General features: G+C 53.7%; 53 protein-coding genes and 3 pseudogenes (2 of these 56 cut by a window edge). 28 read left to right on the forward strand and 28 right to left on the reverse strand.

Translation table 11 applies throughout. The features are described 5' to 3' along the window. From AC6I8I_RS20125 to AC6I8I_RS20140, 4 genes are all read left to right on the forward strand, one after another. Positions 1–303, forward strand: partial view of a LysR family transcriptional regulator gene (locus AC6I8I_RS20125; RefSeq protein WP_312055575.1) — the final stretch only. It extends 627 nt beyond the left edge of the window; only the last 303 of its 930 coding nucleotides appear in the window; its start codon lies beyond the left edge, outside the window; the stop codon is at positions 301–303. 164 nt (positions 304–467) lie between these two features. Then, positions 468–1,637 carry an MFS transporter gene (locus AC6I8I_RS20130; protein WP_312055576.1) on the forward strand — a complete coding sequence of 390 codons (1,170 nt, stop codon included), beginning with the start codon at positions 468–470 and terminating at the stop codon, positions 1,635–1,637. 296 nt (positions 1,638–1,933) lie between these two features. Next, entirely contained in the window at positions 1,934–2,668 is a 735-nt protein-coding gene (locus AC6I8I_RS20135; protein WP_312055577.1) for a metallophosphoesterase, read from the forward strand. A gap of 285 nt (positions 2,669–2,953) precedes the next feature. Continuing rightward, positions 2,954–3,727: a nucleotidyltransferase domain-containing protein gene (locus tag AC6I8I_RS20140; RefSeq protein ID WP_497828795.1), complete on the forward strand. Its 774-nt coding sequence runs from the start codon at positions 2,954–2,956 to the stop codon at positions 3,725–3,727. 137 nt (positions 3,728–3,864) lie between these two features. Here AC6I8I_RS20140 and AC6I8I_RS20145 read toward each other — a convergent pair whose 3' ends face one another. Then, positions 3,865–4,791, reverse strand: a complete 927-nt coding sequence (locus AC6I8I_RS20145) for a LysR family transcriptional regulator (protein WP_312055579.1) — start codon at positions 4,789–4,791, stop codon at positions 3,865–3,867. A 182-nt stretch (positions 4,792–4,973) separates the two neighbouring features. Between AC6I8I_RS20145 and AC6I8I_RS20150 the strand changes: the two genes are divergently transcribed. The 3 genes from AC6I8I_RS20150 (at position 4,974) to AC6I8I_RS20160 (ending at position 8,528) form a co-directional block, all read left to right on the forward strand. After that, a complete protein-coding gene (locus AC6I8I_RS20150) occupies positions 4,974–6,137 on the forward strand; it encodes a mandelate racemase/muconate lactonizing enzyme family protein (protein ID WP_312055580.1) in 1,164 nt (387 codons plus the stop codon). A 443-nt stretch (positions 6,138–6,580) separates the two neighbouring features. Continuing rightward, positions 6,581–7,924, forward strand: a complete 1,344-nt coding sequence (locus AC6I8I_RS20155) for an MFS transporter (RefSeq protein ID WP_312055581.1) — start codon at positions 6,581–6,583, stop codon at positions 7,922–7,924. Between the two features lie 292 nt (positions 7,925–8,216). Continuing rightward, positions 8,217–8,528 carry a cupin gene (locus AC6I8I_RS20160; protein WP_312055582.1) on the forward strand — a complete coding sequence of 104 codons (312 nt, stop codon included), beginning with the start codon at positions 8,217–8,219 and terminating at the stop codon, positions 8,526–8,528. Between the two features lie 194 nt (positions 8,529–8,722). On the opposite strand, the pseudogene AC6I8I_RS20165 reads toward AC6I8I_RS20160, so the two are convergent. Beyond that, positions 8,723–9,669, reverse strand: a pseudogene (locus tag AC6I8I_RS20165) (zinc-dependent alcohol dehydrogenase family protein). Positions 9,670–9,853: 184 nt separating this feature from the next. Here AC6I8I_RS20165 and AC6I8I_RS20170 point away from each other — a divergent pair. The 3 genes from AC6I8I_RS20170 (at position 9,854) to AC6I8I_RS20180 (ending at position 11,992) form a co-directional block, all read left to right on the forward strand. Further along, positions 9,854–10,741, forward strand: a complete 888-nt coding sequence (locus tag AC6I8I_RS20170; RefSeq protein ID WP_497828912.1) for a LysR family transcriptional regulator — start codon at positions 9,854–9,856, stop codon at positions 10,739–10,741. 163 nt (positions 10,742–10,904) lie between these two features. Beyond that, entirely contained in the window at positions 10,905–11,450 is a 546-nt protein-coding gene (locus AC6I8I_RS20175) for a carbapenem self-resistance protein CarG family protein (protein WP_312055586.1), read from the forward strand. Further along, positions 11,447–11,992, forward strand: a complete 546-nt coding sequence (locus AC6I8I_RS20180; protein WP_312055587.1) for an SEN1982 family lipoprotein — start codon at positions 11,447–11,449, stop codon at positions 11,990–11,992. Before AC6I8I_RS20175 ends, AC6I8I_RS20180 begins: the two co-directional genes overlap by 4 nt. A 471-nt stretch (positions 11,993–12,463) precedes the next feature. Here AC6I8I_RS20180 and AC6I8I_RS20185 read toward each other — a convergent pair whose 3' ends face one another. Further along, complete coding sequence (locus AC6I8I_RS20185) at positions 12,464–13,006, reverse strand: hypothetical protein (protein ID WP_312055588.1); 543 nt, start codon at positions 13,004–13,006, stop codon at positions 12,464–12,466. Positions 13,007–13,262: 256 nt separating this feature from the next. On the opposite strand from AC6I8I_RS20185, the gene AC6I8I_RS20190 reads away from it, so the two are divergent. Continuing rightward, complete coding sequence (locus tag AC6I8I_RS20190) at positions 13,263–13,892, forward strand: LysE family translocator (RefSeq protein ID WP_312055608.1); 630 nt, start codon at positions 13,263–13,265, stop codon at positions 13,890–13,892. Positions 13,893–14,108: 216 nt separating this feature from the next. On the opposite strand, the gene AC6I8I_RS20195 is transcribed toward AC6I8I_RS20190, so the two are convergent. Beyond that, positions 14,109–14,885 (reverse strand): COG4705 family protein, encoded by a 777-nt coding sequence (locus tag AC6I8I_RS20195; protein ID WP_312055589.1) that lies wholly within the window; start codon positions 14,883–14,885, stop codon positions 14,109–14,111. Between the two features lie 86 nt (positions 14,886–14,971). On the opposite strand from AC6I8I_RS20195, the gene AC6I8I_RS20200 reads away from it, so the two are divergent. The 4 genes from AC6I8I_RS20200 (at position 14,972) to AC6I8I_RS20215 (ending at position 17,338) form a co-directional block, all read left to right on the forward strand. Further along, positions 14,972–15,130 (forward strand): hypothetical protein, encoded by a 159-nt coding sequence (locus tag AC6I8I_RS20200; protein ID WP_497828796.1) that lies wholly within the window; start codon positions 14,972–14,974, stop codon positions 15,128–15,130. Positions 15,131–15,193: 63 nt separating this feature from the next. Beyond that, a complete protein-coding gene (locus AC6I8I_RS20205; protein WP_312055590.1) occupies positions 15,194–15,643 on the forward strand; it encodes a GNAT family N-acetyltransferase in 450 nt (149 codons plus the stop codon). A 242-nt stretch (positions 15,644–15,885) separates the two neighbouring features. Next, complete coding sequence (locus AC6I8I_RS20210) at positions 15,886–17,004, forward strand: alkene reductase (protein ID WP_497828797.1); 1,119 nt, start codon at positions 15,886–15,888, stop codon at positions 17,002–17,004. A gap of 16 nt (positions 17,005–17,020) precedes the next feature. Beyond that, entirely contained in the window at positions 17,021–17,338 is a 318-nt protein-coding gene (locus AC6I8I_RS20215) for an ArsR/SmtB family transcription factor (protein WP_312055592.1), read from the forward strand. 268 nt (positions 17,339–17,606) lie between these two features. On the opposite strand, the gene AC6I8I_RS20220 is transcribed toward AC6I8I_RS20215, so the two are convergent. Next, entirely contained in the window at positions 17,607–18,002 is a 396-nt protein-coding gene (locus AC6I8I_RS20220) for a VOC family protein (protein WP_312055593.1), read from the reverse strand. 488 nt (positions 18,003–18,490) lie between these two features. Then, positions 18,491–18,889, reverse strand: a complete 399-nt coding sequence (locus AC6I8I_RS20225) for a winged helix-turn-helix transcriptional regulator (protein WP_312055594.1) — start codon at positions 18,887–18,889, stop codon at positions 18,491–18,493. Between the two features lie 164 nt (positions 18,890–19,053). Between AC6I8I_RS20225 and AC6I8I_RS20230 the strand changes: the two genes are divergently transcribed. Continuing rightward, complete coding sequence (locus tag AC6I8I_RS20230; RefSeq protein WP_312055595.1) at positions 19,054–19,944, forward strand: alpha/beta fold hydrolase; 891 nt, start codon at positions 19,054–19,056, stop codon at positions 19,942–19,944. A gap of 318 nt (positions 19,945–20,262) precedes the next feature. Here the strand turns inward: AC6I8I_RS20230 and yahO are convergent, their stop codons facing one another. Beyond that, entirely contained in the window at positions 20,263–20,532 is a 270-nt protein-coding gene (yahO, locus tag AC6I8I_RS20235) for a DUF1471 family periplasmic protein YahO (RefSeq protein WP_312055596.1), read from the reverse strand. A gap of 431 nt (positions 20,533–20,963) precedes the next feature. Here yahO and AC6I8I_RS20240 point away from each other — a divergent pair, with 431 nt between their 5' ends. Together AC6I8I_RS20240 and AC6I8I_RS20245 are read left to right on the forward strand one after the other, a co-directional pair. Next, positions 20,964–21,620, forward strand: coding sequence for a DUF3313 domain-containing protein (locus tag AC6I8I_RS20240; RefSeq protein ID WP_312055597.1), 657 nt, complete (start codon positions 20,964–20,966; stop codon positions 21,618–21,620). A 263-nt stretch (positions 21,621–21,883) separates the two neighbouring features. Further along, positions 21,884–22,549: a MarC family NAAT transporter gene (locus tag AC6I8I_RS20245; RefSeq protein ID WP_312055609.1), complete on the forward strand. Its 666-nt coding sequence runs from the start codon at positions 21,884–21,886 to the stop codon at positions 22,547–22,549. A gap of 126 nt (positions 22,550–22,675) precedes the next feature. On the opposite strand, the gene AC6I8I_RS20250 is transcribed toward AC6I8I_RS20245, so the two are convergent. Both AC6I8I_RS20250 and AC6I8I_RS20255 read right to left on the reverse strand, forming a co-directional pair. Then, complete coding sequence (locus AC6I8I_RS20250; protein WP_312055598.1) at positions 22,676–23,812, reverse strand: HlyD family secretion protein; 1,137 nt, start codon at positions 23,810–23,812, stop codon at positions 22,676–22,678. A gap of 22 nt (positions 23,813–23,834) precedes the next feature. Further along, entirely contained in the window at positions 23,835–24,131 is a 297-nt protein-coding gene (locus tag AC6I8I_RS20255; protein WP_312055599.1) for a DUF3302 domain-containing protein, read from the reverse strand. Between the two features lie 671 nt (positions 24,132–24,802). On the opposite strand from AC6I8I_RS20255, the gene pqiB reads away from it, so the two are divergent. Continuing rightward, positions 24,803–26,419 (forward strand): intermembrane transport protein PqiB, encoded by a 1,617-nt coding sequence (gene pqiB / locus AC6I8I_RS20260; protein WP_312055600.1) that lies wholly within the window; start codon positions 24,803–24,805, stop codon positions 26,417–26,419. A 57-nt stretch (positions 26,420–26,476) separates the two neighbouring features. Here pqiB and AC6I8I_RS20265 read toward each other — a convergent pair whose 3' ends face one another. From AC6I8I_RS20265 to AC6I8I_RS20280, 4 genes are all read right to left on the reverse strand, one after another. Continuing rightward, positions 26,477–27,580, reverse strand: a complete 1,104-nt coding sequence (locus AC6I8I_RS20265) for an alkene reductase (protein WP_312055601.1) — start codon at positions 27,578–27,580, stop codon at positions 26,477–26,479. A 53-nt stretch (positions 27,581–27,633) separates the two neighbouring features. Next, on the reverse strand, positions 27,634–28,215 hold the full coding sequence (locus AC6I8I_RS20270; RefSeq protein ID WP_312055602.1) for a TetR/AcrR family transcriptional regulator: 582 nt from the start codon (positions 28,213–28,215) through the stop codon (positions 27,634–27,636). A 35-nt stretch (positions 28,216–28,250) separates the two neighbouring features. Then, entirely contained in the window at positions 28,251–29,105 is an 855-nt protein-coding gene (locus AC6I8I_RS20275; protein WP_409455993.1) for a YobI family P-loop NTPase, read from the reverse strand. Positions 29,106–29,189: 84 nt separating this feature from the next. Next, positions 29,190–29,372, reverse strand: a complete 183-nt coding sequence (locus AC6I8I_RS20280; RefSeq protein WP_312055604.1) for a hypothetical protein — start codon at positions 29,370–29,372, stop codon at positions 29,190–29,192. A gap of 134 nt (positions 29,373–29,506) precedes the next feature. On the opposite strand from AC6I8I_RS20280, the gene AC6I8I_RS20285 reads away from it, so the two are divergent. The 4 genes and pseudogenes from AC6I8I_RS20285 to AC6I8I_RS20300 all read left to right on the forward strand — a co-directional run bounded on the left by AC6I8I_RS20285 (position 29,507) and on the right by AC6I8I_RS20300 (position 31,788). Further along, the gene (locus tag AC6I8I_RS20285) at positions 29,507–30,436 is read left to right on the forward strand and encodes an Rpn family recombination-promoting nuclease/putative transposase (protein ID WP_497828798.1); all 930 of its coding nucleotides are present in this window, start codon (positions 29,507–29,509) and stop codon (positions 30,434–30,436) included. A 106-nt stretch (positions 30,437–30,542) separates the two neighbouring features. After that, positions 30,543–30,803 (forward strand): annotated as a pseudogene (locus AC6I8I_RS20290) (Rpn/YhgA-type helix-turn-helix domain-containing protein); the annotation flags it as partial. Between the two features lie 376 nt (positions 30,804–31,179). After that, positions 31,180–31,445: pseudogene (locus tag AC6I8I_RS20295) on the forward strand (Tn3 family transposase); the annotation flags it as partial. Positions 31,446–31,545: 100 nt separating this feature from the next. After that, complete coding sequence (locus tag AC6I8I_RS20300) at positions 31,546–31,788, forward strand: nuclear transport factor 2 family protein (protein WP_312053753.1); 243 nt, start codon at positions 31,546–31,548, stop codon at positions 31,786–31,788. Positions 31,789–31,901: 113 nt separating this feature from the next. On the opposite strand, the gene AC6I8I_RS20305 is transcribed toward AC6I8I_RS20300, so the two are convergent. Further along, complete coding sequence (locus tag AC6I8I_RS20305; RefSeq protein ID WP_312053754.1) at positions 31,902–40,499, reverse strand: glycoside hydrolase family 94 protein; 8,598 nt, start codon at positions 40,497–40,499, stop codon at positions 31,902–31,904. Between the two features lie 306 nt (positions 40,500–40,805). Between AC6I8I_RS20305 and AC6I8I_RS20310 the strand changes: the two genes are divergently transcribed. Further along, positions 40,806–40,961, forward strand: a complete 156-nt coding sequence (locus AC6I8I_RS20310) for a YnfU family zinc-binding protein (RefSeq protein WP_312053755.1) — start codon at positions 40,806–40,808, stop codon at positions 40,959–40,961. A 169-nt stretch (positions 40,962–41,130) separates the two neighbouring features. Here the strand turns inward: AC6I8I_RS20310 and AC6I8I_RS20315 are convergent, their stop codons facing one another. The 9 genes from AC6I8I_RS20315 to AC6I8I_RS20355 all read right to left on the reverse strand — a co-directional run bounded on the left by AC6I8I_RS20315 (position 41,131) and on the right by AC6I8I_RS20355 (position 49,250). After that, entirely contained in the window at positions 41,131–41,403 is a 273-nt protein-coding gene (locus tag AC6I8I_RS20315) for a hypothetical protein (RefSeq protein WP_312053756.1), read from the reverse strand. A gap of 97 nt (positions 41,404–41,500) precedes the next feature. Further along, positions 41,501–41,812, reverse strand: a complete 312-nt coding sequence (locus tag AC6I8I_RS20320; protein ID WP_312053758.1) for a hypothetical protein — start codon at positions 41,810–41,812, stop codon at positions 41,501–41,503. Positions 41,813–42,985: 1,173 nt separating this feature from the next. After that, the gene (gene fucP, locus AC6I8I_RS20325) at positions 42,986–44,224 is read right to left on the reverse strand and encodes an L-fucose:H+ symporter permease (protein WP_312053759.1); all 1,239 of its coding nucleotides are present in this window, start codon (positions 44,222–44,224) and stop codon (positions 42,986–42,988) included. Between the two features lie 114 nt (positions 44,225–44,338). Next, positions 44,339–44,683 (reverse strand): L-rhamnose mutarotase, encoded by a 345-nt coding sequence (locus AC6I8I_RS20330; protein WP_312053760.1) that lies wholly within the window; start codon positions 44,681–44,683, stop codon positions 44,339–44,341. Then, complete coding sequence (locus AC6I8I_RS20335) at positions 44,680–45,456, reverse strand: L-fucose dehydrogenase (protein WP_312053761.1); 777 nt, start codon at positions 45,454–45,456, stop codon at positions 44,680–44,682. The genes AC6I8I_RS20330 and AC6I8I_RS20335 overlap by 4 nt, the downstream gene beginning before the upstream one ends. After that, entirely contained in the window at positions 45,434–46,294 is an 861-nt protein-coding gene (locus AC6I8I_RS20340; RefSeq protein WP_312053763.1) for an amidohydrolase family protein, read from the reverse strand. The genes AC6I8I_RS20335 and AC6I8I_RS20340 overlap by 23 nt, the downstream gene beginning before the upstream one ends. A gap of 19 nt (positions 46,295–46,313) precedes the next feature. Further along, complete coding sequence (locus AC6I8I_RS20345; RefSeq protein WP_312053764.1) at positions 46,314–47,591, reverse strand: L-fuconate dehydratase; 1,278 nt, start codon at positions 47,589–47,591, stop codon at positions 46,314–46,316. Between the two features lie 26 nt (positions 47,592–47,617). After that, on the reverse strand, positions 47,618–48,460 hold the full coding sequence (locus tag AC6I8I_RS20350) for a fumarylacetoacetate hydrolase family protein (RefSeq protein ID WP_312053766.1): 843 nt from the start codon (positions 48,458–48,460) through the stop codon (positions 47,618–47,620). Between the two features lie 49 nt (positions 48,461–48,509). After that, positions 48,510–49,250 (reverse strand): SDR family oxidoreductase, encoded by a 741-nt coding sequence (locus AC6I8I_RS20355; RefSeq protein WP_497828799.1) that lies wholly within the window; start codon positions 49,248–49,250, stop codon positions 48,510–48,512. Positions 49,251–49,473: 223 nt separating this feature from the next. Between AC6I8I_RS20355 and AC6I8I_RS20360 the strand changes: the two genes are divergently transcribed. The 4 genes from AC6I8I_RS20360 to AC6I8I_RS20375 all read left to right on the forward strand — a co-directional run bounded on the left by AC6I8I_RS20360 (position 49,474) and on the right by AC6I8I_RS20375 (position 53,628). After that, on the forward strand, positions 49,474–50,235 hold the full coding sequence (locus AC6I8I_RS20360; protein WP_312757829.1) for a FadR/GntR family transcriptional regulator: 762 nt from the start codon (positions 49,474–49,476) through the stop codon (positions 50,233–50,235). 298 nt (positions 50,236–50,533) lie between these two features. Beyond that, complete coding sequence (locus AC6I8I_RS20365; RefSeq protein ID WP_497828800.1) at positions 50,534–51,259, forward strand: NAD-dependent epimerase/dehydratase family protein; 726 nt, start codon at positions 50,534–50,536, stop codon at positions 51,257–51,259. Positions 51,260–51,585: 326 nt separating this feature from the next. Further along, the gene (locus tag AC6I8I_RS20370) at positions 51,586–52,569 is read left to right on the forward strand and encodes a DUF1852 domain-containing protein (protein ID WP_497828801.1); all 984 of its coding nucleotides are present in this window, start codon (positions 51,586–51,588) and stop codon (positions 52,567–52,569) included. 27 nt (positions 52,570–52,596) lie between these two features. Next, complete coding sequence (locus tag AC6I8I_RS20375; protein ID WP_497828802.1) at positions 52,597–53,628, forward strand: methionine synthase; 1,032 nt, start codon at positions 52,597–52,599, stop codon at positions 53,626–53,628. A gap of 157 nt (positions 53,629–53,785) precedes the next feature. On the opposite strand, the gene AC6I8I_RS20380 is transcribed toward AC6I8I_RS20375, so the two are convergent. The 5 genes from AC6I8I_RS20380 to AC6I8I_RS20400 all read right to left on the reverse strand — a co-directional run. Then, positions 53,786–54,913 carry a phage integrase Arm DNA-binding domain-containing protein gene (locus AC6I8I_RS20380; RefSeq protein ID WP_497828803.1) on the reverse strand — a complete coding sequence of 376 codons (1,128 nt, stop codon included), beginning with the start codon at positions 54,911–54,913 and terminating at the stop codon, positions 53,786–53,788. Then, the gene (locus AC6I8I_RS20385) at positions 54,891–55,139 is read right to left on the reverse strand and encodes an excisionase (protein ID WP_497820750.1); all 249 of its coding nucleotides are present in this window, start codon (positions 55,137–55,139) and stop codon (positions 54,891–54,893) included. The genes AC6I8I_RS20380 and AC6I8I_RS20385 overlap by 23 nt, the downstream gene beginning before the upstream one ends. 125 nt (positions 55,140–55,264) lie before the next feature. Continuing rightward, entirely contained in the window at positions 55,265–55,519 is a 255-nt protein-coding gene (locus AC6I8I_RS20390; RefSeq protein ID WP_497820751.1) for an ANR family transcriptional regulator, read from the reverse strand. 1 nt (position 55,520) lies between these two features. Continuing rightward, positions 55,521–56,594, reverse strand: coding sequence for a RecT family recombinase (locus AC6I8I_RS20395; protein WP_497828804.1), 1,074 nt, complete (start codon positions 56,592–56,594; stop codon positions 55,521–55,523). Beyond that, positions 56,591–57,281: the 3' portion of a PD-(D/E)XK nuclease-like domain-containing protein gene (locus AC6I8I_RS20400; protein ID WP_497820753.1), read on the reverse strand. Its footprint extends 128 nt past the window's final position; the window shows 691 of its 819 coding nt (coding positions 129–819); the start codon falls outside the window, past its right edge; the stop codon is at positions 56,591–56,593. Before AC6I8I_RS20400 ends, AC6I8I_RS20395 begins: the two co-directional genes overlap by 4 nt.

Consider the following 57,281-nt stretch of genomic DNA (forward strand, 5'->3'; position numbering starts at 1 on the left):
CTGCGTCCTGCTGGCGAACGGGAAATAAAATACGTATCGGGTAACGCACACCAGATCAGTGACGGCGATGCAATGCTGCTGGCCTGCCTCGGCGGCGCTGGGGTGGCGCAGTTTCCGGAAGCGATGGTGAACAGCCATATTGCGGCAGGCAGCCTGGTAGCGATTATGACCGATCATATGCCGGTTCCGGTTGAGCTGAATGTCGTATGGCCCCGCACCCGCCACCTGATACCTAAAGTCCGCATTATCGTCGATGAACTGCTCAAAAAAGCGGGCGAAGGGGTTTTCGGCGACCTGAGGTAGAAATTTTGTCGACGCTCAGGCGAATGCCGGGCTGTTTATCAACTCTGAGCACACGTCTATCCTGACCGTCCCGCTGCGCCTGCGCTATCTGACTGGCTTCCTCAACCGGAACCCGCGATACACAGGTCGGCTCAAACGTGAATTTTACTGACAGGATAGGTGTTATGCCATTTGCTCTGTGGGCGCTGGCGATCGGTGCATTCGGTATTGGTACTACTGAATTCATCATTGCTGGCCTTTTACCCGTTATTGCCACCGATTTTAACGTCACGATTCCGGTTGCCGGCTCGCTGGCGACCTCCTACGCGCTGGGTGTATTTGTCGGTGCGCCCGCGCTGATTATTTTCGGCTCAAAAGTCCCGCGTAAAGCGATGCTGGTCTTCCTGATGGGGCTGTTTGTGGCGGGCAATCTGGTGACGGCCTTTGCGCCGACGCTGGGCATGGCGATTCTGGGCAGAATTATCACCTCGATGACTCACGGTGCATTTTTTGGCATCGGTTCAATTATTGCGGCTGATAGTGTGGCTCCGTCGAAGCGCGTCAGAGCCATTGCCTTTATGTTTATGGGCTTAACCGTGGCAAACCTGATTGGTGTACCGGTCGGTACCTGGCTTGGTCAGCACCTCTCGTGGCGGGATGCTTTTATAGCGATTGCGGTGATCGGCATCATTACGGTAATCGGCATTGCCCTGCTGATCCCGCATCAGCCGCGGCCAGAGAACCACAACTTTGCCGATGAGTTTAAAGCTTTCAGAAACGTCAACGTGCTGCTGGCGATGGGCATTACCGTCTTCGGGCCGGGCGCGTTCTTTACCTCGATAACCTACATCGCACCGATGATGACGGAGCTGGCGGGATACCGTGATAGCAGCCTTAGCTGGCTGATGCTGCTGTTTGGGCTTGGTCTGTTTGTCGGTAACCAGTTGGGTGGCCGCTACGCTGACCGGGCGCTGATGCCGATGCTCTACGTGACGCTGGCTGCCCAGGCCATGGTGCTGATGGTGTTTAATTTCACCATCCATAGCCAGCTGATGTCGGCTATCTGTATATTCCTGATGGCGGCCTTCGGATTCGCCACCGTTTCACCTATCCAGAAGCGGGTGATGGACAAAGCGCGGGCGGCAGGCGCACCCACGCTGGCGGCCGCGGTTAACATCGGCCTGTTCAATCTCGGCAATGCGGTTGGTGCCTGGCTGGGTGGCGCAGTGATTGCTGCCGGATTCGGTCTGCAGTCACCAAACTGGGCGGGTGCAGTGTTATCCGTGATTGCGCTGATACTGGCGGTATTATCCGGCCTGACCGATAAAACCGGTCAGGCTGTCGGGCAACATTAATGTTGCTGGCCGGTGGGCAATCAACCCGATTGGCTTACTGGCCAGAAGAGATCTTTATTGCGTGGGGCGGGGTATGGGTGACAAACAGATATCGCGTTTACCTCAGGTGCGGCTGTAGCAGGTCTCTGCTGTGCCATTTATTCCGCTTTACGCTGAAAACAGGCTGCTGGCTGCTGAATTTTGCGCAGTATCTGCTTAACTGGATAACAATAGAAAGCCATCGCCAGCAGAGCCACGCTACCGGATGATCCGTTAACCTCCGTGAAAACCATCCGATCAAAACCATTAAGGACGTTATGCTGATAGCTCAGGTTTCGGATATTCATGCCTCATCTGAAAATGATCATCTCCAGCGATTTGAACAGGTGCTGACATGGCTGGCTCATCTGCAACCGGACATATTAGTGCTTACCGGTGACCTGACAGACGGCGGGTGGTGCGAAGGCGATAAACAGATCGCTGAACGGCTGGAACGGCAGAATTATCCTTCACTCGTCCTGCCGGGAAACTCCGACGATCGCCATCTGATGGCCATGAGATGGGGAAGTGTGGGAAGATCTGATACGCCGACGCAAGCTTTGCACTTTAGTCATCAAGCTGGAGGGCTGAGATTAATAGGGCTGGATTCAACCGTTGCTGGTCAGGATTATGGCAGCGTGAACGGGCATCTGGAATGGCTGGATAAACAACTCAACTATGCGGGGAATTCACCCGCGCTGCTGTTTATGCATCACCACGTCGTTGAATCTGGCATCCCGACCCTGGATGAATCGATGTGCAGAGGAATAGATTCGCTGGAAACGCTGATTAAAAACGCACCGGTCAGGCTGCTGGCGATTGCTACAGGGCATGTCCACCGGCCAGTAGCGGGCACGTTTGCCGGTATTCCAGCTTATATCTGTGGCTCCGTCTGCCCGGCCAATCCTGTGTGGTTCGGAACAGAAAACATTCCCCCGGTAGCTGAACCGCCTGCCTTAATGATTCATCGCTATGTCAACAACCGGCTTACCAGCCATCATGTCTGTGTGTGACCGGCAGATTAAACCCCACTCAAGACGAACTCCGAATCGCTGCTGGCTGAACGCTTCCATTATCTTTTCTCCAAAAATTTTCAGTTGATCAAATCGAACAGAGCATTGTTGAGCTGAGTATTCTTAGTGTCCTTCCCTCAGTCCGCTAATAAGGCGAACCGCTATCAAAACATAATGCGTTTGCCGCAAGCCTGCTTTTATCATAGCGTCAGGTAATATTTTTTAATCCGTAATGTTCAGGCTGTCGGGTATTCGGCAGAATAACCTCACCAAAGGGGAGGATGTATGGCCGTTGATCGTCATGGCGATATTACGTTGCCGATACGTAGTGAAATGCAGCCTGCATTTTCACCGGTAGTGGCATGCGTTGTGGACCGGCTACATCACAGCTTTCCGGCGCTGATACACAGCCTGTATGTATACGGAAGCGTGGCTGAAGGTCGGGCAAACATCGGGAAGTCCGATCTTGATATGACGCTGATCTTCAACCATCAACCCGAGCAGGAGACCAAAGCACAACTCGCGGCGGTTCAGTCTGAGCTTGAACAGCATAATCCTGCTGTCTCTAAAATCGATTTTGATTGTGGCTTGTTACAACAGGTGCTGCATCCCGGTAATCAGCTTAGCTGGGGATACTGGCTCAGACATCACTGTGTCTGCGTCTATGGAGAGGATCTCAGTCGCCGCTTTCAGCCTTTTAAACCGTCAAAAGCCATCGCGGTGGCGGTTAATGGTGATTTCCTGACGGTACTGGAGCGGTTAATTGCTGAAATGGATGCTTCTGTTGACCCAAACAAACAGTTGCAGCTTCAGCGCGCTGCGGCCCGCAAGATCATTCGGGCAACCAGCATTCTTCGTGGCGAACAAGACGCTGACTGGCCGGACACACTCCAGCAGCATCGCATCAAATTCATTGCCCGTTATCCGGCGTTAACCAAAGAAATGGATTATTTAATGGCTATCGCGCATCAACCTGAGGGCAATATACGTGATTTCCAGCACCGCGTCAGGGTCTTTGCTGAATGGCTTAGTGCGACCTTTCACCGCCAGCAGGGCTGAGCTGTGCCGGTAAAAGCAGCCGCCGGCTGGCGCACTATCTCCGTTCAGACGACGCGACTGAAACTCGCCTCTACCGACCGCCAGATCCTTTGTCTGCTCTGCCTGTTCGCGCCTCAATCAGCGGGTCGCTGTGCTGACTAAATCTGGTCATCGACAAAGATTTCCCATAGCGCCTCTACCGCGCGGGACATTCTCGCGGCTGGCCGAAAAAGCCGGATGTCGATCGGTATCCAGAGGGCGCTGTCTTCAGCGGCAGCAAGGCTAATCCTGCCAGCCTCAACGTCCGGGGCGGCCAGCGTTTCCGGCAGCCAGGCGATGCCATCGCCGGCTCTGACCATCGCCAACAGCGTTGCCGCCAAATCGGCGGTAAAAGCGAACTCCATCCCCCGTCTGGCGCGGTTAACCTGGGAGGTATTTGACAGGATCCTGCCGAGGCCGGACTCGGCTGAATAGGCCAGGAAAGGGAATTTCTTCCCGCCCGTTGCCTGCCAGAGCGGCTGTCGGGTATCAGGATCGCACTTTGAATAGGGCAGTAAGGTTTCCCGTCCAAGCCGGACGCTGAGATATTTCGACTGGTCGAGATTGATGTGCATATGCGGATGGTAATAACAGAGCAGAAACTGCGCGTCGCCTTTTTCGATCATCCGCTCGCAGGCGCTCAGGGTATCAGAGAGCAGCCGGAATGAGCCAAAGCGGGCAATTTTTTCATTATTTCGCATCAGCGTCGGGAAAAAAGAAAATGACAGCGAGTGGGTGGCGGAAAAGATCACGTCCGGTCTGGCTTCGCCTGCCGCGTCGATAGCTTCACTTCTCAGGGTATACAGCGCGCGGATCAGGTCGGGGATTTGCGCGACAAAGATCTCTCCGGCTCGCGTCAGGCTGACGCCACGCCGATTTCTTTCAAACAGCGGCGTGCCCAGCCACTCTTCCAGCGAGACAATTCTCCGGCTGAATGCAGGCTGTGTCACATATCGTGCAGCTGCTGCGCGCGAGAAATTGAGCGTCTGCGCCAGCGCAACGCAGTCTTCAAGCCATGTTAACTCTAAGTGATGCCTGTTTTGCATTACAGCCTGCCTTTTTGGCATTAGAACGAAGTCCGGTTACTGCTTAGGATGAATTCAGACAGCACACTTAGGCCACTGATCACCACGTTGCTGCATTATGCCCATAAACAACCGGCATGAGCCAGCGCAGGCCGCAGAGACTTAAGCGTAATCGTATTTGACTGAAAACTGCCGGAGAAAACATGCGTATCCTCGATGTTGTAGAAATAACCAAACCGATTGCTTCACCCATTCGTAACGCCTACATCGACTTCAGCAAAATGACCGCCAGCCTGGTCGCGGTGGTAACAGATGTTGAGGTAGATGGACGCCGGGTAGTGGGATACGGCTTTAACTCTAACGGCCGTTATGGTCAGGGTGGTCTGATCCGTGAACGTTTCCGCAATCGCATTCTGGAAGCCGAACCTTCCAGCCTGCTGAACGCCGGTGGCGACAACCTGGATCCGCACAAAATCTGGGATGTCATGATGAGCAACGAGAAGCCAGGCGGCCACGGCGAACGTTCTGTTGCGGTCGGCACGCTCGACATGGCGATCTGGGATGCGACCGCAAAAATTGCCAACAAGCCGCTTTTCCGTCTGCTGGCCGAAATGAAAGGCGTTGAGGCTAATCCGCGCGTATTCGTCTACGCCGCGGGTGGCTATTACTATCCCGGTAAAGACCTGAGTGCGCTGCGTCAGGAAATGCGCGGCTATCTCAATCGCGGCTACACCGTGGTGAAAATGAAGATCGGCGGTGCCTCAATTGATGAAGACCGCCGCCGGATTGAAGCCGTGCTGGACGAGATCGGCAGTGAAGGGCGGCTTGCGGTTGATGCTAATGGTCGTTTCGATCTGGAAACCGGCATTGCCTACGCCAAAATGCTGCGTGAATATCCGCTGTTCTGGTACGAAGAGGTGGGCGATCCGCTGGATTATTCATTGCAGGCCGCGCTGTCGGAGTTCTATCCAGGTCCGATGGCGACCGGTGAAAACCTTTTTTCCCATCAGGATGCCCGTAATTTGCTGCGCTACGGCGGGATGCGGCCGGATCGCGATTATCTTCAGTTCGACTGCGCGCTCTCTTATGGCCTGGTTGAATATCTGCGCACCCTCGAAGTGCTGAAACAGTTTGGCTGGTCACCGTCACGCTGCATTCCGCACGGCGGCCATCAGATGTCCCTCAATATCGCTGCCGGTCTCGGTCTGGGAGGCAACGAAAGCTATCCGGATCTGTTCCAGCCCTACGGTGGTTTCCCGGACTCGGTGAAGGTCGAAGCGGGGCACATCACTATGCCAGAGTTGCCTGGTATCGGCTTTGAGGGCAAATCGGATCTGATTAAAGAGATGCGGGCGCTGGCGGAATAAGTCGCGGCTTACCTGATGATATAACGCCTGCTGGTTTTACCGGCAGGCGTAGCGGGAACGGCATCTGAATCGGTCAGGTCATCAGCGCCGCAACAGGTTCGCGCTGCGGTATTTCCTGCATTATCGGGAAAGCCGCCGCCGGATTGACCCGCTGGCAGGCATGACCTGCAGGCCGCCGCCGTTAATCACGCTTGCGACGGTGTTTAACTGCGGGTGAACTGCCATCCCTACCGCTTCAGCGCAAAATTGCGGACCGGCCATTCGCGCCACGCACCGTGATTACTGAATAGTGGTGTTCTCCCATCGTAAAATTCAAACGCTCGGGCGACGGAACTATTTTGTCGTCGCAACCAAAAAATAATAAATAACAGCTGGCTGATATTTAAACGGATCTGAATTCAGTATTTCCTCCCCCTACACCTGTTCCAGACGAGGAAGTGAATATGAATGACAATGTATTCAACGGTAATACGCCGATCGGAAAAAAACGCTGGACGATAATATTACCCGCCGTTTTTATTATGTATACCATCTCCTTTTTCGACCGCGTTAATATCGGCATGGCGCTGCCGCATATTGTTGCTGAACTGAAACTCACGCCGGTCGAGGCGGGCTGGCTTGGCGGCGCATTTGCCTGGGGCTACGTGGCGACGCAGTTTACGGCGGGCTGGCTGGCACTGCGTTTTGGCTCGCGACGCGTCATCGGACTGAGCCTGTTTCTGTTCGGCGCGTGTGCCATGGCAACCGGCCTGACGCGAAACTTAACAGAACTGATCGCGGTGCGCTTCTTACTTGGTCTGGCAGAGGGGCCGATTCAGGCGGCGACAGCAATGTTTCTGGCACAGTGGTTTATGAAGCGTGAACGTGGCCGGGCTTTTGGTATCTGGAACCTTAGCCTGGGGGCCGGAGCCTTTCTTGCCGGTCCGATTTCGGGCTGGATCCTGGCGCACCACGACTGGCGAATGATGATGGTGATTGAGGGCGCACCGGCATGGCTGTTCTGCATCCTGTGGTTTTATCGCATCCCCAAAAATATTCAGTCTGCCCGTTGGTTGACTCAGGAAGAAAGAGAGGTGATTCAGGCCGATCTGGCTTCCGAACAGGCTCACTACGTGAAGGAAAAGTCGGACCCCTGGTGGACTATATTGCGCATTCCTGCACTCTGGCTGATGCTGATTGGCTATTCTCTGCATAGCATGCTGGCTTACGGATTTACCCTGTGGCTGCCGACGGCGCTCAAGGGATACGGCACGCTCAGCGAATTTATGGTGGGGTTTATCAGCGGCTTACCTTTCCTGATGACCATGGCTGGCATCTGGTACATCACCCGGCGATCGGACAAATATAATCAGGAACGCCGTCTTCACGCCGCCATTCCAACCGTGCTGTGCGGCATCGCGCTGGCGGCTGCGGCCTTTGTGCCCGCTTCGCTCTACTGGCTGCAGATCATGCTGTTTATGTTTGTCGGGCTGACGATGAAAATGCTGGTGCCGCTGGTCTACGTGCGTCTGACCGAGATTCTGCCGACCAAAAAGGCAGTACCGGCGGTGGCCTTTGTCGGTGGCTGCAGCAATTTTATTGGCCAGTTCGGCGGGCCGCTGGTGGCCGGTTATCTGAAGCATCTGGCTGGCGGAACCGATATGACGCTGGCCTGGGCGGTGCTGGGACTGTTTTCGATCATCGGTGGTGTTCTGTTCGCCATGGCGGTGGGGCGAAACGAAAATGCCTGGGATATGAAGCCAGCTTTCCGGGCTAACCGTAGTCACTCGTTGTCTGCGCATAAATAACTCCGCCTGACCTGACCGGGTCGCCTTGCTGTAACTCAGGCGTTCGGGATGAGTGCCGATCAGCAATCCGGCAGGTCAGCGGCAATCTGCTTTCCGCAATGCGCCACAGCAAGCCAGCCCGGTATCAGCAATCAGGAGACAGGTTGCGCCGGACTGACTCTCTGCTTCAGGCGAAAAGCGGACCGATAGAGTCCAGAACGGGACAGGATCGGTTGGCAAGATAGAATAATTTAATCCGGTTTGCTATTCATTGGGCTTAGGTAATAAAAACGGCGCTACCGGAGGAGTAAAGATGAATTTTTATCGCAGTAAGGAATTTACCGCTGCAAAAGCCTGGGATGCTCAACCTATTGCCAGCTTCGATAATATCAGCGTCAAACTGCACTGGACCGATCAACCTTACCAGTGGCATATCAATGACGGGCAGGAAGTTTTTGCGGTTATGGCGGGTTGTGTTGAGATGTTCTACAAAGAAAACGGTGAAGTTAAAAGCAGGCAAATGAACGCCGGAGATATTTTTTATGCCAGCGAAGGCACCGAGCATGTTGCCCATCCACAAGGCGAAGCGCGCGTGCTGGTTATTGAAAAAGAAGATTCTATCTAGTCCGGTTTATCTTCACGCGCGCGTTATTGTTCCTGTCCGCTGCGGGCATTAAGCGGGCTGTCACAGGTTCTCACAACCGTTGTGCAACAGGTTAGCTGTTGAGCGATCAGACACGGTTACCAGAGTTTAACCCTGAGGCGTGCGACTGAATCTGGCAGCCAGTAAAACTGCCAGATTCTCGCCCGGCCTGGTTATCAGTCAGCCACTTTGATAACGATTTTGCCAAAAGCACCACGCGAGAGATGCTCAAAAGCCTCTACTGCCTCGTTGAAGCGGTAAACCTGTTCAATAACCGGCTTGATATTATGTTTGTTCAGGAAGGAATTCATCCGATCAAACGAGGAGCGGGGGGCAACCGCAATGCCACGGATTGTCGTCTGGCGAAAAATTAACGGCATCAAATCCAGCTGCGCCGCCTGACCGGTCAGAAACCCGACCTGAGCTATCGTTCCGGCCACTTTGGTCGCCGCAATCGACTGGTTGATGCCGTTGCCGCCGGCGACTTCCACCGTTACGTCAGCACCCTTACCCTCGGTCAGTTCCAGCACTTTGCTTTCCCATTGAGGATATTTTTTATAGTTAATTCCCTCATCCGCCCCGAGCGCTTTAATCCGATCGAGGTTGGCGTCGTTGCTGGATGTTGCAATCACACGAGCGCCGTAGGCATGCGCTATCTGAGCAGCAAAAACCGAAACGCCGCCGGTTCCCTGTACCAGAACGGTTTGTCCGGGCTGCAGGTTGCCAATATCCATCAGTGAGTACCATGCCGTCAGGGCGGCAATAGGAAGGGTAGAGGCTTCCTCATCGGTCATGTTGTCTGGCGCTTTCACGGCGCTGTCCTGATGAAGAATCATATATTCGGCCAGGCCACCGGGTAACGGCATGCCAATACACCAGGCCGGTTCATCGGCAGCCGGTTCGCCATCCAGCCAGCGGGAATAAAGATGTGAGTTAACGCGATCGCCGATGCTGAAACGGGTTACCCCTTCACCGGTTGCCACCACGGTTCCGGTCGCATCAGAGACCGGGATCAGGTTTTGAGGAACTTTATCAGCAGCTCACCCGGACCTGGAGCAGGCGTCTCATCCTCTTCGGGTTTTAAGTTTTCAAGACCAAAATCTTTTAATAACCAAGCTTTTATTGCCGTCATTTCCTGTGTGTCTGTAACAGAGAGGGCAATGCCAGGCAAAGCGATTGCGGCTAAAAAGCCAACAAAAAGATCGTCAGTGTTACTGCAGGAGAAACAATCCGGATGGGTTATACTCTGCACTATCACAATTTTGGTCATTAGATTGCAGCGGAGTTAAAAACAAGTGCGCCCGAACATGCTTGAGCTGATGGACATTTTTGTTCAGGTGGTTGAGCTACGCAGCTTTACCCGCGCCGCTGACGCTCTGCAGTTACATCGTCCTGCGGTCAGTAAGTCGGTGAAGCAACTGGAAGATACGCTGGGCATCAAACTGCTGCATCGCACCACGCGCAGTCTGAGTGTGACGGCCGAAGGAGAGGAAATTTATCTGCGTGCCAAAGCGCTCCTGACCGATGTCGGCGAAATGATGGCCTCTTATTCGCCCAGTCAGCCGCCGCATGGCGAGCTTCGCATAGATGCTCCGCTGGCCCTGACGCACAGCATCCTGATACCCAGGCTGGCGGATTTTCAGGCTTTATATCCGCAGATCACCATTGTCTTAACGGCTTCAGATCGTCTGACCGATCTGATTACCGAAGGCGTTGACTGTGTCATTCGCCTCGGTGAACTGGCGGATTCAAATTTTATTTCGCGGCGTATCGGCGACCTGCAGATGGTGACCTGTGCAGCGCCGTCCTATCTGAAAACCTATGGCACCCCTAGAACGCCGGATGATCTTGCCGATCATAAGGCGGTGCATTTTTTTAGTGAACACAGCCGCGATGTCCAGGACTGGAAATTTGTGGTTAACGGTGAGGTGGTTTCACGGCGTCCGTTAGACAGTCTGCGGGTTAACAATTCAGATGTATTGTTATCCTGTGGCCTGGCAGGTCTCGGTATTCTCCAGGCACTGCGTACGGCGTTAGAGCCTTACATCGCAGCCGGCAGGCTGACGGAGGTGTTAGCGGATTACGCAACGGTGACAAAGCCGGTTTCTATTCTCTACCCTGACCGACGCTACCTGCCGCCTAAAGTCAGGGTATTCATTGACTGGCTCTCTGAGTTATTCAACCAGCGTGATTAACGTTAATAGCGAATTTACTTACCGCTAGCGGTAATATGCTGACTCACTCAGAGGACGCAACGTGGCCTGCAGCAGTCTCATCAAGCGGGACAACCGGGCAGGCAGTGCCCACGTGCAGCGCAGGTCTGGCGTTACTGGACACGGACTTCATACGGATAAGTACATGATCACACTGAGACGGACTTTTATCATCCTATCGGCTGTTTTGATAAGCCTTCCGGCTTTATCACAGGTCAATACCCGCATTGATCTGAATAGCGGTCTGAACAGCATCGATTTAAATAGCGATGGCATAGCAGACGCTGTTTTTTCCGCCACCTATGACAATAACACCTCACATCCCAGTGAAACCCTCAGCATCTTTATCAGACAGGGCGAAAACTGGTTTATCGTGCCGGTCCCGGATGACGATGGCTTTACCTGGACAGACTTAAAACTGTCTGCTTCAGCACTCAAGGTGGGTGGGATTGAACTCCATCGCGATAAAGACAAAATTTATCTTATCAGGGCGGTCAAATATGCCGAGGGCGGCGGTGACCTTACCGATAAATCCCCGGTAAAATTTTCACGATTCAGATTAGAGGAAAATCGCAGCGATCCGGGAACGTCGGTATTTTACTGGGAGTCAGCAGGACTTTACCTCACTGAACAGAATTTTGATGACGTTGATGAAGCCTTTCAGCATCTGGAGATGGAAAAGTTCCGATGAAATACAAGGCGGCAATCGGGGTTTTGCTGCTGCCACTTTGCAGTCAGGCAAGTGATGAAAAGTTATATCGTGAACTGATACAGCAATCACTGAATCAACAGCCGCTTTGTCTCGGTGAAACGCAGTGGCCGGTTGCAATAACCGTCGGCAGTAATAGCTGGATTAATGCAAAAATGGAAGCGCTTGATGATGCGGGACTGGTTACTTCCCGGATAAAAACCGGCAAGAAAATCTGGTCGCTCACCGCTTATGGCCGGGCGTCATTCACTAAACATCATGATTTATGCTATGGCAGGATGCGCGTAAGATCGATCAACAGTGTCTCGAAAAATAACCCCGACCTTATTGACGTGACCTTTACATATTATATTCAGGCGCTCCCCGACTGGGCGAAAAATAAGTCAGTACGTGTTGCCAATACGGATGTTGATAATCTGGTGATGGGAGTGGATAAGGTGCGTTATCAGGCGTTTTTTAAGCGAGATAGTCAGGGCGCTCTGCGGCTTATCGGCGAACCGGAACAGCTTGATCTGCTGTATTAGGACAGCGCCTGATATGACAGGGTTAAAATTTACCTGCGCATCGGCCGGATGCTCGCAGTGGTAAAAACGTCACGGTCTGCCGGTACTTTCAACGCTGAACCGGGCATTTGCTCGCCGATTCAGCAGCAAATTTATTTCAGCTTTCGCCTTCAGGCTGAATGCTACAGCAGGTACTCGCGCGGGGTCACGCCCGGAATAGCGCGAAAAGCAGCAGCAAAAGCGGCCGGGCAGGAGAAGCCCAGTTGCCAGGCGACCTGCCTGAGCTTCGTCAACACGGCGGAGCAGCTGCGTGCCGAAGATTACCGGGAAATGAACGAGTTGCTGTTCTGTTTTCTCGATAAACCTGAAGCCCGTTATTGCGCATCTAAAGCCTGACAGCACGCCCGGCGATCGCCATCTCCGGGCCTTTTTAGGGTAATGCGGCGGTTACGATTGGCCGCCAGCAGCATCCGGTTTCACTGCCGGGTAATGTTAGCTTCCACCGATCAGATGCTGGCAACGCTTGCTGGCATCCCAGTTGGGTTGCGGAATTTGTTTAAATTCACTAAACACCTTGCGCGGATCGGTATCTGACCTGATGGCATAATCGGCAGGAATTTCGCGTACGCCATAATTAACCGCAAAGTAGTAGCGTTTCCCGGGCTGTGAGATCACCGGAATCCACTGTATACCGGTATAAGTCGTATAAGTGGTCATATTAAACCGGGCCGGAGCGGCACTATAAATTTGCTGAACAGCGATCAGTTTACCCGGCGGCAATTTATGGGTGATGAGCTTTTGATTCATATCCCACATATCAGGGTTCAACTGATAGCGTTCCATGCGATCGTAGCAGTCTCCTTTTTTCTCATAAAAAGAGACGTATAGCATCCCGCGCTGATCTTCTCTCTGCTGAAGCACCAGAGTCGCGGCATCCGGACCGGAATAATCTTTATAATTCAACGGAAGTAAGGCAGAACAGCCTGATAACATTAACGCAGCTAGCGGTAATACCCATTTTGCAGATAACGACATAAGCGCTTTTCCCTGAACACGGAGAGGAATGTTATCGGCACGCTGTGCTTGTTGCTTTACTGATTTTGTGGGTCAGCAGGCAATCTCCATCGTCGGCGTTAACCGCAGCGCGCTGATCACACCTTCCCCAGCCCGGGAAATCATCGGATGTATCAGGTCGCGTTATCCATTAATACTAAACAAGACGGGAGGCTGGATTTTCAGGCGAGCCGGTATAAAGTGGCAACGGGCACTCCATCTGACAACCGAGGCAAACATGGCGCTTTCGCACGAGTTGATCCTGATTTACACCACTTACTTGGTCGCAACGGCCAGCCCTGGGCCGAGTAATATGGCGATTATGGGGACAGCGATGAAAAAAGGTCGCGGCGCTGCCCTGGCACTGGCAGGTGGGGTAATCGGCGGTTCCATGCTGTGGGCGCTGCTGGCGGCCTGCGGCGTGCTGACCGTGCTGGCAACCTTCGCCCAACTGCTGATCGTGTTGAAAATTGGCGGGGGGTTATATCTGCTGTGGCTTGCCTTCAAAGCGGGCAAATCGGCGCTTCGTCGACCGGACGAGGCTCAGTTTGCGCCAGGCGATGAGAAGGTTGCCTATGGCAAGCTGTTCCGTCAGGGCATCCTGATGCATATCGGTAATCCAAAAGCCATCCTCACCTGGGTTGCCATCATGTCCGTCGCGCTCAAGCCGGGTGCCGCCGCTGCCGCTTTGCCGATGATCCTCTGCGGTTGTGCCGCTATTTGCGTGGCGGTGTTCTGCGGCTATGCCTTGTTGTTCTCCACCGCCGTGATGAGCGCTTTTTACCGGCGTATCCGGCGTGGGCTTGATGCGCTGTTAGCCTGCTGCTTCGCCTTTGCAGGCCTGAAGCTGGTATTAAGCCGTAACTGAAGGAGCGGGAAAGTGGCTATTGCAGCACGCCGTTTCGCCTGAAGCCGGATACCACAGTGTTGGCGCTGAACGACAAGCAGGACTTCATTAAGGCGTTACAGCCTGCGCAGCGATGATACTTTCCGGCTTACACGAAATAATGAAAAAAGCCGCCATTGCTGGCGGCCGCGAATCTGTTGACACCCTGTGAGCGTCGCCGGCAACACTGCCGATTTTTTATCCGTTAGCGGCAGCGGTTTTCATCGCCGGGCGCTGAGGCAGCAGCCAGAGAATCGCGATGATAATCAGCGCCAGCGTCAGTGAGGCGCTATAACGACTCAGTGCCAGGCCGCCGGATGCCACCGGCTTATCCAGCAAGTCGCCTACTACCGCGCCCAGCGGGCGGGTCAGGATAAAAGCCGCCCAGAAAAGTGCAGTCCGCGAAAGCGAAGTAAAGCGGCTGGCGGCCCAGAGAATGGCCAGTGCGCCAACAAACAGCAGAATCCCGCCGTCGTAGCCCAGATCTTCGCTATCTGCGGTCCAGTCACCTAACGCGGTGCCCAGCGTTTGAGAAAACATGATGGTAATCCAGTAGAAGCACTCTGAAATATCGTTGTTGACGGAACTCACGGCGATGGTGCCGCAGGTAATGCGCCAGATAAACAGAGAGAGAACCAGCAGCGTGCTCAGCAGCAGCGTACCGCCCAGATAACCTATTCCCAGCGAGCGATCGGCAAAGTCCGCCAGCGTGGTGCCGACCGTGGTAGTGGCCACGACGGTAAACCAGTAGATCCATTTGTTAAAGCTGTGACGTTTAATCTGCACCACAACCGCAATTAAAAAAATGATGGCGAAAATCAGAGTACCGGTGAGATAACCCAGATTCATCGACATGGTGACCGCATCGCCGCCGGTTTCACCCAGCGTGGTTGCTGCGATCTTGGTCAACCAGAAAGCCGCGGTGACGGCAGGAACTTTGCTCAGAGATAAAGAGTGTGTGGTGTTATTTTGCATCGGTTCAGGCTCCGGAAAAGCCCGAAATGGGCTAATACAGTGCGCAGGTTATCGGATTAGTCTTAAGGAAAGGTTAAGCTGTCGGAATGTATCAGCGAAATTTTTCTGCTGCCGGAATCGAATTGTTTTGTGGTGAGAAGCGCATGAATTTTGAGGTGGTGGTCGCCGTGGGCGGGGAGTGGCGGGCGTGGCCGATCGGTGAAAACGACACTGTTCATCCTGTCATTTCGCAATCTCGTCGCTGACGAGTAACGCATTTTTCATTAATATCTTTTATATTGAACAGTCGTCGAACAACAGGTATCCCTATGATCACCGTCGAAAAAGCAGACCCGTCAGCACCAGACTCGCTCGATTTGATTGAAAAGTTGTCAGCAGAGCTGGCTGCGATTACCGGCGATAGCGGTAAGCGCCATTTCACATCAGAGTCTCTACTGGGAGAGCGGTCACTATGGGTGGTGGCAAGAAACAAACAGGGCAATGCCGTTGGATGTGGGGCTATCCGACCACTCGCGAATGATATAGCTGAACTTAAGAGAATGTTTTCAGATCGAAGTTCTGCGGGTATTGGCAATGCGTTACTCACTTTTTTGGAAACATCCGCCAGGGGCATGGGGTATCGTGAGCTGTGGCTTGAAACCCGGCGGGTCAACCATCGGGCGGTTGAGTTTTATAGTAAAAATGGCTACTCGGTTATTGAGAATTACGGGCCTTATATTGGCCGGGACGAGGCGGTATGTTTCGCAAAAATGTTATAAGGCTGAGAGAGCGTTGACTCAACCAGCCTGCTGCGGCTGACTGGCCTTTAATCATGTCTGCAGCCGTGAGGCATAGAGGTCAGGCGACCGGTTACGCCGCAACGGCAACTTCAACGGCAACGGCAGCGGCAGCTGCAATCCCCATGTCAGGCCGGGAAGAGCAAAAAGCACAGACTACACATTTACAAATTTAAATGTGTAAATATAATGTCGCCACTTTCGATATTAAAGGATTTTTAGCTATGCCGTCTCTTTTCGCTCCCCTGACGCTGGGTGATCTTCAGCTCCGAAACCGTATTGCCCTGCCACCGCTGACCCGTTGCCGTAGTGAACAGCCTGGCAACATTCCCGGTGAGATGATGGTGGAGTACTATCGCCAGCGCTCTGGTGCGGGTTTTATGATCACCGAAGGCACACAGATTGAACCCCGTGGTCAGGGATATGCCTGGACGCCAGGTATCCACAGCGCAGCGCAGATTGCCGGCTGGAGAAAAGTGACTGAGGCTGTGCACCAGCAGGGCGGCACGATTTTCTGTCAGCTGTGGCACGTCGGCCGGGTATCGCATAATGAACTGCAGCCGGGCAAGCAGGCACCAGTGGCTCCTTCAGCGGTTGCAGCGAATAACGTCAGAGTCTTTATCGAAACCGGACCCGGTACCGGAATGTTAACCTCTCCCAGTATCCCTCGTGAACTCACGACTGCAGAAGTCAAAGAGCTGGTCGAACTCTATCGGCGTGCGGCGGAAAACGCCAGAGAGGCGGGTTTCGATGGCGTCGAATTGCATTCCGCAAACGGGTATCTGATTAACCAGTTTATCTCTGAGCACACCAACTTCCGCACTGATGAATATGGTGGTTCACTGGAAAATCGTCTGCGTTTCCTGCGTGAAGTGACCCAAGCGGTCAGCTCAGTATTTGGCAGCCAGCGGGTCGGCGTTCGTTTTGCACCGCTTTTTTCAAGTACTGATGAAGAGCGTGTCTATCTTGGACTGGTTGAAAGCGATCCGTACGCCACTTACATCCGTGCTGCGCAGCTGCTGAACCAGCTCGGGGTTGGTTATCTTTCTATAGCCGAGGCCGACTGGGACAACAGTCCGGATATGCCTGAGAGTTTTCGCATTGCGCTGCGTGAAACCTTCCGCTCACCGATTATGTATTCTGGTCGTTATACCCGGCAAAAAGCGCAGCTGATGCTGGAAAAAGGGTGGGGAGATCTGTTTGGCTTTGGCCGAACCTTTATTGCCAATCCTGATTTGCCTGCGCGTTTTTACTCGGGCCATCCGCTTAATGATGTCGATCCTGCCTCGCTGTATGGCGGCAGTGAGAAAGGCTATACTGACTATCCGGTTTATCCATCCTGATGTTTTGCGAGGCGGCATGTCACCAGAAAATGCCCTGAAATTACTCTCCAACCCGACACGGGTGGCAGTACTTAAATGGCTAAAAAATCCTGACGAAGCGTTTGCGGGTTATTCTCAGCTCTATCCTTTCGATCAGTATGGCGTCTGTGCCAGTCTCATCCAGGACAAGGCGGGCTTATCACAGCCCGCCACGTCGTTATGCCTCAAAGCGTTGCAGAGCGCCGGCCTGTTAGAAGCCAGTAAAGTCGGCAAATGGACCTATTATCGCCGCGCCGAGCCGCGCATTCATGAAGTGACGAATGCGGTGACACAATCGCTGCAGCAGCTTTTGTAGTCTGCTTTCATCATCTGTTACTTCTGTTTATCGCTCGCCACGGGTTGGTGAGCTCTCTGCAGGCGCAGCGAAATGCGATGGCGGGTGGAGAAAACGTTAAGAGAGCGGGTCTGTTACGGGGAACCCGCAAAGCGGATCGGGTCACCGATAAAGACGGCTCTAATGCCTGAAAATGAGCTGCCCGGACGCTATGCCAGTAGCCAGCGGCACAGCCGTCAGGAAAAGGGACTGGCTGCACTATTGGCGCACCCGGCAGAGCGCGTTACGCTTATTTATTCTGGTAAAGATCCCAACGATTGCCGTAGAGATCCTCAAATACCACCACCGTCGCGTACTCCTCTTCGCGAGGCTGCTCGCAGAATTTAACGCCTTTAGCTTTCATTGCGTGGTAGTCGCGCCAGAAATCATCGGTCTGAAGGAACAGGAATACTCTGCCGCCGCACTGATTGCCGATAAAGCTTTCCTGCCGCTCGTTTGAGGCGCAGGCCAGCAGAATATTGCAGTCGCTTGCCGGATTTGGTGTGACCACTACCCAGCGCTTGCCCGGCTGTGGCGTATCTTCAATCAGGGTAAAACCCAGCTTGTCGGTGTAATACTCTATCGCGCGATCGTAGTCATCAACCACGACAGCCACATATCCCATGCATCGCTTTTGCGTTCTCATTTTCTGCTCCATCAGGTATCAGGCATCGCGGCCTGGACGGTCCTTTGTAGCATAAAAAGAAATAGATGATCATCTCCTCACCATCCAACCTCTTAACGGGATAATCAATTTGTGAGACGCCTGAGTTTGCCGGAAATATCATTTTGATTCTTCACCATGTCAGCCTCCCGTCATAGATGCTAACACGATGAAAAGGATCGTTAACCGGTTAAACCTCTAACTACCTGATGTGGGTTTTATTTTTGCCAGGTAAATCTCAGCCAGCTTTATAAAGAAATTCCAGTATGTTCCGCCACGACTGGCTTTCACGCTGGCCGCTACCCACTAAATATAATATCGGGTCAGAGTGAGAGGGGTTAAATTTTTAGGGCTTCAGGGTATATCGGCACCGGAGGCTCCACACAACGGGAATGTTAATTTATGAAGCAGATAAATGTGCACTGTTTTTTTGACGGGAAGTAATCAATGCTCATGTTATATACGCCATTTTATTGCTGTAAGCGACCGTTTTCATTTAACCCAACCTGGCTGGAATCATAGGCTTCCTGCGCTTTTTCAATATCATCAAGGTGGTCTATCACCCAGTCATACATGGCGCTAAACGGTTTTTGCAGAGAGCGACCATGTTCGGTAATGGTGTATTCTACTGCAACCGGAGAGGTGGCCAAAACTGTACGATTAATCAATCCGTTACGTTCCATTTTACGTAACGCCTGGGTAAGCGCTTTGTGGGTAATGCCTTCCATGCTGCGTTTCATTTCGTTAAAACGCATCGCTTTTTCATTAAGTAAAGTCAGAATCATGACGCTCCATTTGTTTGCTACCTGATCGAAAAAAACACGCGCGGCGCAGTCTGCGAAAAAAACCGGATCGACGATATCTGTCATTTAAGTATCCTTGAGTATATCTACTCACTTTAAAGTGCGTAATTGATCTTAGTTGAATGTTATATACCATGCTGCTGAAGTGAGTATCACTCTCTTACTCCCGACCGCATCGTCTGCTAAATAAAACGGCAGGGTAAACGTTTAGCGAGTACTAAGGATCCGTTATGAATGAAAAAAAGTTTTCCCTCTCCAGGCGTAACCTGCTGGCCTTCACCAGCGCCACTGTTCTGTCAGCAGCACTCAAAGCCAGTCCGGCACGCGCTGCGCCAAAAGTTTCGTCGACGGCCAGGCTTTTTTATACGGAAAAAGGGCAAGGCAAAAATATCATGGTATTACACGGCTGGACCTGTGATTCGCATGACTGGAGCTGGCAATTACCCGTGCTTGAAAGTAAATACCGTACGGTGGCGGTAGATTTACGCGGGCATGGACGATCGGAAGTCATGCCATCAGGGCATTACGCCCCGGCTGACTATGTTGCCGATATTGAATCACTGATTTTGACGCACTATCCGGGCCAAAAATTTATCCTGATTGGCCATTCAATGGGAGGGCAGATTGCAGCGCGGCTGGCGGCAAAAAGACCCGACTTAGTGAGTGCTGTTGTTTCTGTTGATGGTTCGATGGGATTTGCGGATGCACAGGCGGCCCTTTTCCAGAAAGCCACTGATGACCTGCAAAACAGCGATCCTTATCTGACCGGTCCGGCGCTATTTGAACTTTTTTACGATAAAAATACTTCGCTGGCGTTTAAACGCTGGCATGAAAGGCGCCTGCAGGGCGTGCCGCTGCAGGTGGTACGGGAATCATTCGGTCCACTGTTTCTTGGGCCGGGACAGGTGGGGGTGGGCAAAGCGAGCGAGGAGTTTTGCCGTAGCTTAACGGTTCCTGTTTATCACCTGTGTCGCGATGCCGTTCAGGCTGAGACTATGCGCAGGTGGTTTGCCAATCCAAAGTCAAAAACAGACTACTGGACCGATACCGGGCACTGGATTATGCAGGATCGCAGTGACGAGGTGAACCACGCGGTGACGGCCTGGATTGATCGACTTTGATGACAAACAGGCAAGCAGAATGCGATGCCGGACGCCGCTTATGGCACAGTCCGGACGCTTATCCTGAATGATGAATAACCGCCGCTGTTAAAAACCATGCGAGATCAACAGGAGATGACAGCAAGGCATGCCTTTCTGCAGCAAAGTACGGCCACATTTCACTCTTTTTTCAGTCAACTTTTTTCAACACGAAGCCGCTCACCAAAGGCAATAAAAATGCGCTAACCGGTGTTTCCGGTTAGCGCATTGACCACTCCTGCCGCGAACGGAGTGTTCAAAGGTTAATGCAGCCACACTGGCTTTTAAGATGCGCAGCGATCACTTTTTCTTATAGACATCCGCTGTAGCATGCATTTTATTATTGGTATTGCCCGATGTCAGGACATAAATATCGCCGCCTTTTTTATCTGCCATGCTGGACAGTTCGGCTTTGGCATCGGATGCACTGACTTCGCCTGATGTTGACACGCTCCCGACTTTTTCATACTGGCTTTGCACTTTTTCAAAATCATTTTTGGTCATCATATCTGCCGCGAATACGTTTAACGAAAAAGCACCAGCCGCTATCACATAAATGATTTTTTTCATCAGTTGTTCTCCCGCTTTATTTAGTGTGGAATAGGTATTAATCGACTTAATAATTATATAGCCTGGACGCTATTCTTTCCCGGTGAAGGTTGTGTATTTTGTCTTTTTGTGATGAGTGTGTAATTCATCAGGGTCATTGATCTGACGGTCACGCAGGTCATTAGTTCCTGCCATAGAATTAGCCTGGTAATTATTTGTTTTTTTCACCGGGATATGTTTTTGGATGCTAAAAAGTAGTGCTTTTTATATCTTAATTCCATTGGACCGAGCGATGATTAGCGTCATATGAAAAAAGAGTGGAGGCGATTTTACCTGTCACTGGTCTTGTTTTTCGCCCGGGTAATAATTCATCAGTCTTTACTGATAACTGAATTATAATTAATGGGGAAAAAACTCTCCGTGTATAAACAACCATGCTCATGGGGGCAAATATGATTATCCTGCTAAGGTTTTTCGTTATTGCTTTGTGTCTGACACTATTGGGATGTTCTTCTAAAGTGGCAGAAACTAATCAGTATTCAGGTTTTTTAAGTGATTACTCTGATTTACGCACCGTAGAAACGACATCGGGTCACCAGGTACTGCGCTGGGTATCGCCCGATTTTCGGTTAAGCAATTATAAGGATATTTATGTTTCACCGGTAGTTTATTTCCCTTCTCCCAGACCGGACAGCCGCGTAAGTGCGGCTACGCTGGAGCAAATCCGCTTATACACCGAACAGCGGCTCAAAAGCGCGGTAGGCTCTCACAAGAAGCTAAGCAACCAGCCCCATGCTGGTGGGTTAATGCTCAGAACGGCGATTACTGCCGTTTCCGCTGAAAATAAAGATATTCAATTCTACGAGGTACTGCCGGTTACCGCAGTTGTGGCAGGCACCATGACCATGACCGGAAAGCGTTCACAAAACACGTTCCTGTTTATCGAAGCGGCGCTCATTGACGTCTCGACCAATAAGCCGGTGATTAAAGTGGTGAGGAAAGCCTACGGCGGCAAAGTCTCAAATAGCGAATCTCAGATAACCAGAGATGACATCAAAACTGCTATCGATACCATGGTTGCAGATGTGGTCGATTTTCCCGGGAAATAGAAAACGACATACCCTTTCTTATTGTAATCAAGCTGATGCGGATTTTAATTACAGCGGATGCAGACAAAGATATTTACTCGCTGAAGCTGAGTTTTAAAAAATGACGGAAGCCGCGTAGCAGAGCCTGAATGAATTCTAAATTATCCATGCCCTGTTACGTCGCGCTTAATACCTGACCTTTGTTGGTCTGCCTGGTGCCGAGAGTGACATTAACCGGCACGGCACCTGAATCCTGAATGTTATTTCTGCGAAGGAAATTCATGATGCTGGATCTGATAAAAGCCATTGGGCTGGGTTTGATTGTTATTCTGCCGCTGGCTAATCCATTAACTACCGTAGTGTTGTTTTTAGGATTAAGCGGCCAGATGAACAGTGCCACCCGCAACCAGATAGCGAATAAAACTTCTCTTTATGTATTTATTATCCTGATGGTGGCCTGGTATGCCGGTCAACTGGTGATGGATACCTTTGGTATTTCTATTCCTGGCTTGCGAATTGCGGGTGGGCTGATTGTGGCTTTCATCGGTTTCCGCATGTTGTTTCCGCAACCGGAGGAAGACCGGAGCAGGGCGGTATTAATCAAAGCGGTGAAAGAGACTGAAGCATCTAAAACAAGCATTGCTTTTGTGCCGCTCGCCATGCCGAGCACTGCCGGGCCGGGTACCATTGCGATGCTGATCAGTTCGGCTTCTACATTACGGCACGCCAGTGAATTTCCAGCCTGGGTGATCCTGGTGGCACCCCCGTTAATCTTCCTGATGGTGGCCATCATTGCCTGGATCTGTCTGCGAAGTACCGACAAAATCATGCGGCTGATCGGCAAAAGCGGTATTGATGCCATTTCCCGTCTGATGGGATTTTTGCTGGTCTGTATGGGCGTGCAGTTTGTTATTAATGGCGTGCTTGAGATTGTTGCCAGCATCCGCTAACCAAGCGACGAGCTGCCTGGAATTATTACGGCGCTGGCCGTCAGCGCTGTGATGAATATGCCTCCGTTTCTGCAAAGGCCCGCCCAGCAACCCCCTTAGCGGCGGCTTTCTGGCGCGTAGAGCCTATCAATGATCCAGATAGAGGTAGTGGAGCCAGCTGGTCATGCGCAACAGCACCTTACGCATTACCGAAACATGGGTGAAATGATCTGAATAGACCGCAGCCTGCGCAAAAATTCCATCGGGTAAGGCGTCCACGTCGGCGTTCGGAGCCAGCTCAATGGTGGCCAGCACCCCATCGGTACCGGCAGCGATAGTCAGAGACTGCAGCGTCCCCTGCGCCTGGTAAGCGCCACCCGGCACCACCGGCAGGATCTGGGTTAGCTTGCCGGAAAAGACCTGACCCGGCAGGGCATTAAAAACCACTTCTGCTTCGTCACCTTTCTCCAGACGCAACAGCGAATTCTGTCTGAACTGGGCAATGATCTGCCGTTTCTGTGCGGGTATAAAAATCATCACCGGCCGTAAAGGCAGGGCCGCGGCATACGAACCTGGCCGGATCAGCACCTGAGTGACGTAGCCATCACCGGGGGCGCGTACGATGGTTTGATCAAGATTATATCGGGCTTCAGCCAGCTGCGCCCGCAGGCTGACAATCTGCGATTGCTCGCCATTCACCACGCTGTCTAAACTGCTTTTTATCTGTGCCTGCTCAGCCACCGAACCTTTGACCAGCGCATCCTGCGCATAATAATCTTGTCGGGCGTTATCAATATCTCTTTCGGAAAACGGATTAACTTTGGCCTTACTGCCGGCCAGATAGCGCTGGTAATCTTTAAATAATCGATCCCGTTCGGCAGAGACATGTGAGGTATTGGCAATCGCTTCGTCCAGCTGCCCTTTTAACGCCTGAACATTGTGAATAGTGGTCATTAAATCAGCCTGCAGCCTGTCAACCCGCGCCTGATAACGCGTATTGTCTAAGCGAAAAAGCACCTCACCTTTTTGGATGCGCCTGTTCTGCTTATCCGTCACTTCAACGATCACGCCGGTTACCTGCGGGGTAATCGGAATGGCGATCACCGCTTTTTGCGCCAGCGAAGTATAGGGATGATTGTAATTCATCAACATAATCAGGGCGCCAATCAAAAAAACGCCGCCCAGTGCTGCGGTTGGCACCGTCCATTTATTTATCGGTATCCTGAAAATTTTAAAAATAGCCCAGGCAAACGCGACATAGGTGAGAATGATCAGTAGATCCATCGCCTTGTTACTCCGGCTAGCGTTAGCTTCGATTATTGAGTTGTTTTTCAAGCTCCGTCACGCGTTGCTCCAGCGCGGCATTGGCGTTCATTCCCCAGCCCCGTTCCGGCCGGTAGAGCGTCGCCCAAATCCATAGAAATGGCCATATGACATGTAACGTAAATAAGCTGACCCAGCCCGCGACATGAATAGCATCAGCGTGCGGATGGTTGCGGGACTTAGCGATGAGATAAGGGATGTCATGCAGGACAATAATGCCATAGAAAATAATGATAAACACCGCAAACAGCACGCCCAATGCAAAGTAGTTAAGAAACATAAATGCCTCGAATTAAATTTGCAGCATGATTTCAAGCATAGGCTTAATGGTGGCGCCCGGCAATATGGTCGATTTGATAAAAAATAAATAATCTTTATGAGTATGATGCAGTGGTACTGTTTTTAAATCGGTGAGGGAGGCTTGCGGTCTGTTGGTGGTGGCTATTAAATTATAACCATATGATTATAAATGCATTATCAGGTTGTTTAGAATTGCTTTTCGATGGGGATGATAAATTTTTTCGCAAATAGCTTCATTTTAAGGGCCTTTATGATCTTATGCTGATGTTCTGTTTTTTTAAATGGATAGCCAGGTGTGACTTCAGTCGACAAAAAGCAAATGCGTGTTTGTTGCTGTTCATCAGGATGGCTATACTTATTTTTCCGATAATTTAGGCGGCGAATTTTCCATGCGTAATTAGTCCTGAGTGGAATTTAATTACCCTCGCGCTGCCGTTATACCGGTTAAGTATAATAATATCATCACCAGCGACAGGATTAAGCGAATTTGTACTAACCGGGAGTGGTGTAAAATGATTGGGTGATTGTTATCGAATAATTTGAGTACCTGCACGATAATCGGATTTTAACCCTGCATCTTTTCCCGTCCGCCGCCTGATGAAGGCGGTAACTGTCAGCGGCATCGCTATTTTCATGTGGAGTCACCGTGAGATGAAAAATTCTGATGCCAGTGCTGTGACGTTAACGCCTTCACGCGGGTGGGTTATAGGAATTATTCCGCTGGTCACGTTACTGATTGCTGGCGCAATGATTGTTTATCACTTCAGCCAGCAGGGATCGCAGATCGTGCTGATTACGGCTACGGCTGAAGGGATTGACGCCGGCAAAACCCCGATTAAAAACCGCAGCGTTGTTATCGGAGAGGTAGAAACGACGGCGCTGGCGGAGGATCTTCGTCATGTTGAGATCACCGTACGTCTGCAACCCGGTATGGAGAAGTTGTTACATCGCAACAGCGTATTCTGGCTGGTTAAACCGCACAGAGGTCAGCAAGGTATAACCGGCCTCAGCACGCTGATGACCGGCGCTTATATCGCGTTAGGGCCTGGCGATGCAGGTGACCCCTTGCCGCGCTACTCGCTGCTGGATGCGCCACCGCTGGCACCGATCAATGCGCAGGGCGTCCGTGTGATTGTTAACAGCCAGAAAAAGGGGCAGCTTAATCCTGGCGATCCGGTGATGTTCAGCGGCTTTCGGGTCGGGACGGTTGAATCCAGCCACTTTAATGCTGAGCAGCGCGGCATGACCTATCGGTTGTTTATTGCAGCGCCTTACGATCGGCTGGTGACCACTAATAGCCGTTTCTGGCAGCAGAGCGGCGTTACCGTTGAGCGGTCGGCCTCAGGCCTGCGGGTTGAGTCAGACGCAATCGTCTCGCTGTTACGCGGTAGCGTCAGTTTTGCGGTTCCGTCAGGGTGGGCGCCGGGGCGGGTAGCGCGAAATAACGCCGAATACCGGCTGTTTGACGACCGGCAGAGTATTGAGCGATCTCTCTATACCCGGCAGGTTCCGTTCCTGCTGTTGTTCACCGAGTCTGTTCGCGGCCTGAAGCCGGGCGCGCCAGTTGAGTTTCGTGGAATTCGTCTCGGAACGGTCAGCAAAGTGCCTTTTGTTTTGCCGGGCAGAACGCAGAACATGGTGACAGATTATCACGTGCCGGTATTGATCAATCTTGAGCCGGACCGCTTTGTCAGAGAGATGCCGGATTTCAACCTGCTACAGAGGCTGAAGAGTGGCATAGCCCGTGGAATGCGCGCCACGCTTAAAACCAGCAGTCTGCTGTCTGGCGCGCTCTATATTGATTTGGATTTTATAACCGATGCGGCGGCTTACGGCGGGCCGGAGTTCATCGATGGCTATGAAATCATCCCAACCGCGCCCGTCGGGCTGAACCAGCTGCAACAGAAACTGGTGTCAGCGCTGGAGAAGATCAATCATCTGCCGCTGACCCCGCTGGTCTTGCAGACCAGCGCGACGCTGAAACAAAGCCAGCGCACCATGGGCGCATTACAACAAACAGTGAATGATTTAAATCAGCTAACCGCCAGCCCGGCAATGGAAACTCTGCCGGTTGAGTTGCAGCACTCATTACGTGAGCTGAACAGCAGTCTGAAAGGGCTGCAGCCGGGTTCGCTTGCCTACGATCGGCTGGTGGGCAATATGCAGCGTCTTGATCGGGTGCTGCGGGAGCTGCAATCCTTGCTGAGGTTACTGAACCGCCAGAGTAATGCCCTGGTTTCTGATGCGGCCACGCATGCTGACCGCTAACGGTGAGGCTATTTTTATCGCCGCGACCCTCGGCGGGGGGATCCCCGCCGCTCGCTATCAGTAATTGCCTTGCGGCCAGTCGGTATAACCCTTCGCTCCGCCGCCGTAATACACGTCTTTCGGCGCAATGGTCAGTTCGGCAGCGTAACGCAGGCGCTTCACCAGATCCGGATTGGAAATGAACAGGCGGCCAAAGGCGACGGCATCGATAATCCCTGCGTTACGGCGGCTGATAGCCATCTCCAGGTCGTAGTTGTTGTTACCGATAAACGGACCGGTGAACTGCGCGCTCAGCGCATCCATATCCACATCGGCAGGCACGTCGCGCGAGGTGGCCGTTGCACCTTCGACAAAGTGCAGGTAGGCCAGGTTAAAGCGGTTCAGCTGCTGGATGAGATAGCCATACATTGCCATCACGTTGCTGTCCGGCGGGGTATTTCCGGCGTCAGGCGTCACCGGCGACAGTCGGATACCGACCCGGTCATTACCCCAGATGTTAACGATGGCTTCGGTGACTTCCAGCGTCAGACGCGCCCGGTTTTCGATCGAGCCGCCGTAGCTGTCGGTACGGTGATTGGTGGAGTCCCGCAGGAACTGGTCAAGCAGGTAGCTGTTAGCTGAATGCACCTCAACGCCGTCAAAACCTGCCCGCAGGGCGTTCTCCGCTGCGTGTTTGTACTGCTCGATAATGCCGGGAATTTCTGCTGTTTCCAGCGCGCGCGGTGTAGAAACCGGCACAAAACCGTTCACGGTGTAGGTCTGGCCCTCAGCTTTAATGGCGGATGGCGCAACCGGACTTGCACCGTCAGGCTGCAGCTCGACGCTGGAAAAGCGGCCAACGTGCCACAGCTGGCAGACGATTTTTCCGCCCTGAGCGTGGACCGCGTCCGTCACTTTTTTCCAGCCTGCGACCTGCTCTTCATTCCAGATCCCCGGTGTGGCGGCATAACCACGGCCCTGAGCGGAGATATTGGTGGCTTCTGAAATAATCAGTCCGGCGCCGGCACGCTGCGCATAGTAGGTCGCATGCAGTTCATCAGGCACGCCTTCCTCACCGTAACGGCTGCGGGTAACGGGAGCCATTACAATGCGATTCGCCAGTTCAAGGCTGCCCATCGCGACGGGAGAAAATAAATCGGTACAGGTACTGTTGTCAGTCATATAAACCTCTAGATAGTTGACCGGTCGTCTAGTAAATGAGTAAAAAAAAGCGGCTACCCGAGCAGCCGCATTGTTGCCTTCATGGCTTTGCCGAAGGCGTGGTCAGGATGGTGAATTTTTGCCATCAGTGAAGCTCCCAGCCACAGCTGATAAAGTTCTTCAGCCAGCTCATCGGCATCGCTTACCGCAGACAGCGAACCATCTTCCTGTCCCAGCCGGATACAGCCGGCAATTTTGTGCACGATCTCCTGGGTGCCGGTTGCCAGCACCTGTCGCATGCTGTCATACCGATCGCAGACTTCCGCGCCAAGCTTGACCACCAGGCATTTGCTTTCCGGCAGGTCTGCGCCCTGGGTGGTCTTCCAGAAGGCGAAGTAGCGCAGCAGCCGCTCCCGGGCCGTTCCGGCACCGCTCAGCTGATGTTCTACTTCCTGCAGGTAGTGACTGAAATAGTGCTCCAGCAGCGCCTCTGCGAACTCTTCCTTGGATTTGAAGTAGTAGTAAAATGAGCCTTTGGGAATACCGGCAGCCTGAACTATCTCGGAAAGCCCGACGGCGCTGTAGCCCTTATGCGTAATAATCGCCCGTGCCACATCAATGATGTGCTGGCGCATATCTGTCGCGTGTTTTTTCATAATGCGCCTACTCTATTTAAAAACTGACCGGTCGTCTAGTGAGGGCTGTTACATTTTGTGCGATCGATTGCTGAGCGGCTGCAGCAGCCTGACAGCATGCTGGGCAGTACGTCATGCGCAGCCGGAAAGCCTTTAAGTTTGTTTTTCAGATATGTATAGGCGTTACATGCATCCAGTACAGGGACAACCGGAAGGATGAAATCAAAGAACCTGTTCCGGATATCAGAGCCAGGAAATATATCATCCCGGCATGCGTAGACAAATCTCACTGGTTCAACCTTCAGATTATTGTTAACTAACTGATTTATTGTTATTAACTTTACAAAAACTTCCGTATTGTCGAGTCTGTCTGAGTCATCAGATACAACTGTTTTATTCTTTGAGCGGGAAAAGAAATAGACGATTTCATCGAGGCAGTTGTTCAGAAATGAAGATAACTCCTGCTGAGTTAAATTTGCACTCGCCTGAAGGAACGCTATTTTACTTAACTTCAATTTTTTATCAAAAACACCTGCCTTTGAGGCCGCGCGGACGATACAGAATAGCGTCAGTACGGCCAGCGTGATACTGCACCATAAGCGTTCGGGATAGGCATTGTTGACGTAAGAAATTATTGAGTCACTGGCACCAAAGGAAGATAATACTTTCTTTGGAAAGATACACAGTGTTAATAACAAGGCCGGTAGCAGTCTAGTGACAAAGGTTGCAAACAGAGTAAGGACATGTTTTGCATCTCTGCTTTGAATTCTGTCGATCCGTGAATCAGGCAGGTTATCTTTATTTACTTTATAGAGAATCTGCTGAAGAATGGTTAATTCAACTTCAGCATTTTCTGGTGGCTCACCCTCTCTCTTTCCTGAAATTGAAAAATGTGCCAGAGAATGATTTATGTAATTTTTTTAGTCGGCTGACAAGATATGACAGTATGAGCGTACTTTTACCCGCCCCACAAGGCCCGGTGACGGCGATGTTTTTTACATCTTTTTTGAGAATGCGAAGTCCAGTGCTTTGAAATATTCATTCATTCGCACATCATTACTTACCTTTAGCGTCATCGTATCGTAGCCGTCCTTATTCTGATTTTCTTCGCTACGATGATCGTGTCCTTCCGATTTAAGTATATTAAAACCCCCTTTCAAACGTTCAGGTATTTTCATTTTCATTCCTGTTTTCTGGCAGTTGATCTTCACGCTTTTACAAAAAAACTGTCGAAATAGCCTCCATTCCGAGGCTAATTCAGCGGACATTCATGGTAATATTGACAGAGGTAATATACACAGGCTATCAGCCAATGAAAAAGAAGAATAACACCCCCACGCCCCATGATGCCGCATTCAGGCAGTTTCTTACCCAGCCCGAAGTTGCCCGGGATTTTATGGAACTACACCTTCCCGCAGAGCTGCGCGATATCTGCGATCTCAGCACACTAAAGCTGGAATCCGGCTCGTTCGTCGAGGATGACCTGCGACAGTATTTCAGCGACGTGCTCTACAGCCTGAAAACCACAGCCGGTGAGGGTTATGTTCACGTGCTCATCGAGCATCAGTCCTCACCCGACAAACATATGGCCTTTCGCCTGATGCGCTATGCCGTGGCTGCCATGCAACGGCACCTTGAGGCGGGGCATAAAAAATTGCCACTGGTGATACCGGTGCTGTTTTACACAGGTAAACGCAGCCCGTATCCGTACTCCACCCGGTGGCTGGATGAGTTTGACGACCCGGACCTGGCAGGCAGGCTCTACAACCCGGCTTTCCCGCTGGTTGACGTTACCGTCATTCCGGATGATGAAATCGCTGGCCACCGCAGCATGGCTGCCCTGACTCTTCTGCAGAAGCACATTCATCAGCGGGACCTGGCCGAACTGACCGACCGGCTGGTGCCCATTCTGCTGGCTGGCTATCTGTCTTCATCCCAGGTGATATCGCTGGTACACTATATTGTACAGGCAGGCGAATCAGCCGACGCCGAAGGCTTTGTACGCGACCTGGCACAGCGTGTGCCGCAACACGGAGACGCACTTATGACCATCGCACAACAGCTCGAACAGAAGGGCATCCAGAAGGGTATCCAGTTAGGCAGGCAGGAAGGCCGAAATGAAGGCATGCTGGAAGGCAAGCTGGAAGTTGCACGTACCATGCTGCAGAACGGTCTTGACCGCATCACCGTCATGAAAATGACCGGCCTGACCGAAGACGACCTGGCACAAATCCGCCACTGACTTATTTAGTAGCCTCTCCGGCCACGCTGCTGAGCCGCCATGTGCAGCCGCCCGGAAAGTCACTGTGCCATCGCCCGGACACGCACAGGCCATTCTGCACTGTCTACACGGAGACGCACTTATGACCATCGCACAACAGCTCGAACAGAAGGGCATTGAGAAGGGCATTGAGAAGGGCATTGAGAAGGGCAGGGAAGAAGGCCTTGAGCTCGGCGAACAGCGTGGCATTGAAAAGGGCCGCACCGAAGGCGAGCGTGAAGCCACTCTGAAAATTGCCCGTACCATGCTGCAGAACGGTCTTGACCGCATCACCGTCATGAAAATGACCGGCCTGACCGAAGACGACCTGGCACAAATCCGCCACTGACTTATTTAGTAGCCTCTCCGGCCACGCTGCTGAGCCGCCATGTGCAGCCGCCCGGAAAGCCACTGTGCAGCAGCCCGGACTCGCACAGGCCATTCAGCACCGTCTGTAACATCACGGGCCTCAGCACGATTTCGTCGGAATGAGGCCGCCAGTGTGCTCTGTTAGCAGCCTCCTCTCCGTGTACCCGGAACAGCCTGAAAGCCCGCGGTGAAAGCCCCGGATGCAGTTTCGCCCTGAGCATCTGCAGTATCGCTTTACACTCCCTCATTCATCCCTTTGTTTCAGACTTCCACTGTAGTCCGTAGACGTCGCTATTCCGGATCGCTGAAACTCTCCTCTGCTGCACCTATTTTACCTGGACTTGATAATAGACTGATATACCGATAATCAGGAAAATCAGCTGGCAGCTCAGGGGCTGGTCACTGACGCCGTCGTGTATGGAAAACTATTTATATGCTGGTAGCTCAGGATCATCTCCGGGCGCAGGGTGAAACACTGAATGATGAAGATATCGCACATCTCTCCCAGCTTTGCCCCGGACATATCAATATGCCCGGCCATTATTCCTTCACGCTGGCAGAGCGGGTAACTAAAGGAGATCTGAGACCACTAAAAGAGGCGTCAGAGGAAGAAAATGTTTAGCGTGAGTTTTCGTTCCACTGAGCGTCAGCCGCCTGATCCCGACATCAACCAATCGGTTATCTGAACAGAAAGTCCCATCATTAAAACGAAGTTGAAAAAGATGATTGATACCCCCTGCCTGCAGGACTACAACGCTATTCTGGATGTGCTGAATCAGTACAACGAAGACGGGAAGCAGGCCGCGGTTGTTCGCGTCGACATTGTCGGAACGGCCGCCAGCGCCCGCATCGATACCGATGACATATCGGGTTTTCGCTTTACTGATATTTTCAGTCTGCTGAAGATTAACGGGCGCTGGAGCGTGGTCAGCAAGATTTATCACACCCACGCCGCCGCTTGCTGAAACGGGCAGACAGCGCAGCGGCGTAAATTAGCCAGCCACTGCGCGCCAGGCTCAGCCGTCGACGCGATCGCTGGCGGCTGCACCTGCCCGCCGCCGTGACTATCCGCCGGCTTTTATTCAGGCCCTTTCTGCTCCAGTCTCGCCAGCTGAACCACCACCAGATGCGCTCCCGGCTGGCTCTCCAGCACTATTTCATCGCCTTCACAGGGTGCGCCATCCAGCCACAGCTGATAACTGCCATCACCGCGTGACACGGTGATGTTATAGCTGCTCTCTCCTTCACGGTAGACCACTTTTACTTCGCGCCATCCAGCGGGAAGCTGGGGACGAAGCGAGAGAGAGTTGCCGTGTCGAATGATCCCCAGCAGGCTTTCGGTAATCAACTGATAGGCCCAGCCGGAAGAGCCGGTGTACCACGTCCAGCCACCGCGCCCGCTGTGGCCCTCCGCCGCATAGACATCCGCAGCCATTACGTAGGGCTCGACTTTATAAATCGCCGAGCGCTGCCGGTCGCTGCTGTGATTAACCGGATTAATCATCGAGAACAGCGACCAGGCACGTTCGGTTTCGCCCCGTGCCGCAAAGGCCATAATCGCCCACAGCGCACCGTGTGTGTATTGCCCGCCATTTTCGCGCACCCCGGGCAAATAGCCGCGAATGTAGCCCGGATTGGGGCCGGCGCCATCGAAGGGCGGCGTCAGCAGTTTAATCAGCCCGTTCTGCTGATCGACCAGCTGCCGGAACAGCGCATCCATCGCAGACTGGCTTTTGGCGGCTTCACCCGCCCCGGACAATACCGACCAGCTCTGGGCTATGGCGTCGATGCGGCATTCGGGATCGGCATGCGAGCCAAGCGTCTGGCCATTATCAAAGAATCCGCGCAGATACCATTCGCCATCCCAGGCCGCAGCGTTGAGCGCGGTTTTAAGATCCTGCGCATGACGCTGACACAGCCCGGCGGTCTGGCTGTCGCCGACCCGAACCGCCAGCGCGGCGAAACGGGTCAGCACTGTATAAAGGAAAAAGCCGAGCCAGACACTTTCCCCTTTGCCGGCGATCCCGACCGTGCTCATGCCATCATTCCAGTCGCCAGATCCCATCAGAGGTAAGCCGTGCTGACCAAACCGCAGGCCGTGTTTCACCGCACGAACCGCGTGCTGCCACAGGGTATCGCTGACCTTGCTGAGGCCAGGCAGCTCATACACCGATTCTTCGTCCGCTGTCAGTAAGCGGCCTTCGAGATAACTGACCGGCTGCGACAGCAGCGTCATATCCTCTGTCGCCCGCACGTAGTGGCACAGCGCAAAGGGCAGCCAGAGATAGTCGTCGGAGCAACGTGTTCTGACGCCACGGCCGCCAGGCGGATGCCACCAGTGTTGAACGTCGCCCTCAATAAACTGCCGCGAGGCGCACAGCAACAGCTGATCGCGCAGGCGCTGCGGTGCCGCATGGGTCAGCGCCAGCGTATCCTGCAGCTGATCGCGAAAACCGTAGGCCCCGCCGGACTGGTAATAACCGCTGCGCGCCAGTAAGCGACTGGCCAGCGTCTGATACAGCAGCCAGCCGTTAGCCAGCAAATCCACCGCCGGTTCAGGCGTCTGAATCTGCACTTTAGTCAGCACGCTTTGCCAGTAGCGTTTTACCTTTGCCAGCTCATTGCTGGCCTGCCCGGCTGACAGCAGCTGTTGCATCAGCGTGATTGCTGCCGCTTCATCCTCACCCACGCCGAGTGCAAAAACAAAGCTGCGGCTGTCGCCGTCTATCAGCGTAGTCAGCGTCTGCAGCGCGGCACAGGGATCCAGTCCGGCACCGGTATTGCCCGACAGGCCGCGAAAAGTCATCATTGCTGGCTGCCGGGTGCTGCCGTTACGGCCAAGGCACTCCAGCCGGTTGCCGCTATGGGCAATCTGCGTGCCGGTGACAGCAAAAAAAGCGCTGCGCGCTGAACCGGCGCTGTTATAGAAGTTTTTAGCCAGCACCGCACTGCCGCTATCCAGCGTGGCGACCGACGTCACCACGTGCATGGCCGATCGGCTCGCCAGCTCGCCCAGTACCCATTCGACGTAGCCGGTGATCGACAAATTACGGGTTCGTCCCGACTGGTTACTCAGCGTCAGCAGAGATAGCCTGACCGGCGCCTTTTCGGCCATAAATACCGTTAAGCTGCTGCTGATGCCGTGCCCGGTGTGCTCAAAACAGCTGTAGCCGAAGCCGTGTCGGGTCAGATAATCCCCTTTTCCGCGCATCGGCAGAGGCGTGGGCGACCAGACATCGCCGCTCTCTTCATCGCGTAAGTAGAGCGCTTCACCGCTGCTATCACTCACCGGATCGTTGTGCCACGGCGTCAGGCGATATTCATGCGCGTTTTCATACCAGCTATAGGCCTGGCCACTTTCAGAGATGACGCTGCCTGACTGGCTGTTAGCCAGCACGTTACTCCACGGCGCAGGCGTCTGCTGCTGGTCAGAAAGAATGATCTGATATTCATCGCCGTCGGCGCTAAAGCCGCCGCGACCGTTGAAAAACTGCAGGCCATCGGTAGCAAAGCGTACTGCCGCCGGTTCAGCTGCTTTGCGGGTGGCGGTAAACGGATAAGCGGGCGGCGTGCGCAGCGGTTTCAGCAACGCGCTGAGCTGGTCGTCAAGGCTGCCATCACGGCCTTCCAGCACCACAGTCGCCACGCTCAGCAGCAGTTGCTGCTCTTCCGCACTAAAACTTTCACACTTACGAAGAAAGATACCGCCGGGTTTATCCATCTGTTGTCGCTCTTCGCCAGCCGGGATCAGGGTGGTGAGCTGATTGAACAGGTTCTGCTGATAGCCGCCCCGGTCGCAGTTCATGATCACCAGGTCGACCGTCAGTCCTTTCTGACGCCAGTACTGATGCGCCTGAATCACCGAGCTAATCAAATCCAGCTGGTCGATATTCTCAATACGGACCAGCAGAATCGGCAGATCGCCTGAGATCGCATGACGCCATAAGGATTCCTGACCCAGACGGTTCTGCAGCAGATTGTTGAGATCGCCACGCATCTCGGCGGACGGGAACAGCAGCGCACTGGCCAGCTGATTAAACAGGCCGGTATCTTCAGTGCGGATATTCAACTGACGCAGTGCAACCTGACTGTGTGACCACGCCAGCTCGAACACCCGATCGGCGCTGATATGGTTACGGTATTTCTCAATCAGCGCAATCGTGGTGTCGCGAGCTGGCGTCACGCCATAAAGCATATCAATGGTGACCGCTTCACTGGCTTTAAGATCGACGGTCTGGCGAATCGACAGCAGCGGGTCCAGTACCGCACCCTGATGACCGGTCAGTTCACCGCCGGGCAGCAACGCCTGTGGCCTGGCGGGGGTGTTGCCGCGCCCGAGGAAGCGGGCCCGGTCGGTTTCATAGGAGGTTTCACGGTCGGTATTGCCATGAATCGCCATCGCATGAAACATCCACGCCGTCACTTCCTGCTCTTCGCGGGGCCGGCGATGGGCCAGAATCGCTTCCAGCCCAGGTAAGATTTCAGTCTGTATGAAAAGGTTACTGAAGGCCGGATGGGCCATATCGCTGGCGGCCGGTGCCAGCACCACTTCGGCATAGCTGGTGATATCGAACCGGCGCGGCTGACGGGAACGGTTAGTCACCGTTATCCGACGAATCTCAACATCGTCTTCGGGTGAGACCACGATATGCGTATGGATGCCGAAGGTGGTGCCCGCTGCGTCAAACTCAATCCCGGCATCATTGAACCGGGCTTTATAGCCAGGCCGCTCACTGCAGGTGGGCTGATAGCTGTGGCTGATGACATCGCCGGAATGCTGGTCAGTAACATAGCAGAAAGTGCCGTACTGGTTGCGGGTGCTGTCTGCCCGCCAGCGGGTCAGCGCCAGCCCCTTCCACATGCTGTAGCCCGCACCGGAATGGGTCACCATCAGATGATAATTGGCGTTGGAAAGCAGCTGAAGCTGTGGCTGGCGCGGATCGGCCCCACTGAACTCACGCTGATCAGGCACGCTGCGCTGCAGTTTGTTATCGACAGTCTCGTCGAAGCTGCGGCGCGGGGTGTACAGCTCGATATCATCCGGCACTTTCTCCTGCAGCAGCAGGCGCGATGACTGGAACAGTGCGCTGGACATAAAACGCGCCACCATCGGCGCGCCCAGCAGCAGGTGCGACAGCGCCAGAAATCCCATCGCCTGATGATGCGCCATATAGGATTTGACGGCGGTAAAGGGCTGGCCGGGCGCCAGCCGATCGGCAGTGAAATCCAGCGCCTCGTAGTAGCCATATTCACCCTTAGCGCCCATCGCTTTCAGCCTGAGCAGATTATCGGTCGCTTCCTGCGGCAGTACCATTAGCGCCAGCAGCGTGGCGTAAGGCGCAACCACCAGGTCATCATTCAGGCCGCGTTTCAACCCTAATTCCGGGGTGCCAAAAGCCCGGTACTGATAGTTATGATTCACGTCAAAGGCGGCATACCCGGATTCCGACACGCCCCACGGCGTCCCGGTGCTTTTCGCTGAACTGATCTGCTGCCTGACTGCGGCCAACGCCATCTTTTCCAGCAGCGTATCGGGGTAAACCGGCATCACCAGATGCGGCATCAGATATTCAAACATCGAGCCGCTCCACGACATCACGGCGGGCTGATTATCCAGCCGGGTAAATAAGCGACCCAGCACAAACCAGCTTTTGACTGGCAGCTGGTTGGCGGAGATAGCGAAATAGTGGGTCAGCCGCACTTCTGACGGGAACAGGTCATATTTACTGGCGTCGAGCAGACCGCTGTCGATGTTGTAGCCGACGCTGAGCAACGAGGTGGCCGGAACGTATAAGAAGCGGAAGTCCATGCTGGCGTGATCGCAAAGACGACCATCCAGTTCCAGCAGCGCGGCCATCCGCTCACGGGCGGCCCACACTACCGGATCGCTCTGTAGTCGGGTTAATTCAGGGCGATGCTGACTTAATTCTGCCAGCCACAGCAGGGAGGGTATCTCCGCAGGGAAGAGGGTCTGCGGCGTGACCCAGCTGAAAAAGCGACGCCACTCCTGAGCAAAATCGTCCAGCTGCTGGTGAAACAGTGCCGGCCAGTTGATGCGGCCTGTCGGTTGATAGCGCTGTTGTACCTCGGCGCTCAGCGGCAGCAATGCCTCCAGTTCAGAAAACAGGCTCGCGGGTGAAACGTGCGTCATCGCCATTAATCGGGTGTCGATGTGCGTCAGCAGGTTGTGCTGACTGCCCCCCAGCTGCGTTTTGACCAGGGCTAAGGTATCCCGCAGACCGTTCAGCATGCGCGCCGGGGCGATCACCGGCTGATATTTCCACTGCGCCAGTCCGGCCTGCAGCGTGACCAGGTGAGCCGCCATGTTGCCACTGTCCACGCTGGAAACATAGCGCGGATTAAGTGGCTTCAGCGTCTGCGTGTCATACCAGTTATACAGATGGCCCCGGAAATGCTCCATCCGATCCAGCGTGTCGAGGGTGGCAAGCGATCGCCTGATCACCTGATCCTGACTGACGTAGCCAAAATCCCATGCGGTCAGATTGGCCAGCAGCGACAGACCGATATTGGTGGGTGAGGTGCGGTGCGCGATCCGCATCTGCGGGATTTCCTGCAGATTATCCGGTGGCAGATGGTTATTTTCATCACCGGCAAACTCACTGAACCACGCCCAGGTTTCACGGGCGGTGCGGCGCAGAAAACCCTGTTGTGCGGCTGACAGCGCGATCCGCTGCGGCGCAGCAGGCTGGCTCATGCGGCTCAGCAGCGCCGGGGTGATGGTCCAGAGTAATCCCAGTGCCAGCGCCAGATGGATCAACGACGGCATCGACAGTGCGGTCAGCAGCACCAGCGCCACGCCTGCCAGTGGGTTAATCCACATGCTGCGGTAAAAATGACCTAAATCGCAGGCGACGGAGGGGATTGTCGAGGCGCTCTTCCACTCGTTGAGGTAGCGATGGCTGATGTTCAGACGCCACAGGGTGACGATGATCGCTTTCAGCGACCAGTAGCTTTCATGCGGCAGCACGGCCAGCGCCAACCCGGCACGGGAGATGCGGTTAAACGCATCGGTAAACAGGAGCTGCAGATGCTGACGCCAGGCGCGTTTTTTACTTTTTGTCACCCCATCAACGATCAGCGCTGGCACGCCAGGCAGCAGCAGAAACAGCATAATGCCGGCGGCCCAGAAGGCCGGATTCGGCAGCAGGGTACAGAGCATAAACACCAGCGTCAGCAGGGCTGGCGCGACCAGGCTGCGGCGCAGGTTATCGATTAACTTCCAGCGGGAAAGCGGGCTGAGCGGGTTTTTCTGCCGCTGACCATCTTCCAGCCGGACCTGCGGCCGCAGCCAGTTCAGCAGCTGCCAGTCGCCCCTTACCCAGCGAAACCGCCGGGCGACGTCACTCAGATAATTTGCCGGATATTGCTCATAGAGCACCACGTTACTGACCACGCCGGAACGGGCGTAACAGCCTTCCAGCAGATCGTGACTTAGCACCAGGTTTTCCGGGCAGGTATTACGGGTGGCACGCGAAAAAGCCGCCACATCGTAAATGCCCTTGCCGACAAACGATCCTTCGCCAAACAGATCCTGATAAATATCCGAGGAGAGCGAGGAGTAAGCATCATTACCCGGCACGCTGCTGCACAGCCTGGCATAGCGGCCCTGACCCTGGACCGGGATCTCCTCGGCCAGTCGCGGCTGAAGGATGGCATAACCCTCAACCACCCGGTTTAACTGCGTATCGAACACCGGCGCATTAAGCGGATGCGCCATCACGCCGATCAGTTTATGCGCGGTCTCGCGCGGCAGGATGGTATCGCTGTCGAGCGTAATCACATATCTGACCCCGTGCAGCTGCGCCTGGGTCGCTCCCGCCGTCACGCTGAAGCGATTATCTTCTCCCTGCAGCCAGCGGTTCAGCGCATGGATTTTGCCGCGTTTACGTTCATATCCCATCCAGACGCCCTGCGAAATATTATGGGTGCGGTCACGGTGCAGCAGGGAAAAAAGCGCGCTTTCAGCGGCACTGCCGCCGTAGCGACGATTCAGCGCGTCGGTTTTCAGAACCGCATAACGGATCAGCGCTGCATCATGAACATGATTCTGTTCTGCGCTGTCGGTAAAGTCGGTCAGTAAAGCAAAGTTGATATTCGGTAGGGCGTTTCCGAGATAACAGATCTCCAGTGAGCGAAGCAGCGCGTCGGTAGCCTCGTTGCTGCTCAGCAGGCAGGGGATCACCACCAGCGTCCGATGGTGCGGCGGTATCGCCCTGGCATAATCAAGACGCGGCAGCGGCAGCGGATGGCGGGTTCGGGTGGTGAGTTCGCTCAGCAACTGTAACGCCAGCTGACTGCAGACAACCAGGGTCGGCAGCGCCAGCAACCAGAGTAGCGGCCCGATACCAGCCTGCTGGGTGCTGACCAGCATTTCGGCGCTAAACGCGATGGTCAGCAATAACAGGCTGCCCAGCCAGGAGAGTAAAGGTGTCTGGCTGAGATGCTGGCGGCTCTTATTCAGCCAGCTGACGTTAACCTGAAGCTGCTGTTCAAGTTGCAGATAGCCTTTATCCAGCAGGAAATAGCCGACATGCTGCTGTCGCAGGGGAAGACCCGGCTGTCTGGCCAGATCCAGCACCGCCTGGGCCACCGCCCGCTCATCGAACCGACTGTGGCGGGCCAGACGCTCAATAACGTGACGGTAGTCATCACGACTGTCAAAGTGCATCAGAGGATAAGTCCCGGCCGGGTCATGCTGGAGTATACGTTCAACCTGGCTGACCGACTCAACAAAGGCCTGCCAGTCAATCTCGCCCAGCTGGCGCAGGCCGGTGATACTGTTGCTGACCGACAGCTGACTCAATGCCAGCTGGCGGTTGAACTGTTCAATCACTTCTGAGGTTTTACGCCCGCTGTTTTCAAGTTGCTGCTCAACCCAGGTTAAAGCGAGCGTATTGTTCTGGCCGCTTAACCGGCGTTCAAGTTCCGCCACGAAAGCACCGGAAATCTGCGGGTTCTGACGGGCCATATCGGCGATGACGAGGATCACTTTTGAGGTATCTTTGGCGGCAGTGGCAAGGATATCGGTGATCCACTCTTCTGCTTTGATGCGCTCCTGATGCACTCTGGCCACCTCCGCCGCAATCCGGGCCAGATTGTTAATCAGCGCAAAGCGCAACATGGCGGGCATTGCCCACAGTTCGCCGAGCAGCAGCGGGGTGACACGTTGATAGGCGGTGATGAAGGGGTGCAGCACGCTGGTTTCAAGTCGGCCATCGCTGTGCTTGATCATCTCTTCGGCGATGGCCTGGATACGCAGGTAATGCGCCGACTGCGCCAGCATCGGCAATCCTTTACCGAATTTTGCCGGTAACAGATGCCGTACCAGGCGGATTTGCTCTTCGATAATGTAGAAATTATCCAGCAGCCAGACGGCAGCTGGCGTCTGGCTGCGTTTATCGCCCTCGCTCAGGATTTCAGCGCTTTGCGTCAGTGACAGCTCGTTATCCGCCAGTTGCTGTAGCAGCCGGTAGGACCATTTACCGCCCGACAGCTTATGTGTTTTTGCTAATTTCTCGCCGTAGTTACCCATTTGTTCCGCAGAAAAGAGTTCGGGCCGCTGGGCCTGATAAATGCCTTCTGGCGGAAACAACGGGAAATGATCGGATGGCAATTCGCTGTCCCGACTGAACCACGTCGTCAGATTTATTTTCACATTCATTTCCTTGCGCTTGCGCAGCTGCTGGATCCGGAATAAAGAAAGGATGATAAACAGGAAGCCGGAAGAAGGAGCCAGAGGTGATAGCAGATTCCGATAGGTTAATTGTAGTCTTTTTTGCGTCCCCGGTCCCAATGTAAATAAATGGCCGTTGCTGTTGTCAGTAATGATTAAATAAAAGTAAAAAAATAAACGGCAGGATTTCCCGGGTGTTAACTTTATTTAACCGCTGGTGTGGTTATATAAAAAGCTAATTATTTCGCGCTGTGCTACGCTGGCTGCCCCACCTCAGAGGATACGGACATGACCTGGTTAAGCTTTCTTTTCGACGCGTTGCACAACAACGAAACGAATACACAGTGTCCGGAGTGTAAGAAATTCTCCAGGCAGTTGATCGCGAAAAAGAACAAAGGTCAGGCTGTGCTGTGTCCGCACTGTAAGTCGCTGTTCATTATCTGACATGATTTCAAAAAGCCGCGGCTTGTGACGGCTTGCTCAATCGGACGGCAACCCCGCGTTGCTGCCCGCTGGATGGGTTGTTTTATTTTTTATATTTTTCAATAGAATCATCAGTTTAGTTGGCAGATTTTCTGACGCAACTCACTGAGTCTTAATCATCTCATACGGGTTAACGCTCATATTCAATGAAGTATCGGTCAGATTCACGCTTTTCCACGAACTCGAATGGCGCAGGCGTAATGACATGCTGACCCGACCGCCAGACATCATTAATTCTTTCAATTGTGTCACCCTCCTGTAGCGGAAACGTTGTGCTGACGCGTAACACCGCGGTGCGGCCATTTTCAAAATCGACCTCGTACAGTGCAATATTTCTGGCGGGAAGAATCGTTCTTGCGTGAATTATTTTGCCGTACAGTTCACTACAGGCTGATTTTTTCATGATAAACCTCTTATCTATTCATGTGCTTAATCCGCAGCAGAAAGATTTATTTCTTCTCTGCTTTTTTCTGGCATCAATTAAGCGGGCTGATATAAATTTATCCGTAACGATAAATATAGCCATTCTGGCAGAAATAAATGAGAGCTTCAGCGTAGCCTGAATGATTAAAAGATGGGTGAAAAAGCAGGGTTTTAAAATAATGTGATCCGTGACCCAGATTAATGCAAAGAACCGCGGCCACAAATAAAATAAACCAGCGTTCAGGCTCAACATTTACTGGCTGCACGCATTGATTATCTACCCGCGCCAGCCGTTCGGGCATTATGCTACGCCTTTGCGCCGTATTTATCGCCAGCGGCAGGTAGCCAGCTGTAACCGCAATTAATACAGCCACGCCATGAAGACGCATACCTGATGAGACTCCAGCGGGCGTGGCTAAATTAAAACTACTGCTCCGGGTGCCTCCCGGTGGGCTATCAGGGGTCAAAACAGCCCGTGACAGATGACACACAACGAATGACTCGTCAGACCCTTTACACCCCGCCGCGCAGGGGGATTAGCAGCAACGCTGGCACCATAGCACTTAACAATACTGGTTAATATTTAATCTTTTTTCTTTCAGAATAGCGCAAGGTTGTCGCAGGAAAACGGTAAACATCTGGTTTCAGACTGAAAGGATACAATTCGTTATTTTCCGGCTGCTTAATACCGACTCCCGCAGGTGCCGCGCGAAGTACGCGGCGTAACGGCGCGTGCTGTGAGTACTGATGCCTTTACGTTCTATCTGCCGTCGCCAGCTGAACCGGCAGAATGCGACAAACCTGTAGCATCGTGCCACGCCAGTGATGTTGGCTAAGCTGCGGCTTGCACTATGACAATGCTCCAGGCGAAGCCGCAGTTTGCCTCGCGCCTTTGTCATGGCGAAGCCGCTACTTTTGCCACTGGCCAGGCTAAGCTGCGAATCAAGCCGTCAGCAATCCGTCCCGGGAACCGGACGCTATGCCACCTTGCTGTCGTCCAATTTAATAGCGAGCTAGATTGTGATATTTTAATATGTTGCGCACTATTTACTGCTGCGCTTTATGTGTTAGATTAGCGCTAACGATGGTTAAGCGACCCTCGGAGAAAGCACGTTTATTTGCCCTGGCTGCTGCTGGCCGGGCTTTTTTTTGTCCTGAATCCGGCAACCGGACGACAGTCGGTGTGTGCGCAGAGTGGCGAATAAAGAGCGCTGCGACGCTGTCAGCCGCGCCTTCTCAGCCCGCTACGACAAGCCAGCCTCAACGTGGACAGCGCGTAAAGCTTCCCGCACTTCACCCTCTCTTCTTCAGGTTTTGCCAGGGCCGCCGATCCTGACTCCACCGTGACCTGACCCAGGACGCGATTGTCATAACGGCTACGACGTCTGAGTTGTTGAACAGGGGGGAATCGGGGGTGAGCATCGCCAGCAAATGCGAAGCATTAGCCGGGAGAAAAGATAAGTGGACTGCGGCAGATTCATGCCGCTCTCAGTTAAAAAATGAGCCGGAGTGAACCGACAATATGCATGTTCACTCCGTTGTTTTATCCCGCGTTGAGCGACTTAGCTCCCGGCGCTGGCTCTTTGCTTAAGTGCATACACCAATACTACCGCGAAACAGATCATCGGCAGCGCGTAGGACACGGCGGTGGTGTAACGATCGGCGATGGCGCCCATCATATAGGGCATCACCGCGCCCCCGACAATCGCCATGATCATCACTGAACTGGCCCGTTTGGTTTGCTTGCCCATATTCTTCACCCCCATGGCAAAAAGGGTCGGGAACATGATCGACATAAAGAAGAATATCGCCACCAGCGCAATCACCGAAACGTTATCGATACCGGCAACCACCACGCCGCATAACAGGATATTGATGATGGCATAGGTCACCAGCAGCGTAGCCGGGCGAATAAAACCCATCAGCCAGGTACTAAAAAAACGGCCGACCATAAAGCTGATCATCCCTACCGACAGCAGATAGGAAGCGTTCTGGTTCGACAGCGTATGCCAGTGTTCGGTGGTGTAATTGATAAAGAAAGCGCCAACCCCAACCTGGGCGGCGACATAAAAGAACTGGGCAATCACGCCGCCGGTAAAATGGCCATGCTGCCATAATCCTTTCGCAATGCCCTGGTCTGCATCACTGCTCTGCTCACGAATATCCGGCAACTTCGTCCGTCCAAACAGGAAGGCAATCAGCAGCACTAAAAAAGCAATCGCGACGTAGGTGGTTTTTACTGAAGAGAGCCCGTCAGCGGTGGTGCTCTGCGTGGCGGAAAAGAACAGCGAGCCGCCAATCACCGGACCAATAAACTGCCCTAAGCCGTTAAAGGATTGTGAGAGATTCAGACGGCGTTCTGCGCCAGCCGGGTCGCCCAGCACGGTTGCAAACGGGTTAGCGGCGGTTTCGAGACATCCCAGCCCGAGGGCGATCACAAACAGCGCCAACAGAAACAGGCTAAAGCTGCCCGCCGAGGCGGCCGGAACAAACAGCAATGCACCCACTGCGTAGAGGCATAAACCGACCAGGATGCCGGCTTTATAGCCGAAGCGATCCATGAAAAAGCCAGCCGGCAGGGCAATGATAAAATAGGCACCGAAATAGGCGGCCTGTAACAGCCCGGACTGCGCCTTATTCACGTGTAACACCTCCTGGAAATGCTTATTCAGCACATCCAGCAGCCCGTAGGATAATCCCCACAGGAAAAACAGCGTGGTGACCAGAATAAACGCCAGACGGAAGCCGGAGGTGGTTTTGCGCTCCGCATAGGCCGTAGCAGCAGTTTTATTGGCGAACATAGTGTATTCCTCAGTATCTGGTGGTGACTGCAGGAGTAGGGTCAGCCCGGATGGCTGGTTTTTTTATGTCAGATAACCTGAAAAACGGTCAGCTCTCTGGAATAAACAGAGGCACTACGGCTGTTCTGTCAGTGAAAATATGCGCGTCATTTCAACCCACTTTTCCCCGGCGGCTGTCCACGGGGTGGGGCGCTGATATTTCCACATCAGGGCTTCCCATTCGCAGACTTTCGGATCCTCAAGGCTGCGACGTTCGAACAGCGCGCGGTCAAAGTCGTCCGTGGTTTCGATCACCATCACTAACCGGTTACCCAGCCGGTAAATTTCCATCTCTGCAATGCCGTAGCGACGCAGGTGCGCGGTAATCTCCGGCCAGATCTGCTGGTGATAGCGTTGATACTCTGCAATAAAGCGAGGATCGTCGCTGAGATCCAACGCCTGGCAAAAGCGGCGCGTCATGTCAGCGCCCGATCAAGGTGGGTGTAACCGCCATCGACGGTCAGCCACTGTCCCGTGGTGTGCGACGCGCGCGAAGAGAGCAGGAAGACCACCGTATTGGCGATCTCCTGCGGCGTGGTCATGCGCTGCCCCAGCGGAATATGTGAGGTGATTTTTTGCAGTTTCTCTTCATGCCGATCGAAGCTTTGGATCCAGCGCGCATAGAGTGGCGTCATCACTTCAGCCGGGATAACCGCATTGACGCGGATACCCTCGTCCAGCAGGGCCGCCGCCCATTCACGGGTCAGCGCCAGAATGCCGCCTTTGGCCGAGGCATAGCCGCTGGTATTACCCTGACCGGTTAACGCGGTTTTCGAACTGATATTCACGATCGCGCCCCGGCTGGCACGCAGCGCGTTCAGGCACAGGTGCGCCATCAGGTAGTAGTGAATCAGATTCTGTTCGAGCGACTGCACAAAGGCGGCGCGTCCGGCATCCAGACCCACGTTGTCATTGGCACCGGCGTTGTTCACCAGGCCGTCAATCGAGGGATAACGGCTCAGGATCTGATCCAGCGCGGCCTTGCAGCTCGCTTCGTCGCGCAGTTCGGCGAGCACAAAGCTGGCCTGTGGCGAGAGTTGTTGCAGCTTATGCATCAGCTCATTGGCCGGTTCGGTATTGCTGACGATCACCGGAATAGCCCCTTCTTCGGCCAGCGTCAGTGAGATTGCCTCACCAATGCCGGAACCGCCGCCGGTGACGATTACCACTTTATTTTGCAGATAGAGATTCATCGTGTGTGTCCTGTAATCGGTAGAGAGAGCAGGCATTGCCGCCATAAATGGCTGCCTGTTCGGCGGCACTGAGTGTTGCTATCGCCGGTTGCCAGAGTTGCCAGGGATTTTCATCGGGGCTGGCCAACAGCGAGACCGGCCAGTCAGAGCCGAACAGCAGTCGTTCGCTGCCGAAAATCTCCAGTGCGGCATCGAAAAAAGGCAGCAAATCGTCGGCTGACAGTCCCACCGGGCGTGGCTCAGTCAGCAGGCCGGAGAGCTTACAGCTGACATGTTTCAACGCTTTCAGCGGCGCAATCTGCTGCTGCCAGTGGCTGGCCCCCAGCGTCAGATCGGGCTTGCCGAAGTGATCGAGCACCAGAAAATGCTGGTCATGGCGCTGCGCGAACTCAACGGCTTCGGCCAGATGGTGATGCGTCACCAGCAGTTCATAGAGATATTCCCGCTGCTGAAGCTGGCGAATTCCGTCATTGATGGCCGGATCGGCCAGCCACTGCGCCGGATAAGGCTCGTCCTGAATCGGATGACGAAAACCGCGCAACAACGGATGGGCTAGCGCCTCCAGCTGTCGCGGCAGATCGCCGTCGCGCAGATCGATCCAGCCGGTGACCGCCGCGACATAATCAGTCTGGTCAGCAATATCCAGCAGCCAGCGGGTTTCCTCCAGGCTGCATCGCGCCTGCACCAGCACCGTTTTCTGCACCTCGTGGCGGCGCAGCAGCGGACGCAGCGTTTCCGGCAAAAAATCCTGTTTCAGCACTGCCATGTCATCGTTGATCCAGCGGTAATCCTGCGCTGTGTAGCGCCAGAAATGCTGGTGGCTGTCGACTCGCATCATCGGCATTCTCCTTTGCGTCTCAGGCGTGGTAGCGATATTTATCGATCGATGCCTGATGCATTTCGATGGAGAAGCCAGGTGATTTGGGCGGCATATAGGCGGCACCGCGGATCTCGCAGGGATCGACAAAATGCTCATGGAGGTGGTCAACGTATTCGATAACCCGGCCTTCATGGGTGCCGGCGATGCAGAGATAATCGATCATCGAAAGGTGCTGCACGTACTCGCATAACCCGACTCCACCAGCATGCGGGCAAACCGGCAGGTTGTATTTGGCCGCCATCAGCATCACCGCCAGCACTTCGTTGATGCCGCCCATGCGGCAGGCGTCAATCTGCACCACATCAATCGCTTCGCGCATGATGAACTGCTTAAACATGATGCGGTTCTGGCACATCTCGCCGGTGGCGACCTTGACCGGCGCGACACCCTGACGAATGGTGCGATGGCCTTCGATATCATCCGGGCTGGTCGGTTCTTCGATAAACCAGGGATCGGCAAACGCCAGCGCATTAACCCACGGAATGGCATCGCGGGTTTCCCACACCTGATTGGCGTCGATCATCAGCTTGCGGTGCGGACCGATCACTTCGCGGGCAATCCGCACCCGGCGAATGTCATCTTCCAGGTCACGTCCGACTTTCAGCTTCAGGTAATCGAAGCCCGCATCGACCGCCTGCTGACACAAACGGCGCAGCTTGTCGTCGGGGTAGCCCAGCCAGCCGGCCGAGGTGGTGTAGCACGGGTAACCTTCCGCCAGCAGTTTTTCAAGGCGCTGTGCTTTGTTGTCGGCACGCTGTTGCAGCAGCGTCAGCGCCTCCTGCGGAGTGATGCAGTCGGTGATGTAGCGAAAATCAATGCAGCGCACCAGCTCTTCCGGCGTCATATCCGCCACCAGCTGCCACACCGGTTTGCCGACCGCCTTACTCCATAAATCCCATACCGCATTCACTACGGCACCGGTCGCCAGATGAATAGCGCCTTTGTCCGGCCCAATCCAGCGCAGCTGGCTGTCGCTGGTGAAATCCCGCCAGAATTTCCCCATATCGGCGGTGATATCCGCCAGTTGGCGGCCAACGATCAGATGCTGCAGTGCACCAATCGCGGCACAACAGATTTCGTTACCGCGCCCGATGGTGAAGGTCAGGCCGTGGCCCCGCAGCGCCGGATGGTCGGTTTCCAGAATCACATACGCCGCGGAGTAGTCGGGATCCGGGTTCATCGCATCCGAACCGTCCATCGTCAGCGACGTCGGGAAGCGCACATCCTCTACACGTAAAGCCGTAATCGTCGTCATCGAAAATTCCTTCCGCTGTAATGAGGCTATGCCTGTACCGTCTTTTGACGCTGTTCACCCAGTCCTTCAATCCCAAGGTGCATAACCTGACCGGCTTTCAGATACAGCGGCGGTTTTTGTCCCAGACCGACGCCCGGCGGAGTACCGGTAGAGATGATGTCGCCGGGTTGCAGGCTCATAAAACGGCTGAGATAACTGATGATTTCGGGAATGCGGAAAATCATGGTGCGGGTATTACCGTTCTGATAACGCCGGCCATCCACTTCCAGCCACAGGTTTAGCTGATGCGGATCGGGAATTTCATCGGCGGTAACCAGCCACGGGCCAATCGGACCGAAGGTGTCGCAGCCTTTGCCTTTGTCCCAGGTTCCGCCGCGCTCAATCTGAAATTCCCGTTCAGAGACGTCGTTGATCACGCAGTAACCGGCGACGTGTGCCATGGCGTCGGCTTCGCTGATATAGCGGCCGCCGGTGCCGATCACCACGCCCAGCTCAACTTCCCAGTCGGTTTTCACCGAATCACGCGGGATTTCGACGTCATCGTTCGGGCCGACAATGGCGCTGGTCCATTTACTGAAGACCACCGGTTCTTTCGGGATTTCAGCTCCGGTCTCGGCCGCGTGATCGGCGTAGTTCAGGCCGATACAGATAAATTTCCCGCTTCTGGCGACGCACGCGCCCAGACGGGGTTCACCGCTTACCAGCGGCAGGCTGTGCGGGTCGAGCTGGCGCAATGCATTCAGCGTCGCCGGTTGCAGGGCATCGCCGTCGATGTCGGCGACGTGAGCAGTGAGATCGCGCAGTCTTCCGTTGCTGTCTAGCAGCCCGGGGCGTTCGGAACCTGGGTTGCCGTATCGTAGTAGTTTCATCGATCACTATCCTTCTGTGAAATGTCAGGGAAGCAGAGCGGCTGCGGGATCAGTTACTCCAGCCGCCGTCAATAATCTGTACCGTGCCAGTGGTGTAGGAACTGGCATCAGAGGCGAGATAGAGCGCCAGCTGGGCGATCTCGTCGGTTTTACCCATCCGGCCGATCGGCTGACGGGCAACAAACGCCGCATAAACGTCGGCTTCGCTGCGTCCTTCGGCCAGTGCCTGGGCGGCAATGCGCTGGCGCAGGGAAGGCGATTCCACCGTGCCGGGGCAAATCGCATTACAGCGGATGCCACGGGTGACGTAATCTGCTGCCACCGAACGGGTCAGGCCAATCACTGCCGCTTTTGAGGCGCTGTAGGCAAAGCGGTTTGGCACGCCTTTGATACTGGAGGCGACCGACGACATGTTGATCACCGAGCCGTAATTGCGCTCCAGCATCGCTGGCAGAAAAGCGCGGATCATGCGGAACATCGCGGTGACATTGAGATCCAGCGCGAACTGCCATTCGCTTTCGCTGCAGCTGATTATGTCGCCGCTGTGAACCACACCGGCGCAGTTAAACAGCACATCGAGCGGACCGGTGGTTTCTGCCAGCGCGGCGATCGCCTGAGGATCGGTGACGTCGAGCCGCTGCGCTGTGATTCCCGGTATCTGCTGTAACGCGCTGATATTGATATCGGTGGCAATCACCTCTGCACCTTCACGGGCAAACAGGGCTGCGGTGGTGAAACCAATGCCTTGTCCAGCGGCGGTAATCAGTACTTTTTTCCCTGCCAGGTTCATGGTGACTCCCAATCAACGATCATTTTATAGGTCTAATGGTCAGGCCATTAGGGGTGAAAAAAAAGCGTTAAAACCAGTGCTTTTTGCTAAGATGTCCAGCAAGCTTCTGCTTAAAACGCCATTTCGGTTAACCAATTTTTTACATGCATAAAACAAAGCAGCAAGATTTTTGTCTGGAAAATGCTAGCTGAATCACTTAATGAGAATTGACCTCAGGTGTCCGATGCCGATAAAAAGATTAGAAAACCCAAGGATTTACAGGCAGATAGCTGACCAGCTAAAAACATTAATTGATAATAAAGAGTTTCCACCCGGCAGCCGACTGCCAGCCGAGCGTGAATTAGCCAGTCTGCTGCAGGTCAGCCGCGCGTCGGTGCGGGAAGCATTGATCGCGCTTGAAGTGATTGGGCTGGTGGATGTGCGGGTCGGTAACGGCGTGATTGTACGTCAGCCGCCAGCTCAACCGGCTGCGCCTTCTCAGGAACCGGTGATGTCGCAGGCGGGCCGCAATCAGTGGGCCGACGTCGATGATGAGCTGAACATTGAACTGGACTTTACCGCTGAGCTGCCGCCATTTTCGCTGTTACAGACCCGCCGGTTGATCGAACCCGAAACGGCTGCGCTGGCGGCAAGAAACGCCACTGATGAAGAACTTGCTGCGATCAGGCAGGCATATGAGCAAAATTGCTACGATAATCGCAATGGTTCGGCGACCCACCCTGGCGATCGTCTGTTCCATATCCGCATTGCTCAGGCCAGTGGAAATCCCGCCTATGCATTTATCATCGGCCATCTGCTGGGCCACCGTTACGGCACTATGTTCCGCAGCTTGCAGCTACACTACACTCCACAGGACATGCCGCACCGTTCTGAGATTGAACATCTCGCCATTCTGAATGCGCTGGAAGCGCGTGACAGCCGTGCCGCGAAGAAGGCGATGAAGGAGCATCTGGATGCGGTGATTAAGATTTTCGGCCAGGGGTGATACAGCGCGTGCCGCGACCGCGTGGTTGGGTTACCCGCTGTCTGCGGCATCGCCGTTTTTGCTGTGGCATGATCAAGCTTGCCGTCCTGCCTTATCGGCGCTTGCCGTCCCGCTTTATCAGCTCCTGCACCCGGCTGTTACCTTCTGAATTTACGCCGATTCAACGGCCGCAGGCGAGGCACTGTTAGCTGTCGCAGCAGGTCAGCGTCACAATTTTTAATCTGCATTTGATCACCATCCGATACCATTAATCAGGGAACAGAGAGAATGCCAGACCGCAAAAAGATCCTGCTCACCGGTGCCAGTGGCCGGATTGATTGGCCGCACCTGCTTCAGCGCTTTGAGTGAAGCCTATGAGTTCATCCTGACCGACCTGAAACTGCCGGATTATGAAATCGCGACGCCGCATCAGTTTATCGCCGCCGATCTTTCACTGCCGGGCGCGGCGGCAACGCTGCTGGCCACCGCGCAGCCTGATACCATCGTCCACCTGGCCGGTATCCCGCATGCCGATGCCACCTTCGAACAGCTGCTGCCTGCCAATATCCTTGCCGTCACCTGGCTGCTTGAAGCCGCTGCCGCCACTGCCTGTCGTCGTTTTGTTTTTGCCAGCAGCGCCCAGACCATTGAAGGTTCTCCGGTTGATGTACAGATCCAGCCAGCGATGGCGGTTGCGCCGGCTAATCTGTACGGCGTCACCAAGTGTTTCGGTGAGGCGCTCTGCTCTTTTTATGCCAGTCAGCGCGGGCTTTCCTGTATCGCGCTCAGAATCGGGGCTTTTGAACCACCACAGGCCGGCGTGCTGAAAAATGCCCGCGACTACAGCGCCTGGCTGAGTCCGCAGGATGCGGTCAGGCTGCTAACCTGTGCGATTGAGGCGGAAAATATCAGCTTCTTTATCGGCTATGGAATTTCAGATAATCGGTTTAAGCGCTTTGACCTCACCGCGACCCGGGAAGTGCTGGGTTATCAACCGGTGGATGACGCCTTCCGGCAATTCGGCACGGCATCGCTAAACTTCTGACGGAATATTTCTCATTACGTCAAACTGCGTTGAAATCGCGGGACCGTGTCTGAAGGAAGGATGAACAGACAGAGACGACGTTGATGCGGGCAGGGCTGATGCCCGCCATCGCGATAACACCTCATCTTCATCCTGATAACCGAACATGAACATCTCTCATGTTCGGTGAAATTAAATCACTTTTTTTCACTCTCCGTCTGAGGCATAAAGGATGCATTGTTAATATCAATTGATAATATGAAGATTCGCCAGCGCTGCCCGGTTTCTCTCCGCTATACATTGCGAATCTCATATTTTATATCAGACGATCAGGGTGCCAGATTGCGATGAATAATGCGTTTACATTTACTCTTAAAAGTCTGCGTTTCGACGAGAACTATAATCCGTCTGAAAATACGCGCATCACCACTAATTTTGCCAACTTAGCCCGGGGTGAAAAGCGTCAGGATAATTTACGCAACGCGCTGGTCATGATTGATAACCGTTTTAACGCGCTGGCGAACTGGGATAACCCGAAAGGTGACCGTTATTCGGTAGAGCTGGAAATTATCTCGGTGGAGTTAGCGATCAATGCGCAAGGCCGTGCGGATGCTTTCCCGGTGATTGAAGTTTTAAAAACGCATATTATTGATCATCACACCCAGCAGCGCATTGAAGGCATTGTCGGCAATAACTTCTCATCGTATGTGCGTGATTATGATTTCAGCGTGGTGTTGCCCGCCCACAATAAGAACAGAACTGAATTCAGCACGCCGGAAAATTATGGCGTGCTGCATGGCAATATCTTCAAAAGCTTCGTTAACTCAGCGGCCTATAAAGAGAAATTCAGTAAGTCGCCGGTGATATGCCTGAGCGTCTCCAGTAAAAATACCTATCACCGCACCGGCAATCATCATCCGGTGCTGGGTGATGAATATGCCCAGAATGAAACCTCGCTGACCGATGACTATTTCGCGAAGATGGGCCTGCGGGCGCGTTATTTCATGCCGCGTAACAGCGTTGCGCCGCTGGCTTTTTATTTCCAGGGTGATCTGCTGCATGATTACAGCAACCTCGAACTGATTAGCACCATCAGCACCATGGAAACGTTTCAGAAAATATACCGGCCTGAAATTTACAATGCCAATTCAGCAGCGGGAAATGTCTATCAGCCCAGCCTGACGCATCAGGATTATTCATTAACGCGCATTGTTTACGATCGCGAAGAGCGCAGCCAGCTGGCCGTTGAACAGGGTAAATTTACGGAAGAACTTTTCATTAAGCCCTGGCAGACGCTTCTTGAACAATGGTTTGCCCAGCCCATTGTTTGAACCCTCTAAATAAAAAGGTTATTTATTATGAACACATTATTACCGACATCGACTGCTGGCAGTTTACCTAAACCTTCATGGCTGGCCCAACCTGAAACCCTGTGGTCGCCGTGGAAATTGCAGGGTGATGAATTAGCTGAGGGCAAACTTGATGCGCTGCGTATCAGCCTGGCAGATCAGCTGCACTCAGGCATCGATATTGTCAGTGATGGTGAGCAAACACGTCAGCATTTTGTCACCACTTTTATTGAACACCTCAGCGGTGTCGATTTTGAAAAACGTCAGATCGTCAAAATCCGCGATCGTTATGATGCGAGCGTGCCTTCAGTAGTCGGTGAGGTTGCCCGCCTGAAGCCGGTATTTGTTGAAGACGCCCGGTTTTTGCGTCAGCTGACCCGCCAGCCGATCAAATGGGCGCTGCCCGGCCCGATGACGATGATTGATACGCTTTATGACGGTCACTACAAAAGCCGTGAAAAACTCGCCTGGGAATTTGCCAAAATCCTCAACCAGGAAGCCAGAGAATTAGAGGCGGCCGGCGTCGATATCATCCAGTTTGATGAACCCGCCTTTAACGTCTTTTTCGATGAAGTCAACGACTGGGGCATCGCCGCGTTAGAACGAGCCGTTGAAGGGCTTAAATGTGAAACGGCTGTCCACATTTGTTATGGCTACGGTATCAAAGCCAACACCGACTGGAAGAAGACGCTCGGCACCGAGTGGCGGCAGTATGAAGAGGTGTTCCCTAAGCTGCAGAAATCAGCTATCGACATCATTTCGCTGGAGTGTCAGAACTCACGCGTGCCGATGGATCTGATTGAACTGGTTCGCGGTAAAAAGGTGATGGTGGGGGCAATTGACGTGGCAACTAACGCCGTTGAAACCGCCGAAGAGGTCGCCAGTACCCTGCGTAAGGCGCTGCAATTCGTTGATGCAGATAAACTTTATCCGTCGACCAACTGCGGCATGGTGCCGTTATCCCGTCAGGTTGCCAGCGGCAAACTGGCCGCGTTAAGCGCGGGTGCTGACATCGTGCGCCGGGAAATTCTCGGCAAATAATCCCCTTTCTGCACATCTGAAAAGGCTCAGTCCGGACCGTTTAATCCGGCCGGTTTTCGGAGATCTTCCGGACTGAGTTCATCTGGATCTGCGCCGTTTTAGCGGCTGTAAAAAGGGTCTTCTGCAAAACCCCTGCAAAACTCTTCTGCAAAACGGATTATTTTTTAACCACCAGATGCTTCCATCCCTGGTCACGATCGTCGTTATATTTATCTGTCATCTCCTGTCTTTTATGACCCAGCAGCGTACGTGTATCGACACCCTGTTTCCGGTAAAGCCGTTCTGACAGCGAACGCTGTTCATGGAAGGTTGGTGCTGCGCCTGTTTCCCATTTAAGGCCCGTTGCCTGACGAGCAGCCATGAAATGGGTCCGGAGGGTGTGTGACGTTATCGGGTCGCCTCTTTCAGATGATCCGCTTCTCCTCGTGTGATGCAGGATATAAGGGCTCAGAATATTATCGCGGCACCGGTTTATGACCTCTTCCAGGCTCAGCCCGAGAACTTCACAGCGTAGGGATAGTGGAATAGCAATTCGCGCACCGGTTTTTTCCTGCTGTACATGAAGATAGCCGTCCCAGATATCTGAAAACTTCATTTTTGTTATATCGCTGATGCGCTGGCCGGTTAGTAATGCCAGCAGCATGGCACGCTGCAGATAAGCAGGATATGTCCCGCAGTCATATATTTTCTGCCAGGTTTCTATATCGAGCCGGGTACGTCTGATTCTGACTTTGGGTGCGCGGGTTAAAAGTGCAGGGTTAAATTCGGGGCTGACTTCCCCGGCTCTCTGGGATTCTTTGAAAAAATCCACAGCAATATTCCGAATAGCCTGTGCCATGGTGGATTTACCCTGCTCAATATAATGCTCAAGAATATTACTGATATCTTTTACCGAAACTTCATCCATATATTTCAATCCCAGCTCCCTAACGAGGACTCTGGTAACTGTTTTCCGGCTCCTGACTGTGGGCGTTTTTATTTCGCCGTTTTCAAAGCGCCTCTCCTGTATTCGAAGGTACTTTTCAGCCCAGCAGGAAACCGTTATTTTTCCGGCAACATCATCAGCAATGTGGCGACGCACTTGTAGCAAATTCTGCAGCCGGCTCTGCGCTAACCGGATATTGGCTTCAGTGGCGATTTGACGGGCTTCATTTTCATCTGTGCCGAGTCCATGAAACTTGCCGGTGACAGGATGTTTATAACGCCAGTAAACACGCTTGGTGCGCGAATCCAGATAACATGAAAGCCCGGGTATAGTTACGTTATATTTTCTTGGTCTGGCCATCTTCAAGGATCCTTTTCAGCACAGGGTTATCATCTGTGTAAACCGCGGGCTTACCCTGCGTTCCTGTAAACCGGGCAGACCGGTCCACGCGCCAGCAGTTTCCGACCTTAACTGGAAGGGGATATATCATGCCGTTCTTCGCGTATTTGCTGAGAGTGGCGATTCCCGGAACGGGTTCACCAAACTCTTCTGCTGCCCATGCGGTTAATTTGATCATACGGGCCATAATTTTTTCCGCATAATTTCTGCTGTTCTGATCTGATGCCGCGTCTCACATGACTTCTGCGGCGAGCATAATATTTTATTCCGCTTTATCCGGGACCGGCCCGTGCCTGGTAACAGGCTGTACGGTCACGGTAAGCTGACAGGTTTGCTGTCATTACCATCGCTTTTTCCCCAGGCATTGCGTTTTGCCGTCTGGCAGAACTGTTTTCTTAATCCGGCCCACTCCCTGTCTGCTTCAGAGCAGGGCAGTGAACGCGCTTTTTCCCATAATGTTGCTGCACGACCATACAGGTTCAGCCTTTCAGCCCTGGCGGCCTCGATGGCATACGAACCATAGGTCGTCAGGATTTCCCCGCTGACGGGGTCTTTCCATATCCACATTTCACTGCTCCTGTTCAGTACCCGGCTCAGAGGGCATACGGCCTGTCTTCTGCTCACTGAGTTCTTCTCTTCTTATACGCGCGACATCCGTTGCCTTACTCAGCAGGTTAGTGTCATCCGACAGCATCTGGGCTGCGTAGCGGTAGCAACGGGCCAGCTCATCAATGGTCTCTGCCTTCGCAGCTGCCTCGGTGAAATCAGCCAGGAGCGTTTCTGCCGTTCGCTTTGCCGGTGACGGACTTTCGGGCGTTCCCTGAGAGGTCCTGGTCACGGCGTTTTTGCCGGCAGTTTCTTCTGATGTCGTCAACGGTTCTGAACGTTCTGCCGGCCTGGCCTCCGGTTCAGTGTGCTGAGCCGGTCTGGTTTCCGTCTGGGCATTGATGAGGGCATTCAGATCTTCTGCTGTTTCCACCGGCGTGATGTCACGCATAGGAGGCGTCTCTGACCCGATCTCATCCGGGGTATAAACCCCGAGAATGACATCCGGACAGTGCAGCCGGGCCCAGCGCTTCACTGCCAGGTACGCTAACTGCTGCTTAGGATCCGTGGCCCAGAGCGGTGAGTTTCTGGGCTGTGCCTGGGAAAGCAGTAATTCAAGGACCCGGGGATGTTTCTCGCCTTTCATGGTTGCCCAGACACGTACGCCGCATTTCTCCTCATCTGTGAACGTCCAGGCCTGAACGTAAAATTTTTTGTCGCTGTCTTTTGCAGATGTTTTTTCTTTAAACTTGCCGATAACGTTTTCCCAGGGGCCGTACCACTCGTAATGAAGGCGATCATGAGTCGGTGCCATGCTCGTGATGACCGCGTTCACAAGTTGTGCCTCATACCCCAGAACACCGTGAACGAGGTGGGTTTTCTGCGCCACCGCGAAGGGGTTCATGCCCCACTGAACCGCCTGCATGCTTACGGCCAGGCAGTCGGAAGCATTACCTTTCAGGTGTGCAGGGACGGTAACGTGTCCCTCAGCCATGACAGCAGCAAAGCGGATGAGCTTATCGAGCCCGTCCGGGCTGAATACGGCCGAGCGGCTGTCTGTTCCGGTCAGGGATGTTTCGGTCATGTCGTTACTCATAGTCTGTCCTTTTTCCGGGCCCATTCAGGGCGTGAGATTTCTTGAATGCCACCCCAGTTACCTGTGATGACGCAGTCATGAAAGCGGTTCAGGTCACGCCGGAACAGATCGTAACCGGCTGCGACATCATCCCGGCTCAGCTCATAGAGGCGTACCGGATAGCGGCCACAGTCAGCCGATTCGCTGACGGCGATAAAAATGAACTGCGGGGTCTCACCGAAGTGCCGGCGGAAACCTTCGCGATACATGGCGACCTGGACGTGATAGCGGAACTCTTCGATGTGTCGCGCGAAGCGCGCCATGTCAGCGACTTTCTTCACATCCACCATGACGGGGCGCTCTGTCAGGTATTTATCCGGGCGGATGCGGCACAGCTCGTCTGTTTCATCATCCATCCAGTAGATGGACGCTTCACACTGCCCCGCGGCTTCCAGAAAAAAGCGCGCGCCGTGGTGGGAAAAGACGCTGTCGCGCATGAGCCATAGTCTGCGGCCCTGTTCAGCGTCCATAACCTTTCTGCCGCTCTCAGCACACTCCTGCAGAAACTGTTTTTCGTCCGCCTTGCCAGCAGTGGTCCGCCGGTTAAATTCCGGCGCGACGATAAAGCGCGCATCAAACGCATCGGGTTCAAGCAGCAGGCAGTGCAGGGCAGTGCCCATATCCAGTGCTGTGATCTTCTCATCGTCG

Source organism: Pantoea sp. X-Soil-YNGN-775, from assembly GCF_059730575.1.

Bases quoted from the DNA above. Each gene is read 5' to 3' on its own strand.
- AC6I8I_RS20255 (WP_312055599.1), bottom strand. From the start codon at position 24,131: ATGTTTCTTAACTACTTTGCATTGGGCGTGCTGTTTGCGGTGTTTATC.
- AC6I8I_RS20285 (WP_497828798.1), top strand. From the start codon at position 29,507: ATGAAAAAGAAGAATAACACCCCCACGCCCCATGATGCCGCATTCAGG.
- AC6I8I_RS20300 (WP_312053753.1), top strand. From the start codon at position 31,546: ATGATTGATACCCCCTGCCTGCAGGACTACAACGCTATTCTGGATGTG.
- AC6I8I_RS20170 (WP_497828912.1), top strand. From the start codon at position 9,854: ATGCTTGAGCTGATGGACATTTTTGTTCAGGTGGTTGAGCTACGCAGC.
- AC6I8I_RS20195 (WP_312055589.1), bottom strand. From the start codon at position 14,885: ATGCAAAATAACACCACACACTCTTTATCTCTGAGCAAAGTTCCTGCC.
- AC6I8I_RS20130 (WP_312055576.1), top strand. From the start codon at position 468: ATGCCATTTGCTCTGTGGGCGCTGGCGATCGGTGCATTCGGTATTGGT.
- AC6I8I_RS20265 (WP_312055601.1), bottom strand. From the start codon at position 27,580: ATGACTGACAACAGTACCTGTACCGATTTATTTTCTCCCGTCGCGATG.
- AC6I8I_RS20180 (WP_312055587.1), top strand. From the start codon at position 11,447: ATGAAATACAAGGCGGCAATCGGGGTTTTGCTGCTGCCACTTTGCAGT.
- AC6I8I_RS20175 (WP_312055586.1), top strand. From the start codon at position 10,905: ATGATCACACTGAGACGGACTTTTATCATCCTATCGGCTGTTTTGATA.
- AC6I8I_RS20390 (WP_497820751.1), bottom strand. From the start codon at position 55,519: ATGTGGATATGGAAAGACCCCGTCAGCGGGGAAATCCTGACGACCTAT.
- AC6I8I_RS20340 (WP_312053763.1), bottom strand. From the start codon at position 46,294: ATGATGCGAGTCGACAGCCACCAGCATTTCTGGCGCTACACAGCGCAG.
- AC6I8I_RS20205 (WP_312055590.1), top strand. From the start codon at position 15,194: ATGATCACCGTCGAAAAAGCAGACCCGTCAGCACCAGACTCGCTCGAT.
- AC6I8I_RS20240 (WP_312055597.1), top strand. From the start codon at position 20,964: ATGATTATCCTGCTAAGGTTTTTCGTTATTGCTTTGTGTCTGACACTA.
- AC6I8I_RS20395 (WP_497828804.1), bottom strand. From the start codon at position 56,594: ATGAGTAACGACATGACCGAAACATCCCTGACCGGAACAGACAGCCGC.
- AC6I8I_RS20355 (WP_497828799.1), bottom strand. From the start codon at position 49,250: ATGAACCTGGCAGGGAAAAAAGTACTGATTACCGCCGCTGGACAAGGC.
- AC6I8I_RS20245 (WP_312055609.1), top strand. From the start codon at position 21,884: ATGCTGGATCTGATAAAAGCCATTGGGCTGGGTTTGATTGTTATTCTG.
- AC6I8I_RS20155 (WP_312055581.1), top strand. From the start codon at position 6,581: ATGAATGACAATGTATTCAACGGTAATACGCCGATCGGAAAAAAACGC.
- AC6I8I_RS20220 (WP_312055593.1), bottom strand. From the start codon at position 18,002: ATGAGAACGCAAAAGCGATGCATGGGATATGTGGCTGTCGTGGTTGAT.
- AC6I8I_RS20215 (WP_312055592.1), top strand. From the start codon at position 17,021: ATGTCACCAGAAAATGCCCTGAAATTACTCTCCAACCCGACACGGGTG.
- pqiB (WP_312055600.1), top strand. From the start codon at position 24,803: ATGAAAAATTCTGATGCCAGTGCTGTGACGTTAACGCCTTCACGCGGG.
- AC6I8I_RS20185 (WP_312055588.1), bottom strand. From the start codon at position 13,006: ATGTCGTTATCTGCAAAATGGGTATTACCGCTAGCTGCGTTAATGTTA.
- AC6I8I_RS20385 (WP_497820750.1), bottom strand. From the start codon at position 55,139: ATGGCCCGTATGATCAAATTAACCGCATGGGCAGCAGAAGAGTTTGGT.
- AC6I8I_RS20320 (WP_312053758.1), bottom strand. From the start codon at position 41,812: ATGCGTCTTCATGGCGTGGCTGTATTAATTGCGGTTACAGCTGGCTAC.
- AC6I8I_RS20135 (WP_312055577.1), top strand. From the start codon at position 1,934: ATGCTGATAGCTCAGGTTTCGGATATTCATGCCTCATCTGAAAATGAT.
- AC6I8I_RS20345 (WP_312053764.1), bottom strand. From the start codon at position 47,591: ATGACGACGATTACGGCTTTACGTGTAGAGGATGTGCGCTTCCCGACG.
- AC6I8I_RS20310 (WP_312053755.1), top strand. From the start codon at position 40,806: ATGACCTGGTTAAGCTTTCTTTTCGACGCGTTGCACAACAACGAAACG.
- AC6I8I_RS20330 (WP_312053760.1), bottom strand. From the start codon at position 44,683: ATGACGCGCCGCTTTTGCCAGGCGTTGGATCTCAGCGACGATCCTCGC.
- AC6I8I_RS20230 (WP_312055595.1), top strand. From the start codon at position 19,054: ATGAATGAAAAAAAGTTTTCCCTCTCCAGGCGTAACCTGCTGGCCTTC.
- AC6I8I_RS20160 (WP_312055582.1), top strand. From the start codon at position 8,217: ATGAATTTTTATCGCAGTAAGGAATTTACCGCTGCAAAAGCCTGGGAT.
- AC6I8I_RS20350 (WP_312053766.1), bottom strand. From the start codon at position 48,460: ATGAAACTACTACGATACGGCAACCCAGGTTCCGAACGCCCCGGGCTG.
- AC6I8I_RS20150 (WP_312055580.1), top strand. From the start codon at position 4,974: ATGCGTATCCTCGATGTTGTAGAAATAACCAAACCGATTGCTTCACCC.
- AC6I8I_RS20190 (WP_312055608.1), top strand. From the start codon at position 13,263: ATGGCGCTTTCGCACGAGTTGATCCTGATTTACACCACTTACTTGGTC.
- AC6I8I_RS20270 (WP_312055602.1), bottom strand. From the start codon at position 28,215: ATGAAAAAACACGCGACAGATATGCGCCAGCACATCATTGATGTGGCA.
- AC6I8I_RS20280 (WP_312055604.1), bottom strand. From the start codon at position 29,372: ATGAAAATACCTGAACGTTTGAAAGGGGGTTTTAATATACTTAAATCG.
- AC6I8I_RS20360 (WP_312757829.1), top strand. From the start codon at position 49,474: ATGCCGATAAAAAGATTAGAAAACCCAAGGATTTACAGGCAGATAGCT.
- AC6I8I_RS20140 (WP_497828795.1), top strand. From the start codon at position 2,954: ATGGCCGTTGATCGTCATGGCGATATTACGTTGCCGATACGTAGTGAA.
- AC6I8I_RS20335 (WP_312053761.1), bottom strand. From the start codon at position 45,456: ATGAATCTCTATCTGCAAAATAAAGTGGTAATCGTCACCGGCGGCGGT.
- AC6I8I_RS20250 (WP_312055598.1), bottom strand. From the start codon at position 23,812: ATGGATCTACTGATCATTCTCACCTATGTCGCGTTTGCCTGGGCTATT.
- AC6I8I_RS20210 (WP_497828797.1), top strand. From the start codon at position 15,886: ATGCCGTCTCTTTTCGCTCCCCTGACGCTGGGTGATCTTCAGCTCCGA.
- AC6I8I_RS20145 (WP_312055579.1), bottom strand. From the start codon at position 4,791: ATGCAAAACAGGCATCACTTAGAGTTAACATGGCTTGAAGACTGCGTT.
- AC6I8I_RS20225 (WP_312055594.1), bottom strand. From the start codon at position 18,889: ATGACAGATATCGTCGATCCGGTTTTTTTCGCAGACTGCGCCGCGCGT.
- AC6I8I_RS20200 (WP_497828796.1), top strand. From the start codon at position 14,972: ATGTATCAGCGAAATTTTTCTGCTGCCGGAATCGAATTGTTTTGTGGT.
- fucP (WP_312053759.1), bottom strand. From the start codon at position 44,224: ATGTTCGCCAATAAAACTGCTGCTACGGCCTATGCGGAGCGCAAAACC.
- AC6I8I_RS20315 (WP_312053756.1), bottom strand. From the start codon at position 41,403: ATGAAAAAATCAGCCTGTAGTGAACTGTACGGCAAAATAATTCACGCA.
- yahO (WP_312055596.1), bottom strand. From the start codon at position 20,532: ATGAAAAAAATCATTTATGTGATAGCGGCTGGTGCTTTTTCGTTAAAC.
- AC6I8I_RS20370 (WP_497828801.1), top strand. From the start codon at position 51,586: ATGAATAATGCGTTTACATTTACTCTTAAAAGTCTGCGTTTCGACGAG.
- AC6I8I_RS20375 (WP_497828802.1), top strand. From the start codon at position 52,597: ATGAACACATTATTACCGACATCGACTGCTGGCAGTTTACCTAAACCT.
- AC6I8I_RS20380 (WP_497828803.1), bottom strand. From the start codon at position 54,913: ATGGCCAGACCAAGAAAATATAACGTAACTATACCCGGGCTTTCATGT.